The organism is Tautonia sp. JC769 (assembly GCF_040717455.1).
Classification (GTDB): Bacteria; Planctomycetota; Planctomycetia; order Isosphaerales; family Isosphaeraceae; genus Tautonia.
The window spans coordinates 1-57,671 of record NZ_JBFEFH010000005.1 but is presented as its reverse complement, the minus strand read 5'-3'; the positions used below and the strand labels follow the sequence as shown (position 1 = coordinate 57,671).

Genomic DNA, 57,671 nt, shown 5'->3' with positions numbered 1-57,671 from the left:
ACATGCGTGGCCACCACGACCGTCTCGAACCGTTCCAAAGCTTTGGGTAAGAGCCGGCCCAGGTGCTCGGCCGCCTCCTCGCCGAGGCGTCGGAGCACCTGGCCCCGATCGGCGTGATCGAGCCCGGCCAGGTCGCCGATCAGGCGGTAGTCGTTCAGCCGGATCGTCGAGCGGGCGTAGTCGCCGAAGCGGCCGTCTCCCCAGCCGTCGTGGCCGATCAGCGCCACCCCCGATCCGAGGTCGATCACCCCCGCCTCGGGCAGCCAGTTCAGCGTCGGGATCGTCCGGGTGGTCTCGGCCATCGCCCCCCTGACGTCCGCGATCCGGCCGCCATAGAAGTCGTGATTGCCCAGCACGAAGTCGATCGGCCGAGCCAGCCGGTCGGCCAGGAACCCGAGGAACGGGCCCAGGTCGTGCGACTCGGCGATGTCCCCCGTGATCAGCAGGCGGTCGGCCCCCGATCGCGCCACCGCCTCGCAAAATCGCCCCGCCTCCGCTTCCGACACGAAATTCAGGTGGATATCCGTCGCCCAGGCCAGTTTCATCCCCATCCCTTTTTTTACTCGATTAGCGAGCGTTGCCCCGCACCGGGCAGAAACCCCTTGAGCAAGCTGAGCATCTCCCGGGCGTTCGGAATTTCCTTGAAACGCAGGACCGGCCCCTCCAGATCCTTGGCCGCTCCTTCATCAACCTTCATCGAGTCGGAGATGGCCAGGACGTAGCGCGGGGGCCCCTGATGCGGCAAGACCCGGAGCAACCGATCGAGCGCAGACCGCTTCCAGAAACCGAGGATCTCGACAATCACGTCCGTCCCCGTCGGCACGTGCACGAACTTGTAATCGGGGACCCAGACGCCGTCACGACCCAGGTCGATCAGGTCGGTCGTCTCGGTCACGTCCCAGTCGGGGGCGAGCTGGCGGAAGCGATCCAGGAACGCCTGAATCTCGCTCGGGACGTACTGGCCCGTCTCCTGGTAGTGCGAGACGAGCCCATCCGAGGCCTCCAGGTGGAACGTCCTCGGCTGCCGCTTCGGCCCCCAGCGCAGCTCGGCATCGACCCGGAAGTCCGAGCACCGCAGCAGGGCCGGCAGGAACAGGGCCATCTGCAGGCCGTAACGGTTCGTCGCCATGAACAGGCTCAACGGCCCGTCCAGGTAAAAGGTGTACCCGGCGGCCATCGTCCCCTTCACCTGATAGAGCAGGCGATGGAATTTCAGGAAGCGGAACAGTTGGCGATACCGCGCCGGCTTTTCTCCGCGCACGTTGGCTTCCAGATGGACCGATCGCAGCAAGACCGCCTGCGCCAGGGCCACGTTGTAGCGATCGATCAGGCCGAGGGCCGTCAGGTCGTCGAACGTCAACAGACGGTTCTCGTCCTTCAGGTCGGCGAACATCCCCGCGACGATCTGATCGGCCGAGATCCCCATGTCCTGGCCGACCTGTTCCAGCACCTCGTCGCGTCGGAACGGGTCGCGCAGCCCCGGCTTCGAGGAGTGGGCGAGCTGCTTGCGCTGCTCGGCCGCGGCGGTGAAGACCTTCTCGCGGAGCAGGTCGGGAGGCACGTCGGCCACAACCTCGAACTCGGCGCGATCTTCGAGGACCTTCGCCAACCCTTGATGGACGAGGGACGCCATCCCCTTGCCGATCACCGCCTCGATCTCGGCGGCGATCTCCCCCCGGGTCATGCCGACCCCTTCCCGGAAGATCAGCAAGAGGCTCTCGGCCACCTCCAGCCAGTAGCTGTTGTCGCGGTCCAGGTACTGCGGGATCACCCGGTTCTTCGACACCCGGACGCGAACGAGGTTGCCGGTGAGCATCGCGAAGCTTCTCGAAGGGAACGCAAGGGCAGGGCGGCGTTTCCGACGATTCGCCCCCCCTTCGGGCCGATCACTCGCACGGGGCGAGGGCAATCGGCGCCCATCCCCTCCGATGATACTCCATCCACCCGAGCCGATGGAACGGCAGCACATCCACGACGAAATGGCCCAGCACGCTCCGCTCGGGAGAGATGAAGTCCGGCGTCCCCGCGGCCGGCCCGGCGGGGATCAGCCGGCCGTCGCGGTCGAACGAACACTGGTTGCCCGCTTTCGGGTCGGTGTCCGGGTCGAACACCCGGTAGGTGACGAAGGCGCCGGGGTGATACCGGGCGGTCGACAAATCGGAGTCTCGGGAGATGATCGCCCGGGGGTGCCCTGCCGGAATGAAAGCCAGACCGTCGAGGTCGCAGGGACAGGGCACGACCCGGCCCTCCAGCGGTTCCCGGTGGCCCGCCAGGCCGGCACAGCCGGGAAGCCAGGCAAGCAGGGCAATGGCGGCGGCGATCCGAGTCATCGCAACGTCCCCTCCCTGGGACACGAACGAGCGCTTCCGGGCGCGTCAGAGCAGGTCGCTCATGACTGTATCAGCCAGGAACAGGCCGCTCCTGGAGAGTTTCAGGCGGCGGCCGTCGTCGATCAGCCACCCCCGGGCGACCGATCGGGCGAGCGACTCGCCGCACAGGTCGTCGAGATCGAGGCCGCACCGCCGACGGAAATCCTCGCGATCAATCCCCAGCTCGAGCCTCCGGAGCATCAGGACCGCCGTCTCCCGCCCGCGCTCCTCCGGCTCAAGCCGCTCGGTCGGGCCGGTCGCCTCCTCGCCGCGCTCGATCCGCCGCAAGTAGGCCAGCAGATCCCTCGTATTCGACGCCCTGACCCCATCGACATACCGGGTCGCCCCGAGTCCGAACCCGTAATAGGCGTCGTTGGCCCAGTAAACGAGGTTATGCCGCGACTCGTGCCCCGGCCGGGCGAAGTTGGAGATCTCGTAATGCCGGAGCCCCGCATCGACCAGCCGATCGATGGTCAGGGCGTACATGTCGTGCTCGACCTCCTCATCGACGGCCTGCACCGCTCCCGCGTTCCACTGCTTCCAGAGCGACGTCCCCTTCTCGTACACCAGGCCGTAGCAGGAGAGGTGCGAGGGCTCCAACCCGATCGCGCGGTCCAGGTCCGCACTCCACTGCCCGAGGGTCGTCCCCGGCGCCCCGAAGATCAGGTCGAGCGACCAGCGATCGAACCGCCGACGGATCAGGTCGACCGCCCGGGGCACGTCGTCCGGGTCGTGGTTGCGCTCCAGGGCCTTCAAGGCACTCGGCTGGAACGACTGCGCCCCCAGGCTCACCCGGTTCACCCCCCCCGCGGCCAGGACCCGGACCTTCTCCTCGTCCAGGGTGCCGGGATTGGCCTCGACGGTCCACTCACCCTCGGGGGTCAAGTCCACCAGCTCGCGAAGCCGGGCCAGCAGCCGATCCAGTTGCCGGGCATCAAGTCGGGTCGGCGTGCCTCCGCCGAGGAAGATGGTGTCGACCTGCGGGCGGTCGCCCTTCAGCGCGCGGCGCATCTCCCGATCGAGCGCATCGAGATACCGATCGGCCAGGTCATCGGCCCCGGCGATCGACGCGAAGTCGCAATAGCCGCACTTGTGCGCGCAGAACGGAATGTGGACGTACAAGGCCCTCGGCCGGAGCCAGGGAGGCTCGGCGACGGGTGGCACGTCCCGGGATTGCTGCGAAACCTTGGTCATTACGGATGAGCACCGGGTCCGATCGTCAGAAGTCCAGGAACGCGACCGACCGACCAGATCAACCCGCAAGGCGTCGATCCGATGGAGCCGCCGCCACCTGGAGACGCACGTTCGACACGATTCTACAGAAGCTCATCCGCGAGAGCATGATCAGACTTCAGACGAAGGCACCTCAGGGGACCGGTTCCAGGAACCGGATCTCGGGGATCTGCGCCTTCACGACCGACTCGATTTGCATGGCCAGGACGATCGCGGCCGACGAGCAGCCCTGGCACGCTCCCGAGAGTCGGATTTGGACGATCCGATCCGGGTCGATGCCGACCACTTCGACATCGCCGCCATCGGCCCGGAGATCAGGACGAACGTCGCGGTCCAGCACGGCTTCGAGCCGCCCTCGCAAGTCCAGGAGGGGGTCGATCGAGGGACGAGAATTGGGGTTTGCCATCATCGAGCGATGAGCCGCCGCGGAACCACGGGGCCGGGAAAAAAAGGGTACGAGCCGGGCAGGTTCAGGCCGACGCCGACGCGGAGCAAGGGAGAGCGGTACGACGCCAGAGACGCCTCTCCCCCCCTTCATCCGACGTGCCGAAGCCCACCCGCCGGGGCCGGGGTTCGACTCAGTAGCGGTCGTAGCCGCCGCCGCCACCGCCGTAGCCGCCGCCGTAGCCGCCGCCGCCACCGCCGTAGCCGCCGCCGCCGCCACCACGGCCGTAGCCGCCACCGCCGCCGCCGTTGCCGCCGGGCGTCCGAGGTCGGGCCTCATTCACCGTCAGGCGACGACCGGAGTGGTCCTGACCGTCCAGCGCGGAGATCGCGTTGTCGGCCTCGTCATCGTTGTCCATTTCAACGAAGCCGAACCCGCGGCTCCGGTTGGTTTCACGGTCTTTCAAAACCTGCGCGGAGCGGACCGCACCATATTGCTCGAACAGGGCGAGCAGGTCCGCATCGTTGACCGTGTAGGCTAGGTTGCCGACGTAGAGTCGCTTCGCCATGACGTTCGCCTGGGTCTGACTCAGGCACTCCACCGAGCGCAAACGGAGATGGGAAATCGGAGTGTGCCAGGCACGGATCGCACGCTGACACGGGGACGGAAGAAATGTGAGATCATGACAATCGCAAAGCGCGATCCGACGTTCCTCCCGACCAGTCGGGGAAAACTCCCCGCGGTGGCCACCGCGAGCGGGTCCGCTACGATGGCAATTTGAAGAAGTAACGGCTTTGCCTGCCCGTGTCAATCCGTTCCTCCTCCACTTCCGAGAAAATCTCTCGTGGATCAGGAGATGAATCCCTCTGCTTGACCCCCCTCCGAGCCGGCCTCTACAATAATGCCGAGAAATGGCCCGTCCCGGGCGGGCCGGCCGGCCGTTGCGAGTCGCGACCTGTCGCACGCACGTCCTCGGGCCCGGTCGCGTTCGAATCGTCCTCCCATCCCCGCTTCTTCCTCTCCTCGCCACGGAGCTGCTCCATCATGATCCGCTGGATCATCCTGGCCGTGCTGATTGTTGTCGTGGCGGCGGCCATCCCCCTGGCTGTCAGCTACCTGCCGGCCGACGTGGCCGGGCCGGTCCCTTCCTCGCGATTCGAGGAAGACTCCGGGCCTCCCCCCTCGCTGGTCTTCGATGACGAGACGACACATGACTTCGGGTTGATGAGCGAACAGGACCGGGGCACCCGCACCTGGACCCTCCGGAACGAGGGGGAGGGCACGCTCCAGCTCCGCTTCATCGAGAAGCCGTGCACCTGCACCGGCGTGACGGTCGGGGAGGAGCAGGAATCGCTCACCGAAGGCGGCACCCTCGAGATCGAGCCGGGCGAGCAGGCCGAGCTGACCGTCGCCTGGGAGACCCGGGACAAGATCGGCGAGTTCAGCACCTATGCTCGCTTCTCCACCAACGATTATGAACATCACCCGGCCGTGAGCTTCATGGTCAAGGGCGTCATCACGCCGGCCGTTGTGGTCGACCCCTCCCGGCTCGACTTCCCCGCGGCCCCGAGCGACGAGGAACGCTCCCTCTCGGCCTACATCTTCTCCCCCACCTCCCCCGAGCTGGGCATCGAGTCGAACCCCGTCAGCTCGCGCCCCGACCTCGTCGTGGCCGAGGTCCGCCCCCTGACCGACGAGGAGCTGGACGCCTTCAACCAGGCCCGGCTCGAGGCGGTCGTCGGCCACTCCCACGGCCCGGGGAGCCCCCCCTCCGACCACAATCACGACGAGGAATTGCCCAGGGTCACCGCCGGCCACCTGCTCACGGTCACGCTCAAGCCCGGCCTGCCGCTCGGGCGGTTCTCGGACCTCATCACGCTCAAGACCGACCACCCGATCCGGCCCGTGGTCGAGGTCCCGGTCAGCGGTCAGATCGTCGGCCCCATCGCCGCGATGCCCGAGCGGCTGTACCTGCCGGGGGTCGACCGGACGAAAGGCCGGACCGTCACGGTCATGCTCAACGTCCGCAACCACGACACGACCAACTTCACCGTCCAGGTCCCCGACTCCCTCCAGGGCATCGTCGAGGGGACCGTCGAACCGGTCTCCGAGGTCAATGCGTCGGAGCAGTTCCGCCAGTACCGCCTGCAGGTCAGCGTCCCCCAGGGGGCCAAGACCGGGATCCACAAGGGTGTCCTGATCCTGGAAACCGATCACCCGCAGGCCGAGGAAGTGAAGGTCCCCGTCGAGGTCCTGGTCCGGGGCGGGTAACGTGCCTCGGTCCTGCCCGCAAGCGTTCTCCCCGGCCTGGCCAGGCGCCGGTTCGGCCGAGGGGAATCGAGCCGCTCGCGATCTGCCCTTCGGGACGAAGGGCATCGTTCTCCTCGCAGCCGACGTACCCAGACGGAGCGTTAGGAATCGATGACTGACAGTCCGAAGCCCTGGAGGGCGGTGGCCTCGGTCCTGATCGGGGTTGCCATCCTGGCCTACGTCGGCTGCTCCTCGAACAAGGCCCCAGAGGCCCCCGACATCACGCCGGCTCCCGGCGACCCCGGCACCGACGACGACCTGGCCGAGGAGTTCGAAAACGACGACCGTCAGGCCGACGCCGTCCTGCTCGTCTCCGGCCAGCAGAACGGGTATCTCGAACCCTGCGGCTGCACCGACGGCCAGACCGGCGGCCTGGGACGGCGGGCCGACCTGATGAACCAGCTCCGCGAACAGGGGCGTGACCTCGTCCCGATCGACCTGGGGAGCATCATCGCCGACCCGGCCGGCTCCCGCGCCGGCCCCGACCAGATCCGGATCAAGCAGGGGATCGGGCTCGAAGCCCTCGCCCGGCTCGGCTACCAGGCCCTCGCGCTCAGCCCCGACGACCTGGAAATCGGCATGGGAGAGTTCCTCGGCCAGTACCTCAACGTCCCCGACGCCCCTCCCTTGCTGGCCACCAACATCCAGCCCGCCGAGGGGCTCGAGGAGACCTTCCGCGCGTCGATCCGGGTCGAGGCCGGGGGCCTCTCGCTCGGCATCCTCGCCGTCGTCGACCCGAAGGCCATCACCGCGCTGGCCGATCCGGAGCAGGACTTCTACCTGCAAAGCGTCCTCGACCCGGCGGAGTCGATCCGGCGTTCCCTCCCCGCCCTCGCCTCGGAAACCGATCTCCAGATCCTCATGGTCCAGGGGCCGAGCGACCTGGCCCGGTCGCTCGCCGAGGCTTTCCCCGAGCTTGAGATCGTCGTCGGCAAGTCCGAATACGAGCTTGCTCCCGCCCGTCCCGAGCGGTTCCACGAGGGGACCACGACCCTGGTCCTGGTCGGCAAGAAGGGCCAGCAGGTCGGGCTGGTCGACCTCTTCGCGGCCACCCCCGACCGGCCGCGCTACCGTCGCATGCGGCTCGATTCCCGCTACGACGACGTCGAGCCGATCCGTTCGCTGCTCGGCGACGAGTACCTGACCCGCCTGGCCCAGAACAACGTCGTCGAGGACTACCCGCGCCGCCCCCACCCCTCGGGTGCCCGGTTCGTTGGCGCCGAGACGTGCAAGAACTGTCACCCGAACACCTATCAGAAGTGGTCGGGGACCAAGCATGCCTATGCCTGGCCGGCGATCGAGTCGGGGCACCGCGGCGACCGGACGATGGATGCCGAATGCGTCAGTTGCCACTCGACCGGATTCGAATATGAGTCCGGCTTCGTCAACGCCGCGACCACGCCCCACCTGAAGAACCAGCAGTGCGAGAACTGCCACGGCCCCGGATCGCTCCACGTCACCGACCCGATGAACTGGGAGTACCGTTCCCAGATGGTCCTGACCCGCGAGGAGGCCGAGCAGTCCCTCTGCATCCGCTGCCACGACAGCGATAACGACCCGCACTGGGATTTCTCGAAGCGATGGCCGATGGTCGCCCACCCGAAGCTCGACCGCTACGACGATCCCAAAGTCCGCGAAGGGCTGGATCCCGAATCGCTGCCGATCCTCGCGGCCCCGGAGGAGGCCTCGGGCGATTGACCGACCGAGCAGGCCCCGGCGCTGGCTCGGGGCCGGCCCCCTCGCCCCGGTCCGCGTCGTCCTCGCACGCCCGGGGAGACTGACCTTGGATCGCGGCTCGCCAGACGATACGGTAAGCCCGTTGCGGGCCGCCCCTCGACCCGAGGATCCGCCGGCACCGATTCCCGACCCACCCGGCCAAGAGTGCGCAAGGAGTGCTCGCTGATGCCATCGTTCATGCCCTCGGTGTCCGGTTCCCCCCGCATGGCCCGCCTGATCGAGAAGTACCGCCGCGACCATTCCCATCCGGTCAACCACGTCCTGCACGTGGGGGTGGGCTGGCCGATGGTCGCAGCGGCCGTGCTGCTGCTCCCCTTCAAGCCGCTCTGGTCGCTCGGCCTGTTCCTCGGCGGATATGCTTTCATGTTCGCCGGCCATTTCCTCTTCGAGCGGAACTTGCCGACGATCCTGACTCGCCCCAGCACCCCCTTCGTGATCGCCTGGGCCGTCATCCGGGACCTGGGGCGCGGCCTCCTTCGTTTCGTCTCTCCGCGCTGATCGGGCAAGCGTGATCGGTGCGAACGGTTGTCCCTGCGGCCCGGTCGTTCTCCGTCCGTCAACCGCCAGGATTGCCTCGGCCCGACCCACGATGGGCCCTGCCGGGTGACCCGGGCGAATTGTGAACGCAAGTTCAGACTGACGCCTTGACGAGCCGATGAATGGGGCGATAGGATGCTCGACGAGGGGCGCGGGTGTCGTGCCCCGACCGAGGTGCCGAACATGCCGGCGGTCCGCCTCGCCTTGACCGCCGAGGCGCAGCCAATCGAGTCGACGATGGCCGATCCGATCACTTACGACGACTTCTCCAAGCTCGACCTCCGCATCGCCAAGGTGCTGGAGGCCCGCCCCCACCCGAACGCCGACAAGCTCCTGCTCCTGCAGGTCGACCTGGGCGACGAACAGAAGCAGATTGTCGCGGGGATCAAGCAGCACTACGCCCCGGACGACCTGGTCGGCCGCCTGATCGTGGTGGTCAACAACCTGGAGCCGGCCATGCTGCGGGGCGAAGCCTCCAACGGCATGTTGCTCGCGGCCAGCTCGGGCGATAAGGTCGTGCTGCTGACCCCGGCCGATCCCGAGTGCCTGCCGGGTTCGAGAGTCAAGTAGGCCCGGTCGCACCCGCTGCGATCCCGGCCGCCCACGGAGGCCGACCGGATGGCGTTCGCCACGATCCAGTACTTCAGCCGGGCCCTGCGCAAGGCGTCGGCCTTCAACATCGTCTTCCCCGACGACCCGGGGGTCGACCGCCCGTGGTCGGTCTTCTACCTGCTGCACGGCCTGTCGGATGATCATACGATCTGGATGCGTCGCACGAGCATCGAGCGCTATGTCTCCGGCCTGCCGATGGCCGTCGTCATGCCCGACGGCGGCCGCGGCTGGTACACCAACGCCGCCGAGGGGATGGCCTATGAGGACGACTTCCTGGAGCTGGTCGAGTTGATCGACCGCACGTTCCCGGTGAAGGCCGAGCGGTCGGGCCGGGCCGTCGGCGGCCTCTCGATGGGGGGCTATGGCGCGGTCAAGCTCGGGGTGAAGCATCACGACCGCTTCGCGAGCGTGAATTCCCATTCCGGGGCGCTTGGGTTCGTTCATGGGATCGGCGAGGGCCGGGCCCTCAGCCCCGAGTTCGGCCGGATCTTCGGGCCGGAGCCGGCGGGAGGATCGGACGACCCGTTCGCCCTGGTCGAGCAGATCGACCACGGCCTGATGCCGAAGCTCCGGGTCGACTGCGGCACGGAGGACTTCCTGCTCGATCAGAACCGAGCCTTCCATGAACATCTGAATGAGTTGCAGATTCCGCACGAGTATGAGGAATTCCCCGGTGCTCATGACTGGGCATACTGGGATGCCCACGTCCAGGAGGCGGTGGATTTCCACGCCCGGAACCTGGGGTTGCGCTGATCGGCCCGGACGCACCGGGACGCGATCGGCGGTGAGGACAACCGGAGGTCGCTCGCCGTGCTCCGAGAACTGTCGGTCCAGAATCTGGCCTTGATTGAAGACGCCCGGGTCGATTTGCGGGAAGGTTACTGTGCCTGGACCGGCGAGACCGGCGCGGGCAAGAGCCTCCTGCTGACGGCCCTGGGCCTGGTCCTCGGCGGCAAGGCCTCGGCCGAGCTGGTCCGAGACGGCAAGGACGAGGCCCGCGCGGCCGCCGTCTTCGACCTGTCGGGCGACGTCGAGCTGAGGCAGGAGGTCGAGGCGATCCTCGGCGGCCCGATCGACGACGACCAGTTGATCGTGACCCGTCGGATCGGGTCGAACGGCCGGAGCTCGGCCCATGCCAATGGCCTGCCGGTCCCGGTGGCGACCCTGAAGAGGCTCGGCCCCCGCCTGATCGACGTGCACGGGCAGCACGAGACGCAGACCCTGCTCGACCCCGATCGCCAGCGGAGCCTGCTCGATGCTTATGGGGGCCTGGAGCGGGTCTTGGCCGCCTATCAGGAGGCCCGATCGTCGCACGAGTCGATCCGGAAGCGTCGCCTGGCCCTGATCGAGGCGGCCGACCGGAGGCGACGCGAGCGGGAGCTGCTGGAGTTCGAACGCGACGAGCTGGCCGCGGCCGAGCCGAAGGCCGGCGAGTACGACGACCTGTGCCGAGAGGCCCGACGATTGGCCGGGGCCGAGTCGATCCGGGAGGCTGCGGCCGAGGGATACTCCTTGCTCTACGACGCCGATCGGTCGGCCCAGGCGATGCTCGGCAAGGTGGCCCGGCGGCTCGAACCGTTGGGAGAGGCGGTCCCCGAGCTGGGGGAGGCGGCCGCGACGCTCGGCCGGCTGGCCGACGAGGCGAGGGAGGTCGCCTACATGCTCCGCGACCTGGCCGACGAGACGGGGGACAACCCCGGTCGGCTCGAACAACTCGAAGCGCGATTGGCCCTGTACCGGAAGCTCAGCCAGCGGTTCCGGTGCGAGCCGGACGGCCTGGCCGCGCGGTGGGAGGAGGTCGAGGATCAGCTCGCCGGGATCGAGCGGGACGAGGCCGACCTGCAACACCTGGATGCCCCCCTGGCCGAGGCCTGGGCCGCGCTCCGCGAGGCCGCCGAGGAGCTGACGGAGGCCAGACGCAAGACGAGCCAGGCGTTCGGCAAGGCGGTGCAGGGGCATTTGAAGGACCTCAGTCTCGGGCAGGCGAAGCTCCGGGTGCAGGTCGAGGCGATGCCGATGGGGGACGACCCGACGGCCTCGGCCCCGCCGGAGGGGGGGGCCGATCGGGTCGAGATCCGCTTCGCCCCGAACCCGGGGGAGCCGCCGAGGCCGCTCCGGAAGATCGCGTCGGGGGGCGAGCTGTCTCGCCTGACGCTGGCGATCAAGACGGTCCTGGCCGGCGTCGATCGGGTGCCGACCCTGGTCTTCGACGAGATCGACACGGGGGTCGGTGGGCGGCTCGGCGCGGTGCTCGGGAAGAAGCTGGCCGCATTGGCGGGCCATCATCAGGTCATCTGCGTCACCCACTTGCCCCAGATGGCCAGTTATGCGACGCATCAGTGGGTCATCCGCAAGCAGACGGCCCGCGGGCGGACGCGGACGACGATCGAGGAGCTGGTCGAGCACGACCGGATCGAGGAACTCGCGGCGATGCTCCGGGGGGACTCGGCGGCCGAATCGACCAAGCAAGAGGCCCTGGCGATGCTCGCCGAGGCGCAGGCCGTGGGGGTTCGCTGACCGATGACCGAGGGTGCCGAGCGTCGCGGAGTGCTGGCCGAGTCGGGGCCTGAGCTTGAGTCCGAGCCGGGGGCCGGTTGGTTCGCCTGGGGCGTCTGGCTGGCGATGACGGCCGCGGCGGTCGGCTTCGTCGTCCGATTCGGGCCGGTCGTGCCGTTCTACGATGACTTCGCGATCATCCCGGCGCTGGTGGGGGAGCAGGAGGTGACGCCGGGCTACCTCTGGTCGCAGCACTTCGAGCATCGGGTGCCGTTGCCGAGGCTGGTCTTGCTCGGGGTGTACCGGCTTTCGGGGGATGACTTCCGGGCGGGCATGGTGGCGGTGGTCGCCTGCCTGGCGAGCCTGGCCGCGGCCTTGATGGTGGCGTTGCGGTCGGCCCGGGGGCGATGGAGTTATGGTGATGCATTGTTCCCGATCCTGCTCTTGAACTGGGGGCACTATAGCAACCTGCTCTGGAGCTGGCAGATCGCCTTCGGGCTGTCGACCTTGCTGGCGGTCGGGGCGGGGGCCCTGTTTGCGGGGCGGTCGGGATCGGTGGGATCGGGGACGGTGATCGGCCTGGGGGCGATCCTGGTCCTCTTGCCGCTCTGCGCGGCGAGCGGGCTGGTAATGGTGCCTCCGCTGGTGGTCTGGTTGATCGGGCTGGGAGTCGCTCGATTGCGGTCGGGCAGGGCGGGGGGCTGGACGGCGATCGCGGCGGCGGTGCCGGGGCTGGTGGTGACGGTCGGATATTTCATCGGGTACGAGCGGCCGCCGCAGATCGACCGGTCGCCGGGGATCGGGGCGGTCGTGCGGACGGGCCTGCAGTTCCTGGCCATCGGGTTCGGGCCGATCGCGGGGGATGCCTGGCGGGTCGGAGGGATGGTGGCGCTGGGCCTGGCGGTCGCCTCGGCGGGCTTGCTGGGGCTGACGGCCTGGCGGAGACCGGACGAGCGGGCGAGGGCGCTCGGGATGCTCGCGGTGCTGGCCGGGTTCGGCATGCTGGCGGCGAGCCTGGCGTGGGGACGGTCGGGGACGAACGATCGCGGGGGCCTGGAACCGCGGTACGTCACCCTGGCCGCTCAGATTCCGTGCCTGGCGGGCCTGGCCTGGGCGCGGTTCGGGCCGAGGGTCTCGGGGCGATTGGTGTACATGTTCGTGTTCTCAGGGAGTCTGATCTTGCTCTGGCCGAACACGGAGATCGGCCTGGAGCAAGGGAGGCAGCGGAGGGTCGATTCCGAGGGAGTGGTGGGCGACCTGCGGCTGGGCCTGCCGCCGTTCGCGATCGCGGCGCGGCACACGGGGTTCCTGCACTCATCACATGATGACCTGGGTCGGGGCTTGCCCTTGCTGGTCGAGGCCCAAACGGGGGTCTTTCGCGGGGCGAGGCCCAACCCAGACTTCCGAGAAGTGCCGGTCGGGGCGCCCGATCGGCTGAGCCTGGCGCGTTGGGACTCGGGATCGAGGACGATCGAGGCGACCGGGGTCGATCCCTGGATCACGTTCGACTTGCCCGAGCGGACGCTGGTGGCGGGGGTCCGGATCCGGTACGACCTGGACAACGGCCCGGCGACCTCGGCGCGGTTCAAGCTCCAGTGGAAGCGGTCGAATCAGGACGGATTCACGGAGGGCCAGCAGTACCAGCAGTGGACGCTCCCGGTCGGCCCCGACCGCGAGATGGTGGTCTGGATCGCCGAGCCGATCGACAGCTTCCGGATCCAGCCCGACAACCAGCCGAGCCGGTTCCGGATCGAGGAGATGGTGCTCCTCGTGCCGGACGGGGCGGACGGCGGGTGAGGGCGGGATCTCGAAGAGGTTGTCGTCCGGGGATCCGACCCGAAACGGGGGGCAAATCAGCCGGTTCCCGGATGGCCGAGGCGATCGGGAAGGGGTCGGACGTCGGGGCGGGAGCGCTCGGGACGGCGTCGGGGGGGATTCGAGGAGTCTTGGTGTAACCTCTTGTGAGGAAAAGGATTGAGTGAAGGCTGTTTCGGTTCGGAGTCCGTGGGATTGGCTTCGTTCCGTGCGCGAGTGGGCGGTTCGGGTGCCAAGGATTGCGGGGCGGATTCGATCGGCTCGGCCGGGGTGGCGGGGGACGGGTCGGCCGTCGGGGCCGGGTGGGAGTCCGGGACGAAGCGGTTGATCGGCTGGAAGCCGGGGGGGCAGGCGTTGGCGTCCTTGGTGCGCCACCAGCCGCCGCCGACGTTGATCCGTTCGATCTGCTGGTCGCGGGCCTGCTTGCGGTGGTGCTCGGCCAGCTCGTCGCGGCGCTTGCGGATGCGGATGAGCATGGTCATGCAGCGGAGCAGGCCGTTCTGGGCGTCGCGGTCGTAGCGTTGGCGGAGCTGGGCCTCGGGGCCTTCGTCGCCGGAGAGGCTGCGGGCGATGACGGCGTCATGCTCGGGGCCTTCGATCGCGTCCCATGAGGCGGTGGCGCGCCGTTCGAGCTGATCGAGGCGGTCGGCGATCAAGGCGCGGAGGGCAAGCCGGGCCTCGCTCGGGGTGCTGGGTTCGCCGGGTTCGGCGGGGTCGACCTCCAGGTTCGAGGCGAGGCGGCCGAGCCGCCACATCCGGCGGGCCTCGGGGGAACCGTCGGGACCGGGGGCGACCGGGAAGAAGCCGATCAGGCGCATGGCGGCGTCGCGGTCGTCGTCGGACCAGCCGATTCCCTGTTCGAGCGGCCGTTCGAGGGCCGTCCAGCGGCGGATGAGCCACTCGCAGCCGAAGGCGGAGTCTTCCAGGTCGAGCAGGGTGTTGAGGGGGTCGGTCTTGAGGTTGCAGGCCCGCTTGCGGGCGGCGTTCTGCTTGCGGAGCCGCCAGCGATCGACGGCCGATCGGGCGATGGTGTCGAGGTTCTGCTCGGTCGCCTGCTCGCATCGCCGGAGGCGGACGTCGGCGACGGCCATGCGGCGGACGACGGCCCGCTCGGCGACGTTCTCGGGCCAGACTTCCTCATTCCACTCGGCGATGGCGGCGGCCACGGCGGTCCGATCGGCGTCGGGGACGAGGACCTCGGCGGCGAGGCCGTGGCGGAGCGCGTTGCGACGCGACCGGGCCTTCCCCTCGACGGTCTTCGGGCCCGTGGATTTCCGGGCATTGAGGCGGTTGGCCTCGGCGCGGCGGTTCGGGTTGGGGGCGTCCATGGGGTGCGGATTCTCCAGGTGCATGCAGGTTCAAAGGGGGGGAACGGCCAGGGGATCGGGCGTGATTCTCCAATCGTTACCATCGTGAAAATCGGGTGTTGTAGTGACTTTTTTCTGGGGAGAGGGGTGGGTTTTTCCGTTGGGGGGGATGCGATCGGGGGATCGAGGGGTTTGCACGCGAGCGAGGTCTCTCGTAGGGGCGCGACCCCGAGTGCTAGCAATAGGATGAATCGGGGGGGCGTCTTCGAGGACTCGACATCACCCTACAAATCCGGATCGGGGGACGGAGCCACCTCCTCACAGGAGAAGGATCGGAGGAGGGGGGGGCGATGGGGCGTGATCGAGGCGGGAGGTTGGGGGGGATGGGAGGGTTGGTGGGGGCGGTCGGTGGGGGTTGGAATTGAACTGGACAGATGGGGAAGGATTGGTGAACCTTTCGGGCGAGCCGGGGCCGAGGGTGTGAGCGGTGCTCCGGTCAGGGAGAAGGAATTGAGCGCATTGTGAGGGAGGGGAGAGACGGATCGGGGGAGGGGCTGGGGGCGTGTCGAACCGGATGAAGTCGCCCGATGTCGCAGGTCGAACCAGGGAGCAATCGGAGGGAACCCGATCGGCTCGTGGGGAGGCAGCGGGGGACGCGCGGAGGAGAGGGGCGCGGGCGGGGCGGGTCGGCAGGGGACAGGCCGGGCCGAGGGTGGGATGGGGAGAACATCCCCTCCCCGATCGCCGGGGAGAGACCGAGGGAGGGGGAGCGGCCGTGATGCGTCGGGGCGTCGGAGGGGTCCGGCCCCGGGCGGGAAGGTCGTGTCGAGACGGTCGGGTCGGTCGACGGATGAAGGGCGTTCGGACGGGCGGTTGAGCGGGCGCGTCACTGATCGATCGGGTCGTATTTTCGTTCCTGATCCTGCAGATCACACTGTGACCGATGATGCGACACAACGAATCTGATCACGCGGCGGGGGCAACGACGGACCGGGAGACTCGGGACGCGTTGCGGGCGGAGCCGGCGGCCGAGGTGCTGGGCAATCGCGAGCTTGTCCGCAAGGCGACCGTGGGGTTCCTGGTGCTGGGGCTGGGCCTGCGGCTGTTCCGGTATCTCGCCGATTTCCCGCTCTGGTGCGACGAGTCGCGGCTGGCGGCGAATCTGATCGACCTGGCGCGGGGCGACGGGAGTTTCTTCGGGCCGCTCCGCTACGCGCAGACGGCGCCGGTCGGGTTCCTGATGCTCCAGGCGGCGGTGATTCGACTGCTCGGGTTCACGACCTGGACGCTCCGGCTGGTCCCGATCGCCTGCGGCCTGGCGAGCGTGCTGCTGTTCCGGATGGTGGCGGGGCGGCTGCTGTCGGGATCGGCGTTGCTGTTCGCCGTGGCGATCTTCGGCGTCTCGTGGTGGCCGCTCGGGTTCGCGTCGGAGGTGAAGCCGTATGCGAGCGACGCGCTGATCGCGCTGGGGTTGATGGGCCTGGCGCTGCGGTGGCTGGACCGGCCGGACCGGTCGGGATGGCTCTGGGCCTTGGCGGCGGCGAGCGTCCTGGCGGTGCCGGCGTCGTTCCCCTCGGTCTTCGCGATCGGCGGGGCGTGCCTGGCCCTGGCCCCGGCCGTCTGGAAGAACGGGACGCGGGGCACGACGGCGGCGTTCCTGACGCTGGCGATCGCCCCGGCGGCGCTGTTCGCGGTCTTGACGCCGATGTACCGGATCAGGCCGATGGTGCGCGAGTACCTGGACCAGTACTGGGACGGGGCGTTCCCGCCGATCACCGAGCCGCTCCGGCTGGTCGGCTGGCTGCTGGAGACGCATACGGGGATGCTGTTCGCGTATCCGGTGGGGGCGCCTTACGGCGGGAGCGTCTTGACGGCGCTCTTCGTGGGGGTGGGGGCGTGGGTGCTCTGGAAGCGGGGGCATCGGGAGCTGGTGGTGCTCTGCTTCGCCCCGCTGGCCCTGTGCCTGGTCGCCTCGGTCTTCCGTGCGTACCCGTACGGCGAGAAGCCCCGGACGATGCAGTTCTTCATGCCCGCCGCGTGCCTGCTGGCCGGGCAGGGCCTGACGACGCTGCTGGGCCTGATCGCACGGCCGGAGCGTCGGAGGCGGTTGACCCGGGCGGCGCTGGGGGGTTGCGTGGCGCTGGCCGCGGTGTTCGTGGTCTTCACGGTGGTGCATCCGTATAAGTTGCGGCGCGACCTCCAGGCCCGGGAGTTCGCGAAGTGGTTCTGGGAGAACCTGGACCACGAGGCGGAACTGGCCTGCGCCCGGGATGACCTGGGGATCGTGACCGACCCGAGGCACTGGAACGGGGCCTGGAGCGATTACTTCCTCTGCTACCGGGAGATGTACTCGAAGCGGCATCGGGAGGATCGCCCGCTCCGCTCGGAGGCGATCACCGAGGAGAACCCGCTGAAGATCGTGTTCTTCTACGAGCGTCCCGACGGGTCGCCGGTCTTCCAGACCTGGCTGGACGAGATGGAACGGTCGTTCGTGCTGCGGGATCGCGAGGAATACAAGGTTCGGGGCTGGGACCCGGGCGCCCCGGATTTCGAGACCAATTATTATGTGTATGAGTTCGTGCCGAAGGCGGATCAGGAGGCGGTCGAGATCCCGATGATGGCCTCGACGGGCGCGGATGCAGCCGTGGGGCGGCGAGAGGAGCGGTTGGATCGGTAGTCGTGGGCGGCGCCGGTGGCTCGACGACGGGGCGCTGAAGCGATGGGAGACCTCGGTGCGGCCCCCGTGGCCTCTCGCGGCCGTGCCGCCCCGGTTGGCGAGCGATCGGGGCTACCCTAAACGCGGAAACAGGGACGGGAAGCAGCACTCCAGGTGACAGCACCCGACAGGGCTGGGTCGGGGGAGGGGGAACCATCCGTCGAGGGGCGGGGGGGTTATTCGCCCTCGATGGGTTGCTGGTGGTAGAGCTTGAGATAGCTTTCGTAGCGGCATTCGTAGATCTGGTCGCGTGCGAGGGCGTCCTTGACGGCGCAGTCGGATTCGTGGATGTGGGAGCAATCGGGGAACTTGCAGTGGGGGATGTAGGCGCGGAACTCGATGAAATACTGTTCGAGTTCCCAGGGCTCGACGTCCCAGAGCTCGAACTGGCGGAGGCCGGGGGTGTCGACGACGTAGCCGCCTCGCTCCAGTCGGAGGAGTTCGGCGTAGGTGGTGGTGTGTTTCCCCTTGCGGGTCCAGTTTGAGACCTCGCCGACCTTCAGGTTGAGCCCGGGCTGGACGACGTTCAGGAGCGAGCTCTTGCCGACGCCGCTCTGGCCGGAGAGGGCGGTGGTCCCCTGCCCGAGGACGTCTCGGAGGCGATCGATCCCGAGGCCGCTGCTGGCCGAGCAGGGGATGACCTCGTAACCGAGCTGCGCGTAGAGCCCGAAGACCCACTGGTAGTCGGCCAGATTGACCAGGTCGGCCTTGTTCAGGACGATGATCGGCCGGACCTCGCCCTTCTCGGCCGAGATGAGGTAGCGGTCGATCAGGGGGAGCTTCAGCTCGGGCTCGGCGAAGGCGGAGACGATGAGGAGCTGATCGACGTTGGAGACGATGACGTGCTCCCGGTGCCGATAGCCTCGCGTGACGGTGCCGAACCGCGGCTCGACCTTCTCGATCACCCCCTGGTCCTCGCCGCTGGGCCGGAACCAGACGCGGTCGCCGACGGCGACCACGTTGCGGCCGTCGATCGCCAGGTTCTTCAGGACCCGTCGGACGCCGCACCGGTAGCGTCGGCCGTCCTGCGCCTGGACGACCGACTCCAGGCCATGCACCCGGAGCACGCGGCCCGAGAGGCATTCGGAGAGGTCGACGGCCATCGCGGCCATCGGGTCGTCGCCGGGGGCGGTCTCGGGGCCCTGGTCGTCGACCTCTTGCATGACGGTCCGGTGCCGGGAGAGGTCCCCCTTCGCGCGCACGCGCTCGGCGGAGACAGGGTCGGCGCCCCGGACCTCTCCCCCCTCGAAGCGGCGGGTCAGGTCGTTGGACCGGGTGCGGGTCTGGCGATTCTTGCGGAAGGCGACGCGGACCTTTTTCTTTTTCGACACGGTTCGGGGAGGCTCCCAGCTTCGACGGGGCATCGGCGAGACACACAAAGGTCCTGTTCAGGAAGGGTATGGGCCGGGCCGAGTCGGTGTCAATCGGTCAGGACGTCGGGCCTCGGGTCATGCGGCGATCGCCGGGCCGATTGCGTGCGTCCACCCTCCCGGGAGGCGTCTCGGGTGGTCCCGGGGGCCCGCGGACCGGGCCACGGGGCGAGGCGGTACGCCGAGCCGGGGGCGGGGGACGGGCCGGCTCGGCCGGGGCGATCGGCTTGGCGTGGGTGGTTCGGGGACGGGGAACAGAGCGGGAGGGCCGTGCGGGTCATGCGTCGTTGCGTGAACGTGGCCACTCGCCCGGTTGTTGGCGCGGCCGCGCCGGGACGGATACGATCGATCGTATCTGATCCCATCACGACGGGCCGGGGCCGCCGAGGCGGCTCGGCCCGGTGTGTCAGCCCCCGGAGTCGATCACGACGAAAGGACGGTCCCGTGCGCGTCGACCCGAGCCGAGCACCTGCCCTCGCCCTTTGGTTCGCCGCGATGCTCGCGATCGCGGGCTCGCCCAGCGAAGCCGATGCCCAGGGCCCGCCCAATCCGGCGGCGGCGTTCCAACGAGGATCCCCCCCCGCGGCCGGTGCCGGGGGGCCTGCCGGCGGCCAGGCGGCCGGCCAGGGGGCCTATGGGCCTCCCGGTTCCTCCGGGGCCTACGGCGGCCAGCCGGGATTGCCGGGGCAGCCGGGATTGCCGGGCCAGCCGGGGGCCGGGGCCGAGGGATCGGGCTCGGGCTCGTCGACCCGGGAGGCGCCGGTCGATCTGGACGCGGTTCCGGTGGACACGACGCCGCTGGCCCGGTACATCCCCGAGGACTCGTTCGGCGCCTTCCTGGAATTCAACGGCCTGAACGCGGCCCCGGAGGCCTGGCGAGGCTCGTCGGCGTATGCCCTGCTCAATGACACGAGCCTCGGCGCGATGCTTCGGGAGGTGATCGCCCAGTTCATCGAGGCGGCACCCGACGCCCCGGCGGGGGTGATGACCGGCCCGGAAGTGGTGGCGGTGCTGGAACACCTGGCGAGGCACGGCCTGGTGATCGCCTCGCCGATCGACGAGCAACGCGCGGCGGGTGAGGCGATCCTGGTGCTCCGGGGGGCGGCCCATCGCGAGGTCCGGCCGGTCTTCGGCAAGCTGATCGGCACGATCGCGGCCGAAGGGGCGCGGCCGCAGGTGGAGGGCAGGGCCGGGAATCGCCAGGTCGTCGTGATGGACACCCCCCCGTTCGGCATGGAAGGGGTGAGCGAGTGGGCCTGGTGGATCGAGGGGGACGACCTCGTCTTCGTGATCAACAACACGGAGTCGGCCGACCGGGTGATCGCGGTGCTGGACGGGACCGCCCCGACGGCCGAGAACGACCCGATCCGTCAGCAGTTGCTGGCCCCCGAGGACGGATTCCGGCCGCTGGCCATCGGCTCGATGCGGCTCGATCGCCCCGGGGCGGGCGAGGCCGAGCGGGCGATGGCGGCGGAGACCGGCCTGTCTCGGGTCGACCTGCGCTGGGGATTCGACGGCGAGGATTCGCTGACGATCCTGGGGCTGGACGCCCCGTCGCCCCGGGAGGGGATCATGGCCATGTTCGACCAGCCGGGCATCGCGATGAGCGACCTGCCGCCGATCCCCCGGGACGTGGACAATCTGACCATCCTCTCGGTCGATCCGGCCGGGCTCTATGACGCGCTGAAGGCTTTCGCCGGCCAGTCGGCCCCCCCGCTGGCCGGGCCGCTCGAATCGTTCGAGGAGTCGGTCCGCTCGCGGGGGCGTCTCGAATTCCGGGACGAGGTGCTGGCGGCCCTGGGCCCGAAGCTGGCCGTGTATACCCTGCCGAAGCCGGCGTCGGAGCCGGCGTCGGGCAATCCGCTGGCGGGGATCATGAACGCGCTCGGCGGCCTGGGGCTCCCCCAGTTCGTCGTGGCGATCGAGTTGAAGGATCCGGCCGGGTTCAGCAGCACGCTCGACGGGATGATCCTGGCGATGAATGAGCAGCTCGCCGCCCTGCTGCCGCCGCCCCCCGCCGAGGACGCGGGCGGGGCCGAGGCCCCCGGCGGGTTCCCTCCCGGAGCAGGCCAGTCGGGCCGACAGGGCGGGGGGCTTCCCGGCCAGTCCGGGGGGGATCGCCGCCAGGAAGATCCGCCCGAGCCTCCCAAGTTCTCGATGACGTTGGCGCAACCCCGGACCTATTCGCTGCGGCTCCCGGACGGGCTCTACGGCCTGACCGGGTACCAGCCGACGATCACCCTGGGCCAGAAGTACCTGATCGTCGCGTCGAACCCGGTGGCCGCCCGCCAGTGCCGAGAACTGGAGCAAGGGGACGGGTCCGACCGCTGGTCGCCCCCGGCGGATCTGGCGGGGGAACTGCCCGGCAACATGACGATGCTGGTGGTGAACGACCCGAGGCAGTCGCTCCCGGCCGCGATCGCCGGGCTGCCGGCGGCCCTGAATGCGTCGATCCTCGCGGCCTCGAACGCCGGTTCGGCCCCGAATCCGGGGGCGGCGGGGGCAGGCGGTTTCCCGGCGGGGCCCGGGGCTGGCATGCAACGCGGAGGGGCGGCCTCGGGGCCCGGCGGCCCCCCGGGTTCGAGCGGGTTCCCGGGTGATTCGGCCGAATATGGCGCCGCCGCCCCGGGATTCCCCGGTTCGGGCGGGTCGTCTCCTCCCCCCGGGGCGAGCGGCTTCCAGGGGCAGCCGGGCGGGCCGGGCTATCCGGGGTCGCCGGGCGGGCCGGGATCGCCGGGCGGCCCGGGGACGCCGGGCGGGCAGGCGGCGCCGACGACGATTCGACTGGCGCCGTCCCTGATCCCCTCGCCGGACGCCTTGAGACGCTCGCTCGGGACGGCGGTGTATTCGGTCTCGTCCGACGAGGCGGGCATCCGGATCGAGGCCCGAGAGTCGTTGCCCGGCCAGTGGAGCCTGGGCGGCCTCGGCTCGGGGGCGAGCCTCTCGCTCCCGCTGCCGTCGGCCCCGGGAGGTCGGGACTGATCGCCCCGACCTCGATCGGGAGTCGGGCGATCGGGGACCGTCCGTCGGGGGCGATCCCGACGCCCGGCTCGATTGTCGGCAAGGTTCGACCGATGGGCCTATGATTCTCGCCGGGGAGGCTCTGGCGATTCCCGAGGATCAGGTCGTCCGATCGTCCCTGGGGGCCGTCGGTGCCTTGCCGGATGGCTCTAGGGCGTGATCTCCAACAGGCGATCGGGCCCTCGTGTTCGTGCGTCGTGCCTGTGGCACACACGCCCTCCGATCCTCAACGCTCGCGATCCGCGAGAGGAGGCGGCTGATGGAAATCGTGACCGAAGTGACGGCCCGGCTCGAGAACAAGCCCGGTCGGCTGGCGAAGATCTGCGCGGCCATGGCCCATGAGAAGATCAATATCCGGGCCATGACCGTGATGGATACGGGCGACCGCAGCGTGCTGCGGATGATCGCCGAGCCGATCGACGACACGCGCCGGGTCCTCACCTCGCTCGGCGTCGAGGCCGAGTTCCACGAGGTCATGGCCGTGGAGCTGGACAACAAGCCGGGGGCTTTGGCCAAGCTGCTGCAACGCCTGGCCGACGAGCATATCAATATCGAGTACGCCTACACCTCGGCCATCGGCCAGGGCCGGGCGCTCGGCATCTTCCAGACCGACACGCCGAAGAAGACGGCCCAGGTCCTCTCGATCGCCTCGAATTCCGGCAACGGCTCGGACCGCGAGGCGGGTCGTCGGCCGCTCCATACCCGCTGAGCCTGCCGAGTTGGGGCACGCTCCGGGGGATTCGGGATCGCTCCTCGGCCCGGGGCCGCTTCGGCCGGCCCCGGGGCCGGGGGTGGTCCCGGGCGGGCGGGGTCGCCGGTCCTCCTCAAGCGATCGGGTCGGGGAAGGGGATCCCGAGCCGGGCCGAATGATCGCGGAGGGGCCCGATGGCCGAATCGGCCAGGGCGATGCCGCGACGCTGGGTCTCGGAGCGGTGCCGTTCCCAGGTCTCGGGGAAGATCCAACCGGCCGGCGCCGATCGCCCTTCCAGGGCCTCGGCGACCCGTCGGTGGAACGAGCCGAGCGACTCGAAGGCGGCGACCGCCAGGGCCACGACGACGACCTCGTGATCTCCGGAGAGCAGGAGCCAGGGGGCCACGCGGTCGACGACCATGCGCATCGGCTCGTCGCCGGCGGCGGTGGGGGGCGAGGTGTCGTCGTCGCCGGCGGCGTCGCCGAGGATCGAGTCGAAGATCAAGGGGACTCCTTCGGGGGCGGGGATGGCGGCCGATTGCGCCGATCCGGGACCCAGGACGAGGCCCAGGAACGGGCCGATCGCCAGCTCGGCGGCGATGGCCGCGGCCGGCCCGGCCGAGGGGGGGACGCCGGTGACCCGGACCACCCCCACGCCCGTGTCGCGCGCCTTCTGGCCCGCGATCTCGGCGGCCCTGGCCAGAAGCAGGGGCGGTAATCCGCCGGCGGCTTCCAGGACGGCGGTGGACGCGTGTTCCGGGCCGACCCGGCCGGGTTGCTTCGGGTCGAAGTCGCCGCGTTCGAGCCGGGCGAGCCAGTCGCCCAGGCCGACGATGCCGAAATCGTGCGCACCGACCGCATCGTACCAGAGCAGAAGCCGGCCGAGGGCCGAGGCCCGCTCCCTGGCCAGGCCGGCGCGCGAGAGCAATTCGGTCGCCAAACGCCGCAGGTCGTCCGGCCGATAGCGGGGGGATTCGCTCACGATCGTCACGCTCCGGGGCGGTTCGGTTCGGGAGGCGGACTTGATGCGAGGTCCGCCACTCCTTCCCAGTTTACCGCAGAACGCTCGAATGCCCAATCCCCCCGCGTCGCGGGTCATGCCTCCAGGATCAGGCCCTCGGCCCCCTCGCCGCGTTCCCATTCCTGCCGGACGCGCGAGAGGCCGAAGGCGCAGAGTTCGAACTCGACGCTGAGGCGCCGGAGGACCGGGGCCTGGTCTCCTTCGTAAGTGCTGGCCAGGTAATAGGATCGCTTCCCCTGCTCCTGGAAGTTGATCAGGTGGTCCGCCGCCAGGGCGGTCCTGAGCCGGGGCAAGGCCTCGGGGTAGACGCCGGTCCAGAAGAGGGTGAAATCGCCGACGTGCCGATGACACTCGCGGCGGCGGTCCTCGTCGCCGGACGATTCCGCTTCGGCAATCATGGCCACGACTTCGGTCAGCCGTCGGCCCTGCGCGTCGGCGATCGGATACAAGGCCTGCGACGGCACGAATCGCGCCAGCAGGCCGGCCACATAACCCACCAGATTCGGGTCGGCGATCCCCAGTTCCGCCTGGAAGGTGTTCTCGGTCATGCCCCGGAACATCCGGTGCAGGGGATGGCGATCGGAAACGTCTCGCGTCATGGTTCGGGCGCTCCTCACCCTGGGGGACGGAAACGGTCGTGGCGGCGGCCACGGCGGTGCGATGTGGTCTCGAAGGAACCCCGAAACGCGGACATCGCGGGCCTCGGCCCTTGCAAATCCTACGCCAACTCCTTGATTCGGACAACCCTTCATTCAAACCCCTCGTTCCCGAGGCGCTCCCTTGAAGCACCATCGAACGCGTGGCATGATAAGAGGTTATCGAATGTTCCGTGTCCTCCGTGTTGGCGGGCGAGCCCCGACCCTGGGGCCCGGTTTGGACGGACGGGGGAAGGAGGGGTCGTTTTGCGTATCTCGTTTCACGGCGCGACGAAGCAGGTCACGGGGAGTGCCCATCTCGTCGAGATCAACAACCGTCGCATCCTGCTCGACTGCGGACTCTTCGAGAGCGACCGATTCAACCCCGAGAGCCCGAACCGCCAGTTCGACTTCGATCCCGCCTCGCTCGACGCGGTCATCATCTCCCACGCGCACAACGACCACATCGGTCGGCTGCCGGTGCTCGTCCGGCACGGCTTCAAGGGGCCGATCTACGCGACCCCGCCGACGGCCGACATCCTGAACATCATGCTGCGCGACAGCGCCCGGATTCAGCGGGAGGACGCGCGGAACGCCCAGCTCCGGAATCCCGACTCCGAGCCGCTCAGCCCCCTCTTCGAGCTGGCCGACGTGGAGTGGGTGATCGAGCGGCTCGTCCGGCTCCCCTACGAGCAGCCGACCGAGCTGCTGCCGGGCATCACGATGACCTATCACGACGCCGGCCACATCCTCGGCTCGGCGATGGTCCAGTTCGACTTCAAGGAGGGGGACCGCCAGCGGCGTTTCCTGTTCACGGGGGACCTGGGTCGCCGTGACATGGGGATGCTGTTCAATCCGACCGTCGTCAAGGATATCGACGTCCTCGTCTCCGAGAGCACCTACGGCGCGAAGGAGCTGGATGTCTACGACACCCTGCTCAAGCAGCTCCACGCCATCGTCTTGCGGGCGATCCGGCTTCAGAGCAAGATCATCATCCCGGCCTTCAGCCTGGGCCGCACGCAGAAGATGATCCATAGCTTTCTTGAACTCTTTCACGAGCATCGGGTCAAGCCGGTCCCGATCTACGTGGACAGCCCGCTCGCGACCCGATTGACAGAGGTCCACCGCGAGCACCCGTCCTGCTACACCCCCGAGTCGGTCAGGCTGCTCCAGTCGGACGGGGCGCTGTTCAACGCCCCCGAGCTGCACTTCTGCCCGACCTGGGACGACTCACGGCGGCTGAACTACCTGAACGGCCCGCTGATCATCATCGCCTCCAGCGGGATGTGCGAGGCCGGCCGCATCCGGCACCACCTCCGCCACGCCGTCGAGGACCCCGACAACGCCATCGTGATCGTCAGCTATCAGGCCGAGAAGACCCTCGGGCGGAAGATCGCCGAGGGGGCCGAACGCATCCAGATCATGGACCGGTGGCACGACCTGAACTGCGCCGTTTACGTGCTCGACGGTTTCTCGGGCCACGCGGACCGCAACGACTTCGCCTGGTGGTACGAGCAGACCGGCGGCAACATCCAGTCGGCCTTCCTCGTGCACGGCGAGCCGGAGAGCATGGAGGCGCTGTCTCCCTTGCTCCAGCCGTTCGTCCAGAGCCCGGTGGTGATCCCCGAGAAGGGGCAGAGTTTCGAGGTCTGAGCGGGTTCCGTTCGACTGGGGAATCCGGGTCGGGGGACGGAGCCCCTTCCTACAAAAAAGATCCGGAGTGGGATTAGAGGGTCGGCACCAGGGCTCGGAGCGTGGTCGCCGATCGGAGGATCCAGGGGTCGGCGCGGAGGGGCCAGGGGACGGCCTCGACCGCGTCGGGGCGGGGCATGCTGCCCTCGGCGAACCGGCGCTCGCAAGCGACGGCGAGGCGGACGACGGCAGCGATCGACGACGGAGTGAGGCTCGGGAAGTAGGAGAGCCAGGACGGGTCGAAGAGGGGCAGGTCGTAGGTCCTCGGGTGCAGCTCGATCGAGAGGTTGAGCGCGGGGTTGTGCCGGTGGAGGACCGCGAGGATGGCCGGGATCGGGATGCAGCCGTCGCCCACCGGCCGGGCCTGCCAGCAGAGGCCGCGATCGGTGAAGGCCAGGGCGGCGTCCTTGGTGTGGGTCATCACGACGAGCGGGGCGAGCCGCTCGACGGTCGGCAGCGGGTCGTCGAGCCGCATCGGCAGGTTCCCGGTGTCGAGCGTGACGCCGAGCACGTCATCGCCGACGGTGTCGATGAGCCCGAGCAGCTCGTCGCAGGTCAGGTCGGCGTGGGTCTCGACCCCCAGGCGGAGGCCGAGGCCGAGCAGGTCGGGGCGCAGGGCGCGGAGCGTTTGCGCCGCCAGCTCGCACTGGCGGGTCCAGGGGGGATCGGCCCGGAAGCGATCATGGCGATTGCCGATGAAGATGCGGGCGTGCGTCAATCCGAGAGCCGCGACGGCGGCCAGGTGGGGGCGGAACCAGGAGGCGCGACTGACCGGGTCGATCGGGGCGTCGGCGGGGCTGAGCCGGCCGAACGGGTTGGGGCTGGGGAGGCCGATTTCGAGGTACAGGCCGCTGGCATCGGCCTGGCGGCGAATCGCGGCGAGGCGGTCGGGATCGAGGCCGGGATCGAGGGCGGCAGGTTCGAGGAACTGGACGCCGTCGAGCCGGAGCGAGGCGGCGAACTCGAGGGCCTCGATCGGGCTGAATCGGCGGTGGCTGACGGTGTAGCAATCGAGGCCGATGCGCATCGAGACGGTTCCTGATTCGGTCGGGGGCGGGGCCTGACGCTACCTTGACGGTTCGGCCGGGCGGGAGCAAGCCGGGCCTCTCGAGGGGGGGGCGGTCTGGCGAGAAAAATCGGGTCGCGACGCCTTTGAAGACCCGATGCACGGGAGGTCTCGCACGGCCGCAATCGGGGGGCGGATCGACGCGGTCGACGGCCGAAAATTGTTACAAAAGACTTGACGGTTTTTGAAACACGACGTACTTTGGCAACCGTCAGTCGGGGAGACCTTCGAGACGTGCCAGGACAGGTGCTTCCGATCAGGAAAGGTCCCCGACGGACGATGACGAACCGGGCGATCTGCTGCCAGTTCTCGGAGGCTCCCCGCGATTCGCAAGCGGGCCGGGTGCCCCATCTCCCACTTCGCAAGGAAAAAGGACGGGACGTGCTCGGACTGCAAGGATGCGCCGTCCGGGGGCTGTCCCGTTGAATGCGCCGAGACGGGGGAACTTCCCTCGCCTCCTCGGGTTCGAGGCGCATTCGAGAAGCCCGATCCGGGGCCGATCACCGGCAGGATGCCACGATCGGCTTCGGGTAAGGCTTTCCCAACTGGGATAGCTTGTTCGGCTTAATTGAAAGGGATCGGCGGGGCTTGACTCCCGGCCGATTTTCTTAATTAGTTCGTTGCGTGCGATGCCCCGCGGCTGAGCGGAGGGATCGGGTGATGCTGGACATCGGGTGCTCGACCGCGTAGCCTGGCATCGTGGATGTCGGGGGGCTCGCGCGAGGCCTGGCGAACCGCCCGGCGAGCGGCCGGGATCATCACGCGATCCGAAGTCTATGACATTGAGAGGGGGCATCGACCATGACTGGTTCGATCAATCGTCGGGGATTCCTGGGGGGCTCGGGGGCGGCGGTCGGGACGTTCGCGTTCACGGCGGCGACGGGCTGGGCGAGCGGCAATGCCCCGAATGATCGGGTGACGGTGGGCGTGATGGGCCTGAGCCGGGGCCGGGCGCTGGCGACCGGGTTCGCGAAGACCGCGGGCGTGAGCGTGAAGTATTGCTGCGACGTGGACCAGGACCGGGCGGACGCCGGGGCCGACGCGGTCCGGAAGGCGGCCGGCGATCAGAGCCCGGAAGCGGTGCAGGACTTCCGGCGGATTCTCGACGATCAGGACGTGGATGCGTTGGTCTGCGCGGCGCCGAATCACTGGCACGGCCCGGCCACCATCCTCGGCTGCAAGGCGGGCAAGCATGTTTATGTGGAGAAGCCGGCCTGTCATAACCCCTGGGAGGGGGAGATGATGGTCGAGGCGGCCCGCAAGTACAACAAGGCCGTGCAGATGGGCTCGCAGCGCCGGAGCAGCCCGCAGTTGATCGAGGCGGTGGAGGCGATCAAGGGCGGGGCGATCGGCCGGCTCTATCACGCCCGGTCGTTCTACAACAGCCGTCGCGGGTCGATCGGCTACTCGGACCCGTCGGAGGCGCCGAGCCAGATCGATTACGAGCTGTGGCAGGGGCCGGCCCCTCGCAAGCCGTTCAAGAGCAACGTGGTGCACTACAACTGGCACTGGTTCTGGCACTGGGGCAACGGCGAGCTGGGGAACAACGGCGTGCACGGGCTGGACCTGGTGCGCTGGGGCCTGGGCGTGGACCTGCCGGTCGCGGTGGTGAGCACCGGCGGGCGCTACGTCTTCGAGGACGAGCAGGAGACGCCGGACACGCACACGGTGTCGTTCGAGTTCCCGGATCGGATCTCGGCCGACTGGCAGGGGCTGAGCTGCAACGGCAACGCCCCGGCGCCGTTCGTGATCTTCTACGGGACCGATGGCGCCCTGGAGATGTTCGGCAACGGCTCGTACACGATCAAGGACAACGCCGGCCAGGAAGTGAAGTCGGTGCGGGGCGTGCTGGGCGAGCCGGAGCACCTGACGAACTTCGTCGAGGCGATCCGCAACGACACGCCGCTGGCGCTGAATGCGGAGATCGAGCAGGGGGTCAAGAGTACCTTGCTCTGCCACCTCGGGAACATCGCCCACCGGGTCGGCCGGTCGCTGAAGTGCGACCCGTCGGACGGGACGATCCAGGGCGACGACGAGGCGATGGCGCACTGGAAGCGCGAGTACGCCGAAGGGTGGCAGCCGACGGTCTGACTCGGGTCGCTCGACGGTGAGGTGAGCGGGCGTCGGACGACGCGATCGAGCCGGGCATGCACGGGAGGCATGGCCCGGCTCGTTTCGTTTCGTTGCCTGGCGTTCCGTCGATCGTGTTGAGAGCGGGATCACCGCGACGGAGCGGTGCGTCATCGCTCGGGATGGCACGACCGAAAGAAGGCGGGGGAGGGAACGGGAGCCTGTCAACGATCGAGGCCCCGGCCACCCGAGGATGATGAACGGGTGAACGGGGCCTGGTTGTGTCGATCGAATCGGATCACGCGCGGTCAGGAGCGTTGGCGTGAGGACGAACGTGCGTTCGGGTCACGGGGCAAGAGCCGGCGGATCGATTTGATTGGGCGGTTGGCCGGGGCTCAATAGCGGCGACCGCCGCCACCGTACCCGCCGCCGCCGCCGTATCCACCGCGGCCACCGCCGCCGGAGCGAGGCTCTCGGGGCTTGGCTTCGTTGACGGTCAGGCGGCGACCGCCGTATTCGTAATCGTGCAGGCCATCGATGGCGGCTTGCGCTTCGTTTTCGGTATCCATCTCGACGAAACCGAAGCCCTTGCTGCGGCCGGTGTCGCGATCCTGGATGACCTGGGCGCTCTGGACCGAGCCGAAGTGAGCGAAGAGGGTTTCGAGAGAGGCATCGTCAACCTGGTAGCTCAGGTTGCCGACATAGAGCTTCTTTGACAACAGACCACCCCAGAAAGGAGGGGGAATCGACCCCGCAAGACACGTCCCGGGCCGAGGGGGACGGGGCTCTCAGCGATCGGAGCCCGAGAGGCAGGAAAGACGAGAGAGGGAAGCGAGAAGCGTGCTAGGCGAGAACGGATACGCTTGCTCAATCATTCAACCAGCCGGAAGCGATGGTACCAGGGATCCCCGTGCGGGGGAAGAGACTTTCCGTCGAATTCGAAAATTTTGATCGAACCGGGGAATCCTCCGATCCGACGGGGCCGGGCCGATCGATCCAGGGGCGATCACGCGATCGAATCCATTCATGTGATTTTCGATGGGTGACGGCGCGCCGGGGTCGGCTCGGAGCGGGGGCGAGGAAGTCGGCGGGGGCGGCCGGCGGTCTTGGTGCGGAAGTTGCTGATATTCTCGGATGGGTTTACCAGCCCTTGTGTCTCGGGCCGCCGCGCCGCAGAGGATGTGCGTGGCGGGCCGGGGCGTCTTGAGACGCGAAGACGAGGAGGAGCAGCACGATGAGCACGACGACGCGAACGATGGTCAGCGCCCTGTTCAAGGATCGGGCGAGTGCGGACCGGGCGTATCAATCGGTCCTGGATCGCGGGTACCGGCACGACCAGATCACGACGGTGATGACGGACGAGGCGCGCCAGCGTCATTATCCGGAAGGCAGGGTCGGCGCGGACGAAGGGAATAAGGCGCTGGAAGGTTCGGGGGTCGGCGGCGCGATCGGCACGATCACCGGCGGCCTGATCGGCGCGATCGCGGCGATCGGGACCAACCTGATCCTCCCGGGCCTGGGCCTGGTGGTGGCCGGCCCGCTGGCGGCGGGCCTGGCCGGCGCGGGGGCCGGCGGCCTGACCGGCGGCCTGGTCGGCGCGCTGGTCGGCTGGGGCATCCCGGAAGAGCACGCGAAGGATTACGAGACCGGCCTGACCGAGGGCGGGATCGTCCTGGGGGTCGAATGCGCCTCGGAAGCCGACGCCCGGGCGATCGAGTCGGACTGGCGATCGGCCGGGGCCGCCCGGATCGACCGCTATTGAGCGGCCCGAGGTGTGATGACCGTCGTCGAGACGGCAGACGGACGCATCGCACCGGACCGCGCCGCGCAAACGAAACGCCGGAGGCTCGCAAGGGATTGCGAGGGCTCCGGCGTCGTCAATGCGCAAGGTACGAACGGGACGGACCCGGCGATCGAAGATCGAGAGAGCGAACCGGGCCGATTCGGACCAGGACGGGCAGTGGAGGGGATCGAGGCCCTCGCGGCCCGGGATGGTCGGGTACGGCCGGGATCGATCACGAGGTTGGATTAATACCGACCACCGCCGCCGCCGCCGTAACGACCGCCGCTGAAGCCACCGCCGCCGCCGCCGCCGTAGCCGCCACGACCGCCGCCGCCGCCACCACCGTAGCCGCCGCGACCGCCGCCGCCGCCGCCACCGTAGCCGCCACGACCGCCGCCGCCGCCACGGTCCTCGCGAGGACGGGCTTCGTTGACGGTCAGGCGACGACCACCGTAATCGTAGTCGTGCAAGCCGTCGATGGCGGCCTGGGCCTGCTCATCGGTGTCCATCTCGACGAAGCCGAAGCCCTTGCTGCGGCCGGTGTCGCGGTCCTGGATGACCTGGGCACTCTGGACGGTGCCATATTGCGAAAACAGCTGCTCGAGCTCGGAGCTGTCGACCTTGAAGGTCAGGTTACCGACATATAACTTCTTGCCCACCAAAGAACTCCTGGGCATTGAGCATTCTTGCAACGACCCCCTGTGGAAGGTCCCGGGTCGAGTGGGACGGGGCTTCGGTCGCCCGATCGGCAGGAAAGGCGGGAACGGGAAAGCTGAGGCGAGCTCTGAGAGAACCTGCATCGCTTGCTCGATCATCCAACCAGCCAGGATGATTATAGCCAAGCCTCCGAAAAAAAATAGTGACATTTCCGCCGGTTCGCAGATTCGATTTCGAGGGGCGGAACGGGGGGCGAGAATGGGCCTCGGGCCCCCTGGTCGGAGGGTTGAGGATGATGCGCGTTCTGTGGTCCGATTGGGGCGGGCCGGCCGGGGTGACGCGGTTTCGGCTCGCGGGGTGAGCGGGGTCCTTGATCGGGATTGGCCCGCGAAACGGGGAGGGGGCGGGGATGGCGACGCGAGTGCGGGTGGTGGTGGTGGGGGCGGGGGCGTTCGGCGGCTGGACGGCGTTGAGCCTGCAACGACGAGGGTGCGAAGTGGTGCTGATCGACGCCTGGGGGCCGGGGCATGTGCGGTCGAGTTCGGGGGGATCGTCGCGCGTCTTCCGGCAGTCGTACGCGAATCCGGAGATGGTCCGGCTGGCCGGGCGAGCCCGGCGGCTCTGGATCGAGGAGCAGGAGCGATCGGGCCGTCGGCTGTTCGACCCGATCGGCCTGGTCTGGCTCGCGCCGAGGCGTTCGGAGCTGGAGCGGGCGGTACTCTCGAATCTGGAGGGGGCATCGGTGCCGCACGAGTGGATCGACGCCGACCGCCTGGCGGGCATGTATCCCCAGATCCGAACGGACGACCTGGAGGGGGCGATCGTGGAGCCGGGGGCCGGGGTCCTTCGCGCGAGGGAGGCGTGCCTGGCGGTGAGAGACGCCCTGGTGGAGGCGGGCGGGGCGTTTCGGGCGTCGTGGGTCGAGCCGGGGACGACCCGATCGGGGCGGATGGAGGACGTCCGGCTGGCGGATGGTTCGAGCGTCTCGGCCGATGCGTTCGTGTTCGCGGTGGGGCCGTGGCAGGCGGCGTTGTTGAGGCGGTTTGCGGGCTGGTCGCTGCCGGTGACTCGCCAGGAGACGTTCGTGTTCGGGACGCCTCCGGGAGATGACAGTTTCGGGCCCGGGAGGCTGCCGGTCTGGGCCTACCAGGGGGAGGAGTTTTGGTACGGAGTGCCGGGAGACGGCGACGTGGGGGGCTTCAAGGTCGCGGTCGACCGGCGCGGGCCGGGGTTCGACCCGACGACCGGAGATCGAACCCCCTCGGCGATCGGGATGGGCGAGGCGAGGGCGTTTCTCGAGGACCGGTTCCCCGGGATGGCGGATGCACCCTTGATCGACGCCTCGGTCTGCCAGTATACCCATGCGGTCGACGGCCGGTTCCTGGCGGATCGGCTGCAGGGGTTGAGCAACGCCTGGGTGGCGACGGGGGGCTCGGGGCACGGCTTCAAGCATGGCCCAGCCGTGGGAGAGACGGTCGGCTCGCTGGTGCTCGGCGAGCAATCGCCCGGCGATGATCCGGCGTTCTCGGTCTGTTCCGAATGGCATGTGACGTGATTCGACGCGTGCAACCTGCTCGATTCGACGGCGAACATGCGGTAGGGTGGGCTTCGGGCGGTGCTCGGGGTTATCTGGGGCGCCCTGGAAGGAGCGCGTCGATCCGAATTCGAATCCGAATCCGATCAGCATGAACACCGGCGAATCCGAGGGAAAGGGTGTTCGGAAGCCTGGCGAGGGTGGATCACGATGAGCATTGCCCCGACGGGGAGCGTCGAGGACTCGTATCGCATCCGCGAGGACGGGGGGATCGTCCGGATCGAGATTTTGACGCCCAGGCTGCCGGAGGAGCTGGGCGAGGTCCTGCTGGGCGAAGCGGTCCTCCGGCACTGGGCGAGCATGGTGATCGACTGCTCGCGGGTGGAATTCCTGTCGAGCCTGGGGCTCGGGGCCTTGATCAGGCTCGATCGGCAGCTCCGGCCGACGGGAGGACGCCTGAGGCTCAGCGGCTTGAATGCGCACCTGAGGGAGTTCTTCTCCATCACTCGACTGGATCGCGTCTTGCTGATCTCCGATGACGAGGCGGATTCGAGCGGGCGGCCTCGATCGGCCAGGGACGGGTGACGTGCGGCGAGGGGCGTGGGTCGCCTGGGGATTGCCGCCCGCGGCGGTCGGTTTGATCGAGATGTGGGGCCGATCGGGGCGTAATGTTTTGGAATCCTGTCGAAATCGAAGTATGATGGGGGACACACCCTTTTCCCCCCGACTCGAAAACGGAGGGCCCCTCTCATGACTTCGCTGACGCTGAGCCTTGTGATCCTGGCGTGGACGGGCGCACCGGCCCAGGACGCCATGGCAACCGCGACGCGGTTGCTCGACGCCGGAGCGACGACCTTCGACGCCAAGGATGCCGCCGCGATGGCGGCGACCTACACGGACGACGCGGAAATCACGCTGTACCAGCAGTCGGACAGCAGCCTGCAGACGCAGAATTACCGCGGCAGCGAGCGGATCCGCAAGCTCTACGCCGATCTGTTCAAGAACGCGGCGCAGACCAGGTCGCGCAACGTGGTCGAATACGCCCGCTTCGTCGGGCCGGACATGCTCCTGATCGGTGGGACCTTCGAGCCCGACCTCGGCGGGGAAATGATCCTGCAGTTCGTGCAAGTCCGCATCCGGCAGGAAGGCGGTGTCTGGCGCATCCGGAACCTGCAACTGTTCCCGATCCCGAACTCGTGAGACGATTCCGGCGAGCGTGACCCGCGAGGATCGCATTGCATCGCCCGAGGATCGCAACGTGGGACATGCAAACGGGGACGGCCGCCCTCGTGATCGCGGCGGCCGTCCCCGATTGCTGATGGACCCGGACGAGGGGGGAGCGGCATCAGCCCTCGTCGTACCCCGAGAGCTCTCGGATCCAGACGTTGCGGAAGCGGACCGGGTCGCCGTGGTCCTGGAGCATGAGCGGACCCTTCGGGCCGTGGGGCTGATAGCTGGCGACGGCCCGGAAGGCGACGGCGCCGAGCAGCGGCGTGTGGTGGTGGAGCAGGACGCCGTTGTGGAAGACGGTGGCGTAGGCGGGCTCGGCCACCGAGCCGTCCTCGTTGAACTTCGGCGCCTTGAAGATGATGTCCATGGTCTGCCACCGGCCGGGGGGGCGAGAGGCGTTGACCAGGGGCGGATACTGGCCGTAGATCGCGCCGGTCTGGCCATCGGGATAGGTCTGGTTCTCGAAGCAGTCGAGGACCTGGATCTCGTAGCGGCCGAAGAACATGATGCCGCTGTTGCCGCGTCCCTGTCCGCTGCCGTTGGCCGGCTCGGGGCTGGCGAATTCGAGGTGGAGCTGGCAATCGCCGAACTCCTGCTTCGTCTGGATGGAGCCGGTGCGCGGGGCGACCCGGAAGGTGCCGTCCTCGACGACCCAGGGGGCCTCCTCGCCGTCGGGCAACTGCCAGGCGGAGAGGTCGGATCCGTCGAACAGGACGACCGCGTCTGACGGGGGAGAGCCGGGTTCGTCCTGCGTGCTGCAAGTGCCGGGGTCGATCACGGCGGGTTGCGGTCGGGTGCCGTCGTGGACCCGATAGGTGCCGCCGGGCAGGAACGGGGTGTCGTCGTATCCGAGGTTCCTGGCGTCCTGCTGCGACGACATCGCGGCCTCCAGGGCGAACGCGCCGCCGGCGACCAGGCCGAGGGCGGCAAGGGTACGGAGAGTCAGGGGGAATCGCATCGCGGTCGGCTCCGGTTGAGCGTCGGGGGAGAGATTCGCGGGCAGCGAGCGACGGGATCGGCCGGGCGATCGTCGTCTTCGGCAAGACAGGCCGAGGAAGGCGATTCTAATGGGCCGAATTGGGCGGGGCTACCGGGTGGCAGGGGGCGGCTTCGGAAACCGGTCGCGAGCGATGCCGTCAGGGATCCGCGGGTCGGGGCTGGGGTCCGAGGCCGAAATCGCCCGCGTGCGGGGCGAGCGCGTCGATGATGAAGCGGATATGATCGTCGAGCGAAACCCCGAGAGCATCGACCCCGAGGCGGACCTCCTCGCGATCGACCTTGGCGGCGAAGGAGCGGTCCTTGAGCTTCTTCTTGACGCTCGAAGGGGCCAGCGTGGTGATGCCCTCGGGCCGGACGAGGCTACAGGCGACGATGAAGCCGGTCAGCTCGTCGGAGGCGAGCAAGGCGCGATCGAGGGGAGTCTCGGCGGCGACCCCCCAGCGGGTGTAGTGGGCCGAGATGGCGTGGGCGATCTCCGGCTCGTCGCGCTCGACCAGCCAGGAGACGACGCGGCGAGGATGATCGTCGGGCCAGCGGTCGTAGTCGGCGTCGTGGAGGAGGCCGGTGATCGCCCAGCGCTGCTCGTCGGCGGCGCCGCGACCGAAGCGGTGGGCGGCCCGGACCATGACGGCCTCGACCGTCTTCGCGTGCAGGAGCAGCGAGGCGGATGAGGTCCAGTCGTGCAGCAGGTCCCAGGCCTGGTCGTACGAGACGCTCATGGGAGGGATGATTCCCGAGATCGAGTGGACATCAACGATCCTGCGCCCCTCCGGCCGGGAGGAGCTCGACGACGGCGGCGGTCATGGCCCGGATGCCGGTGGAGAGGGCGGGGGGGGCGTCGGGGGCGTAGAGGGGGGAGTGGAGCGAGGGGAGGGGTTCGCCGCCATTCTGGGAGTCGGCGACGCGATCGGGGGGGACGGTACCGAGCCAGAACATGAAGGCGGGAATCTCGCCGTCGAGGCTGAAGAGGCCGAAGTCCTCGGCGCCCATGACGGGGTCGGTGGGGACGAGGCGGTCGGCCCCGAGGGTCGATTCGAGCACGGGGACGATGCGGGCGACGAGGTCGGGGTCGTTGACGGTGGGGGGGGTGTTGTCGCCGATCGTGATCTCGGGCTCGGGGGCGTCGTGGGCGTGGGCGAGCCCCTGGGCGCGACGCTCGATGCCGTCGAGGAGCTGATCCATCACCTCGGACTTGTAGGCGCGGAGGGTGAGCTTCAGGTGGGCGTCGGGGGGGATGATGTTGTGCTTCGAGCCGCCCTGGATCGAGCCGACGGTGACGACGGCCGGGTCGGTCGGGGCGACCTCTCGGCTGACGATCGTCTGCAACTCCATGACGAGCGCGGCGGCCAGGACGATGGGGTCGACCGTCCGGTGCGGGTAGGCCCCGTGCCCCCCCTTCCCCTTGACGGTGATGTCGACGCTGGAGACGCTCGCCAGCGCGGGGCCGCGGCAGTAGGCGATGAAGCCGGTCGGCAGCTCGGAGGCGACGTGCAAGGCCAGGGCGAAGTCGGGGCGGGGGAAGCGGCCGTAGAGGCCGTCGTCGAGCATGGCTCGGGCCCCGCTGACGCGCTCCTCGGCCGGCTGGCCGACGAGCACGACGGTGCCGGACCAGGCGTCTCGGTGGCTCGCGAGCCACCGGGCGGTGCCGACGAACGAGGTCATGTGGATGTCGTGGCCGCAGGCGTGCATCACGCCGACGGTCTCGCCCGAGTCGTCGGTGGTGGTGACGGTGCTGGCGAAGGGGAGGCCGGTGTCCTCGACCACGGGGAGGGCGTCGAGGTCGGTCCGGACGAGGACGGTCGGGCCTTCCCCGTTGCGGATCAGTCCGACGACGCCGTGCCCGCCGACCCCGGTGGCGACCTCATCGACCCCCGCGCCCCGCAGCTCCTGGGCGATCCGGGCGGCGGTCTGCTCCTCGAAGTTGGACAGCTCGGGGTGCTGGTGGAGGTGCCGGTAGAGGTCGACCAGGACGTCCAGCTCGGTTTCGATCCAGGCGGCATCGGCCCCGGACGGGGGTGCGGCGGGGATCGGGAGTGAGGCCAGCAGGACCACGAGGGAGGCGATCATCGGTGAGGCTCCGGCATCGGGGGACGGACCGTGGTGGGGGGGAGGACGGGCCGAGGGAGGTGCCCGGGGCGTCCCGGGGAGGGCCGGGGACGTCGCGGGCTCGGCACGGTCGTTGAGCGGGTCGAGGGAGACCCGTTGAGGGTCATTCGAGGCCCATTTGCTTCATCCGGGCCTTGGCCAGGGCGTCCTCGGCCTCCGGGATGCGCCCGCAGCGCTGGTAGATGACGGACATCGCGGTGTAGCTGAAGGGGTCGTCCGGTTCGAGTTCGACGACGCGGCGGGCGTGCAGCATCGCGTCGTCGAACTGACCGAGGTCGACGCAGAGGCGGGCCAGCAGGCCATGCGAGAGCGTGTGCTCGGGTTCGGCCTCGACGGCTTCCTTGAGCCGGGCGACGGCCGCTTCCTTGTCTCCGGCGTCTCGCAGGTCGACGGCCTGGTCGTACAGTTCATTTGCCGAGGGCATGCATCGCTCCGGGTGATCCGGGACTCGAACGAATCGGGGTTGGTCAAGCCATTCGGCGCCCATTGTACCGACCGCATCGGCCGTTGCCAGCGAGGGGGCGGGGCGCGGGGGGCGGGCGGTGCCGGTCACTCGCCCGGAAGCCGGGCGGATCGACGCAAGGAGGCACGGGGCCGATCCGAGCGGATGGACCCGTGCCTCTCGGTTTTTCTGACGATGCGTGTGCGCGGTCGCGGTCGGGGCGACCCCGGGCATCCAGGGGCCTCGGCCCGGGGGGCGATCATCCGGCGCGTTTGCCGCCGAGGGGTAATTTGGCCCAGTAGAGCTGGGTGCGGTCGCCCCGAATCCGAACGTCTTCGAGCAGGGCGCGGAGGTCGGGCTTCACGCGATCGTTGAACAGGCGCTTGCCGTTGATCCGGATCTGAATGCGCTCGTCGAAGTTGAAGTATTCGGGGGCGAGCCAGATGTCGATGGCGTTGATGCCGCTGACGGACAGGGCCATCAGGTTGCTCAGGGTGCTGACCTTGCAGGAGATGGTGGCCGGGTCGAGCTTCGAGCCGAGCGGGTCGACGGCCTCAGGGGCCGGGGTGCGTCCGGGGGCGAAGTCCCGGATGACGAGGCCGTAGTAGCGGTCGTCGCTCGGCCGGGAGGCGACCACCTCGAAATCCTTGCGGTGGGTCTCCCGGGTCCGGTGCTTCATCCAGTCGAAGACGGCCGGGAGCTCCTCGGGGAGGGGTTCGAGCCCTCGCTTGATGTATTCGACATAGGTGACGTCCCATGCCTTGCTCATCATCGATTTGGCCAGGTCGAAGACGAGGCTCTCGGTCGAGGCGGTGGCCAGGTCGCCGATGACGATGAGCAGGGGGACGTAGTCGCCGTGTGCCCGGGTCCTGGCGACGTGCTTGGCGGGGAGGCCCGAGAGGGTGGCGACGCCGGCGAAGACGTCGGGGTGGGCCAGGCCGATGTCCCAGGCGGCGTTGCCGCCGAGCATCGACCCGCCGAGGAAGACGCGGTCGGGGTCGATCGAGAAGCGCTTGCGGGCGTCCCGGAGCGAGAGCATGACGGCGGCGTGCTCGTCGGCCGAGTAGCGGTAGTCGGGGGACTCGGACGGGGCCATGTATTCCGGGGCGATGACCACGAAGCCGTTGCGGGCGGCCTCGGGTCCCCACCAGTCGAGCGCCGATCGGGCGCCCCGGCCGTCGTGCAGGGCGACGACGGCCGGATAGGTGCGCAGGGGGTGGTACTCGGGCGGGAGGAGGACGGCGTATTCGGTCGGGGTCGGGTTCACGTCGTCGATGACGCGGCGGATGAGCGGGACGCCCCCGGCGGGGACGTCGCCGCCGGCCATCGGGGGGGGCAGGTGGCGGATGATCCGGGAGATCTGCCCCAGGTCGGCCGGCTCGGCGGTCGATTCCGGGTCGTCGGGCGAACCGCCCTGGAGTTCGGCGAGCAGGCGATCGCGGTCGGCGGGGTCGGTCGAGGAGAGGTACGCCAGGACCCGGGCACGGGTCTGCCAGAGATCCTTGACGGCCGCGGGATCGTCGAGGGTGTGCTCGGCCCCGACGGCCCAGGAGGAGAGGGCTCGGCTGAGCCGGACCTCGGGGGGGATGGGGGTGCCGTCGGCCTCGGCGAGTGCCCGGCCGGGGGCCACTCGGGGGGCGACGGCGTCGGGGGCGTCGGCGAGGGCCTGGAGCAGTTCGAAGGTCTCGGGGCGGAGGTCGAGGGCGATGGGCTCGGGGGCCGAGTCCAGGAGCGATCGCAGCTCGGAGGCGAAGGCTCGGTGCGCGCCCTGATCGGTCTGAAGTTGTCGGAGTTTCGTTTGGACTCCGTCGCGGAGCGTGATGGAGGCCCCTTCGGCGTTGAAGGTCGTGAGGAGGGCTTCGGCCGCTCTCGGCTGACCGATGGTGACGAGCCGATCGGCCTCGTCGAGCGCCTGCTGGGTCTGGAGGTCGCGGACGGTCAGGCGGACGTTGGCGATGGTGCCCGAGAGTTCCGGGAAGGAGGAATCGAGGCGTTCGAGCTCGGCGAGGGCCTCGTCGTACCACTTGGCCTGGATCAGGAACCGGGCGACGCGGAGGCGCTCGTTCTTGTTGGTCGGGTCGACCCGGTCGAGCAGGCCGAGGATGACGTCGCGGGGGACCTGGTCGGTGGCGACCTGGCCGAGCCAGAAGCCGTCGATGCCGCGGAACTTGACGATGTCGGGGCCGATCTCGTTGATCGCCTGCTTCATGCGATCGGCGCGGAGGGTGCGGCCGGTGTACTTCGAGAACTCGAAGAGGCGCTGGCCGAACTCGTCCCAGGGGGCGGTCCGGATGCGGAGGGCGTGCGAGGGCATCTCGCCGCCGTGGACCTCGATCGGCTGGATGAGGGAGAAGCGTTCCAGTTCCTGCCGGGCGGCCGGGGGCTCGGGGGCGACCTGCTCGATCTTCGTCTGGCGGATGACGGTCCGTTTCAGGCCGTCGTAGACGGTGACGATGGCGTTGTCGCGCTCGACGATCCCCCGGATGATCCCGCCATTCTTGAGGACGACCTGGTCGGCCCTGGCCGTCGGCCCGGACACGGCTCCCGGCGCGGCCAGGGCCGCGCAGAGGAGGAGGAGGGAACGCTCGAGAAACCGCCGGTGCCGGTGCCGTCGCCGGAATCGATCCATCATGGGGCCTCCCTGTAGGTCCAATATCATCCGTTCACGGACGCCCCGGGGACGCGAGCGAGGGGGCGCGTTTCTGGTCGTCGGCCGGGCCGGGGGCGTGCGACCGGGGGCGTTGGCAACCCTGCGGAGGCCCCGTGGCCGAGCAGGGCGCGATCCGAGGCGCGGACCGAGCAGGGCCGACGCGCTGCCGGGACTCGACTCGAATCGTCCCAATGAGTCGAGCGATCCGCCGATCGTGCGACAGGGTCGTTGAGAGGATTAGTCGGTCCGATGCGTCGGTCATCTTGGTTTCATTCTGTCGAACGGTCGACCGGGGTCAAGCGATCGGGACGACGAGCCGGGTCGGTCGTGCTGGCGATCGGGCGCGGCGGCCCGTACTCTCTTGGAAGGACGATGGGACGGCGGCGTTTATTTCGTCGGGAAACGACCTTGAGGATTGTTCGGCATGCCCTCCGAGCCGTTGAAATTCCGGTGTGATCAGTGCGGTCAGCTGCTGGGGGTGGCCCCCTCGCGGATCGGTCGGGCCGTGAATTGCCCCAAGTGCGGCACGAGCCTGCTCGTCCCGCACCGAGCCGGGACGACCGCCGCGCCGGGGGGCGGCGAACCGGCCCGGGATCGCCCCGAGGGCCCTTCACCCAGCCTGGACGAGCTTGCCGGGGCGTCGCCTCCGTCGTCCGGTTTTTTTGACGCGGTCGAGCTGAGCTCGGACGAGCTTCGCACGCTCTTCCCGGAGGAAGAAGGCGGTGATGAAGGGCAGGGGGCCTCGGCGGCCCCGCTTTCGGAGGGAATCGCGGTCGGCCCAGACGATCCGGCGCGGTCGGCAGAACGTGGAGCCGATCGGCCCGAGCGGACCGGCGACGAGGAGGCGTCGGTGCCCGGGGCGGTGCCGTCGTTCTTGCGGGCTCCGGCACCGACTGCCTCGGCGTTGCGGCCCGAATCGGCGGAATTGGGGGGGGCGAACGAGGTGATGGTGCGGCCTCGGCCGGCCCGGGATGTGGTCATCCCGCGCCTGGCGGTCCTGTCGTGGTCGCTCTTCGTCCTGGTCGCCCTGTTCCTGGCGTTCGTGGCGGGGTTGCTGGTGGGGCATTTCGTCTGGAGGTAGGCGGTGGGGGGGCGGTTGGGTCGGCCCGGCAGGGGGACTCGCGATTTCGGGGATGCGGGATTGACGACGATCGGGTAAAGAACCCCCTTCAGCGACGAGACGATGGCCCCGAAACGGAGTCGGGGAGTGACCTTCTGGCAACCGGAGGCAACGCGGTGGAGACGTCTGCCGAGGGAATCCGGCGGACCCGTCGGTTCCGGCCACGCCGATTGATCGGGGCCGTCGAGCCGGGCCCGGCCGATCGGGCGGAGCCCGGGACGCGCGATCGGCTCATCCAGCGATGGCTTCTCGCGTTCGTGGGCCTGGGTGTCTTGCTCCGGATCATCCGCTACCTGTCGGATCGCCCGCTCTGGGGAGACGAGGCGATGGTGGCGGTGAACGTGCTGGGTCGAGGGTTCGGGGGTCTGATGGAACCCCTGACATTTTTCCAGGTTGCGCCAATCGGGTTCCTTTGGGTCGGGCGCCTGATGGTGGTGGTGCTCGGCCCCTCGGAGTGGTCGCTCAGGCTGGCGTCGGCGGCCTGCGGGGTGGTCGCGGTTCCGGTGTTCGCCTTGCTGGCGAGGCGGTCGGTCGGTCCGGTGGCGGCATTGCTGGCGGTGGCGGTGCTCGCGGTCTCGTATGCGCCGATCCGCCACGCGGTCGAGGTCAAGCCGTATGCGTTCGACCTGCTCGCGGCGCTGGTCGTGATGCTGCCGGCGATCCGATGGTTGAAGCATCCGGGACGCCCGCGGACGCTCTGGTGGCTGGTGGCGGCGGCTCCGGTGGCGATGGCCTGCTCGCATCCGGCCACGTTCGTCGCGGGGGGGATCGGCGTGGCACTGACGCCGATCGTCTGGAGACGGGCCGGAGAAGACGCCGATCGGGAGCTTCGGGCGATCTGGGCCACGTATCTCGGGGTGGTGGGCCTGGCGTTCCTGGGGGTCTACGCGATCAGCACGGGGGATCAGAGCGACGCCGTCTCCTCGACCTATCGGGAGGGCTACTGGGCCGCGGCCTTCCCGCCGATCGACGAGCCGTGGCGGCTGCCGCAATGGCTCCTGATGACCCATGTGGGGGAGGCGTTCGGCTATCCGATCGGGGGGGAGAAGGGCGGGAGCGTCGTCTCGACCGCGCTGGCGGTGGTGGGCCTGATTGCCCTCTGGAGGGGGGGCGAGCGGGGGCTCGTGATGGTCCTGCTGGCACCGATCGGGATGACCCTGCTCGCGGCGATGCTGGGGCGTTACCCGTATGGCGGGTCGGCCCGGACGATGCAGCACATCGCGCCCAGCCTCTGCATCGCGATCGGCGAGGGGGCGAGACGGCTGCTCGATCGGACCGCGTCGACTCGGGAGCGCGGGCGTCGGTTGTCGATCGTGCTGGTGGGTCTGGCCGTGATCGGGGCGGGGATGTTCTCGACCGATCTGGTCATGCCATATCGGACCCGGGAAGACCAGCGCTCCCGCGATTTTGCGCGGTGGTTCTGGCCCGAGGTGGCCCGAGGGGCCGAGGTCGGTTGCAGCAGGGCGATGCGGGGGACGACCTTCGACGGGACGTACTGGCGGCTCGGGCGCCTGGAGCTGTATCTGTCGAACCGGGCGATCGCCCTGCCGGGCGGCCGCGATCCGGCGCGGCCGGGGCTGGACCGGGTGTCCGAGGATCGGCCGCTTCGGATCGTGATCTACAACGACGACCCCCGGTTCGACCTGGGGCTGGCGGCCTGGCTCGATGCGATGAGCCTCTGTTTCCGGCTCCGGGACGTGCGATCGTACACGGTCAACGGCGGCATCGTCGACGATGGGATGGGGCGGGAAGAACGGTATCTGGTGTTCGAGTACGTGCCGATTGCGGGACAACAACGCTCGCCCCTGGCCCGGGGCTCAGGGGGTTGACGGCCGGGGGTCGTCGTCCTCCAGCCGGGTCTTGCGGAGATGTTCGATCAGGAAGGACGCCTCGACGGCCCGGAGGTATTCGAGGTTCTCGGCCCTGGAGTAGCCGTGCCCCTCGTTGTCGGCGAGGACGTACCAGACAGGGACGCCATTCTCCCGGACGGCGTCGACGATCTGGCGGGCCTCGGCGACCGGGACGCGGGGATCGTTCCGCCCCTGCACGACGAGCAAGGGGCTGGTGATCCGGTCGGCGCGGCGGAGCGGCGAGATGGTCCGGAAAAATTCCTGGGTGTTCGGGTCGCGTTCGTCGCCGAATTCGAGGCGGAGCAGTTCGAGCCGCAGCGGGGGCTGGTCGGCCATGAAGGTCTCGAAGTCGGAGATCCCGGCCAGGTCGATGCCGGCGGTGATCCGGTCGCCGAATCGGGCGAGCGACGCCAGGACGAGATAACCGCCGTAAGACCCCCCCCGGACGACGAGCCGGTTCGGGTCGTACTCGGGCTGACGGGCGATCCAGTCGAGCAGGGCGCCGACGTCCCGGACGGCGTCCTCACGATGTTCGCGGTCGTCGAGCCGGAGGTAGGAGATCCCGTAGCCGCTCGACCCGCGCACGTTGGGGACGATCAGGGCCATGCCCAGCTCGGTGACGATGTAGGCATCGGGGCCGAGGTACGAGGGGCGGGCCTGTTCCTGGGGTCCGCCGTGCAGGTCGATCAGGACCGGGCGAGGGCCGGGGAAGCGTCTCGGGTCGGGCCGATAGACGAAGGCCGGGATCGCCCGGCCATCGAAGGAGGGATAGCGGATCTGCTCCGGCGGGTCGGGGATGCGGACGCCGGTGCTGCCGGGGAGGCTTCGCGTCCATCGAACGACGACCCCCGAGGGGTGGATGACGGAATAGGCCTGCGAGGGCTCTCGGGTGGTGACGAGGTTGAAAGCGACCTCGGTGGAACCGGGGCGGAAGCGCAGGCCGCTGATCTGGCCGGCGGGGATGTCGGGGCGGGCGAGTTCCCGGCCGGAATCGGCGTCGAGGATGCGGAGCGAGGAGTATCCGTCCTCGTGGACCGTCACGGCGAGGGTCTCGCCGTCGTCGGCGAGGGCAAACGCATCGACGTCGGTCTCGATCGCCGTCGAGAGCATGGTCAGGCGGTGAGTGGTGCGATCGAGCCGGGCGAGGCGGCGGAACTCGCCGTCGTCGAAGCAGGTCAGGAACAGCGACGAGCCGTCGGGAGACCACCGGGGGGAGCCGGGGCTGTGGATCTCGGAAGTCCCCGGGCCGGGCACGACGAGGGTCGAACTGCCCGACTCGACGTCGATCGCCCGGATGCGGGTGTCGTGCCCGACGTCGGACTCGGACACGAGCAGCGATCGGCCGTCGGGCGACCAGTCTTCGATGCTGGTCAGGCCTTCCGCTTCGAGCAGGAGCGAGGCCGACGGGTCGGGGTCGTCGGGCCGGATCAGGTAGACGTCGAAGTCGCGGCCGTTGCGGGCGTCGCCGGTGACGGCGAGCGAGCGGCCGTCCGGGCTCCACCGGGGCTCGGTATGGCGCGAACGGCCGTCGGTCAGCCGGCCGAGCACCCCCGCCCGGGTGTCGACGAGCGCAAGTTGAATGGATTCATTGCCTTCGGAGTCGTAAAGGATTGCGAACTGGTTGCGTCCGGGTCGGGGCTCGACCCCGACCAGCCGCCCCGAGATCCGGGTCAGTTGCCGGGGAGGGGCGCCCGGCGTGACGACGCTGAAGACCTGGCCCGAGGGGGCGGCCCCGGCCACGATGAGCAATTCCCGACGGCCGCCGAGCCAGCCGCCGAAGCCGAAGCCGGGGACGGTCCGGTACGGGGCGAGCGAGCGTTCGAGCGCCCTGGAGATGGGGGGCACCCCTTCGGTCGAGATGGCCGCGGGGGGGGCGACCGGGCCGATCTGGGCGGGGAGGGCCGGCAGGCCGAGGAACCAGAGGTACGCCATCATCCGGAGGCCATCCATGGGGTCAGCTCCTGTCGGGAAAAACGAGCCGCGGCACCCGATTCGCGGCCAGGTTGAACTTGGGAGTTTGGTCGAGCCGTCCTACAATTGATGATGACGGGGGACCGCGGTGCTTGCCACGCCTTTTCCCCGCCCCCCTCGTCGCCGCGGGGTACCTGGCCCAATCGGAGGGCCGGTACGCCTCGCGGCACGCGGCTCGTCCGTACGAGGACCAGACCGATGAGCCTTCCGAGCCTGTTTTATCACTATACGCCTGTCTGCGATGTCGAGGGCTGCGAACAGCCCGCGGTGCACAAGATCGCGGCCCCCTGGACCGACGGAACTCAGAAGGAGCTCAGGAATTACGGCGTTTACTGTTCCAACCACTCCGAGGGGCAGCTTGCACGGGCCAGGGACCGTCAGGCTCGGGTGAAGCTCGGCGCGGGGGAACAGGTCGGCCCGGTCCGACTCTACGAATTAATCGAGGGTCGCCTCGATGCAGAGTTGATCCCCGTGGGCTGATCGGCATAATCAGCCCGCAATGCGTCCAATGTCCGGGCGGTTCAGGACGGACTGCCCGGATGCCGCCCGGCGATGGCTCGCTCGTTCGCCGGATGGAGATCGCTTGCACGCCGATTCCCCCCCTTTGTTTCCTCGATCTGGGAAGGATCCCGCTCGATGACCTTCCACCCTCCTCAGGACCCGCGATCGCTCCCGACCTCCTCCCGTCCGGTTCCCGCCTGCATCGGGATCGTGATCGCGCTCGTGCTGGTCGGCTGCTGGGGTCCGGGATCGGGCCGGGCCCAGTCGGTCCCCTCGACCCCCCAGGCCGATCCCTTCGCCTTCTTCGACCTGCCGGACGCCTGGCAGGAGGAGTTCTGGGCCGATCCGGATGTCGAGGCCCTGCTGGCCCTGGAGCCGCAGGCCGTGGCCGACCTGGTGCCCGAGCAGGCCGGCCTGTATTTCGTCCGCTGCCCGTCGTGCGAGGTGATCGAGTCGGGGGAGACCTTCTCCTGGTCGGTCCGGTCGCCGGGGACGCTGACCTGCTCGCAGTGCGAGGCGAGCTTCCCGAACGATGACATCCCGGCCAAGGTCGAGAACGCGGTGCCGTCGCAGGCGGTCGAGGTTTTGCATGGGGTGACTCACCGGTATCCCTATCATCTGGTCGATCCGAAGCGCGCCCGATACCCGCAGGAACGCATCTACCTGGATGCGAAGCGAGACGACCTGGCCCGGACCTTCCTCGCGCGGTTCGCCCTGTACGCGGCGGTCCGGCATCGGGATGCCTTGCCCGACGACCGTGATCCGAAGGTCGCGACCCTGGCGGCGGTGATCTTGCTGCGGTTCGCACAGGTGTATCCGGGATATGCGGTCCACTTCGACCACCCGAGCCAGCCGAAGTTCTTCCAGCCCGCGGACCTGAAGCCGCCCTACCGGGAGGACTTCCGGTCGGCCAAGTGGGACCGGTCCGGCGCGCTGAACGTGCCGATGAACCTGGTGATCGCCTACGCGATCCTTCGAGACGACCCGGCGATCGGCGACGCGGGGGCCCTGATGGAGGAACCGGAACCGAGGCGGGCGATCGAGGAGGACCTGCTGCGGGCCTCGGCGCGATTCCTGCTCGGGCACCCCGACCCGCACGACGAGCAGTCGATCTACGCGGCGAGGGGCCTGCTGGCGGTCGGTCATCTGCTCGATGACCCGAAGCTGAGGGACGCGGGCCTCCGGACGCTCGATGCCCTGGCCCGGCGCGGGTTCTACCACGATGGCCACTGGAGGTCGGCCGACCCGGAGGCACACCGGCGGGTCGTCGGGCTGATCGACGGCTGGTTCCAGGGGCTGGTGCCCGAACTGGGGCCGGTCGCGGGGCAAGGGACGGGCGGGAGCGGCGCCGGCCGGCCTCTCGGCTCCGAGGCGAACGCGCCGGGGCGCGAGCGGGCCCCGGATCGGCCGGGGGCGTCGCTGGCGGCCGTCATCCCGCTGGCGAGGATGGCCGGAGACGCGGCGATCGTCGACGAGAATTTGGAGCAGGTCCAGCAGGTTTCGTGGCCGGCGGTCCCGCTGCGTGAGGCCACCCGGGCGCCGACCTTGCTGGGGGGGGCCGGCCTGGCCAGGCTCTCGACCGGCGAGGGGGAATCGGCCATCGATCTGGAGCTTCGCGGGTTCGCCGATTTCGACGAGGCGCGCTACGATCGGCTCGGCATCCGCCTGGCCTTCGGCGGGCGGACGGTCCTGGGCGACCTGGACGATTACGGGCCGACGCCGAGCGGTTGGGAACGGTCCTCGGCCGCCCACAACCTGGTCGTCGTCGACGGGCTGAACCAGCGGGAGTCTCCGGCCCAGGCGAGGCTGCCGGTCCCCGGGAGCGACATCCTGTTCTTCGCCGCGGAACCGGACCTCCAGGTGGTGACGATGAGCGACCCGAGAGCCTACCCGACCAGCAGCTCGCGGTATCGGCACACGCTGGCGGTCTTGCACGACGAGCAGGTTCGGTTCGCCGTCGGCGTGTTCGAGGTGCACGGGGGCCATCAGCACGACGCCATCTATCACGCTCCCCCGAACTCGATGGCGCGCTGGAAGACCAGCCAGCCGCTCGAGGAGGGGCCGCGGACCCTGCTCCCGGCCTCGATCGTCTACGTGCCGACGGCCAGGGTCGAGGATGGCCGCTGGTTCCTCCAGGCCTACGGCGCGTTCTCGAACCTGCACCGGGGCGGGATCGAGGGGCCGACGCTCGCCGAACTCCACGGGCCCTCGGGGCCGCTCGTCCGATTGCATCTGCTCAACTCGGGGGCGGCGACCCTCGTCACGGGGGATGTCCCGGACCGATCGGAGGAGGATCGGGGGGTCTTGATCCTCCGGAAGGCGTCGGACGATCCCGAGGAACTCGAATCGACCTTCGTGACCCTCTACGAGCCGCCGGAGCGTTCCGGGATACGCCGCGTGGGGCGGGTGGAATCACCAGCGGGGACGGTCCTGCTGGTCCTGGAGACGGTGGAGGGGGTCGAGTTCCTCCTGTTCAACACGACCCCGGGCACCGCCCGGTCGATCCCGCTGATGAATGGGGCCGTGCTGAACACCGACGGCCTGCTCGTCCGGGTCCGGCCCGGGGGAGTCACCCTGGTCGGGGGCACCTTCGCCGATTACGGGGGGCATCGGGTTGAACAGGAGCGGGTGGAGGGGAAGATTCGCCGGGTGGAGCGATCGGCCGGGCCGGGGGGGCGGGGATGGTTCGAGACCGAGGGGCCGATCGCCGACCCGGAGCACCTGGCGGGGCGAACCCTGATCATTTCTCACGGGGGAGAGGCCGCCCGGGCCTGGACGGTCGAGCATGCCGAGAACGGCCCCGATCGGAGGGGCCGGATCGTCGTGCGGGAGGAGCCCGGTTTCGTGATTCATCCGGACACCGGGGCAGCGGTCTACTACCAGTTCCCGAATGGGACGATGAAGGGGCCGCACCGCTTCATCGTGCCCAGGATCGCCCGATCCATCGGGTCAGGATGACGGGGGGGCTTCCGCGAAGCTCTGCGGCGCGGAAAGGGCATGGAGGGGGGGCGGGGGTGATCGCCTCGGCAGCAGCCAGTTGGCGAGGCCGTGATAGATGATGCCCCGGTCCTTCTCGAACAGGGGGTCGTGGCGGAACCCGGGATGGGCGATCACGGCCTTCTCGGGGCCGCCGTAGCGGTCGAAGAACGACCGGCCGGAATCGGGGTCGATGATCGGGTCATCGGGACCGAGGATGATGAGCAAGGGGAGGCGAAACTCGGCCGCCCGCTCCAGGGCGTCCTGGCCGGCCTGTCGCATGCCGAAAAAGAGCGGGGGGCCGACCCGGGTATGGATGAGCCGATCGGAGGCGAGCTGGAGTTGCTGGAGCGGGTCTCGCGAGAGATCCTCGATCGGTAACGCGCCGCTGATGGTGCACCAGGGGGCGAGCACCCGCAGGGTGTGGCCGACCGCGAGCTTGTGCCAGGGGGGTTGGAACTTCAGGCGGAAGGCCGGGTTCGAGAGGATCAGTCCGTCGAGCTGGTCGGGCAGGCGCAAGGCGGTCTGGGCGGCCACGACGCCGCCGTTGGAGTGGCCGAGGAGGAAGCGAGGAAGCCCGGGGCGGTGCCGCTCTGCCCATCGGATCGTCGCTTCGAGGTTCTCGACCAACTGGTCGTAATGCCTCAGATGGCCGCGACGGCCGGGGCTACGACCGTGCCCCTGGAAATCGACGCCGAGGACATCGATGTCGAGGGTGGTCACGAGATACTCGGCCAGGGCCCGATAGAGGCCGGCATGTTCGCCGAGGCCATGGGCGATCAGCAGGATGCCCCGGGGACCGGGGCTTCGCCAGTGCCAGGCCTTCAGGCCCGGCCCTTCGGGGCAGGGGATGGTCAGGTCGTCGGGGGTGGGGAAGACCGGCTCGGGGACGGACGCCATGGCAAGGCGGCTCCATAGGGGGGATTACGGGGCCGGCCGCCGCCAGGTCCAGGTCCAGTGTCGGTCGGAGGTCATCTGCACGCCGTCGCGAGGGAGGCCGAGCGAGGCGACCATGCCCTGAACTTCATCGACCGTGAGCGCGGCGTGGAGCGAGTCGCGGAACATGGCCCGGGCGCGCTCGGGCTCCTGGCCGGCGTAGCGTCGAACGAGCTGATCCAGTTCGCCCGCGCTGCTCGGCCGGACCAGGTCACGCACGAACAGGAGTCCCCCCGGGGCGACGAGTCGAACCATCTCGCTCAGGACGCCGATCGGCTCGGGGATGTGGTGGACGATGGAGTTGCTGAAGACCGCCTCGAAAGCCCGATCGGGATAGGGCAGGGACTTTGCATCGACCCGATCGAGGCGGATGCGGCCTTGCAGCCCGGCGGCGGTCACGTTCTGATGGGCGAGTTCAAGCATCTGTTCGGCCAGGTCGGTCCCGACGACCCGGCAGCCGCCCGCCCGTTGGCAGAGGGCGATGGGGATCAATGCCGTGCCGGTCCCCACGTCGAGCCAGTCTCCCGAGGCGGGGCGGCCCTGGGCGAGCAGGAGGTCGGCCACGAACCGGGCGTTGACCTCGGCGTGGTCCATGGCGTTGTAGTCGAGGGCTTCCTCGGGGGTGTCCATGACTTCGGGTTCGAGCACTCGCGGGAGCACGCCGGTGTCCTTCGAGGTGAGAGTCGGGTGGGGGAGTCGTGCCGGGGGGCCTCCGGGAAAAAAGTCTGTCCCGACCGGCCGAATCCGTCGTAGCAGATGGTAATGACCATTGTCTGTCGATCCAACCCTCAAGCAAGCCATTCAGAATGGGTGGCGGAGGGTTGCTTCGGTTCAGGGACGAAGGCTAGCCTGGGTTCGAGGGCGCTTCGGCGTCGATCGTCAGGGCGGATATGTGCCTCTGCGACATCGGGAGCCAGACGATGCAAGACGAGAAACTCCTGGGTCTGATGAAGCCCCTCGGCGGTGGCGACCCGATCCCCTTGAAGAAGAAGGAGTTGACGATCGGGCGCCGCCCGTCGAGCGATATCCGGCTCGATTTCGAGAACATCTCCGGGCGACACTGCGTCCTCTCGTTCATCAACGGGACGTGGCACGTTCGCGACCTGGGGAGCACCAACGGCACGAAGATCAACGGCCAGAAGCTGAACCGGGTCCAGGGGATCATGCCCGACGACGAGCTGGCGATCGCGAACCACCTGTTCCACATCGATTACGAGCCGACCGCCCCGCTGATGGACAGTCAGCAGTTCCTGGAGGAGGAGGCGGCGATCCGGGAGGCCGAGACCCACCGGCCGACCTCCCTGATGGAGCTGGCCGGGTTCTCCGAGTCGAAGCGGCCGAGGCCGAAGCAGGAACCCCCTCGGCCGAGGCCCGAGTCGTTCGCACCGGCGGCGATGGAGCCGTTCCCGGAGCCGGCCGCGGAGGGTCCGGCGATCGAGTCGCCCCCGAGCCAGCAGGCCGGGTCGGCTCCGATCGAAGATGACGACTTCTTCAAGCTGATCGAGGATGAGGTCCGGCCGGATCGGGGCTGATCGGCCGCCTGATTCGAGAGGTGGCGCCTCGGTTCGATCCCCCCGGGCGTGTGGGCGATGGTGCTGCGCGCATCGCGAGGGTTGTTCCCCAGGAGGGGTCGGGTCTGCATAATCGGTGGCGGTGTCGCAATCGGGTTAATTGGGGCATTCGGTGCCGACGGTTTCTCGCAACCTGTTGTCAGGACAGGAACTTCTGTCGCCCTCGATTCGAAATTCGGTCGAAGTCCCGTGGCCCGATCGGACGAACCAACAGACGAGCAGAGAAATGTTCGTCGGTTCGGGGCCTCGGCGCCCGACATTGCCCGCCGGGCAGGTCGGCTCGCCGTCCGGGCTGACTCCCCATTGAGTTTCGAGCGACTTGGAGGGACGGGGGCGTGTTGCCCCCGGCCGCCGGGACGTGAGAGGTGGTTGCAATGACCGAGCGACACCCGCGGCGGGGCAACGAGCGGACAACCCGACGGCGATCGGCCCCGGTCGCGCTGGAGACCCTGGAAGGTCGGCAGTTGCTGGCCTACTCGCCCCTCGGCTTCTCGTTGCCTGACCTGGCGATCGCAGACGCGTACACCGGGCCGGTCGGGGCCTACGGTGGGCCGATCTCGGTGACGGTCGAGGTGACGAACCTGGGGCAGAGTTCCATCCCCGAACCGCTCGCCCAGTTCCCCGGCTCGGCGAGCACGGCCGACGCGGGCCCCTCGGAGATCGACGTCTACTTCAACAGCCGGGGGCACGGCCCGGCCCGGAATCGCGTCCTGCTGGGCACGATCGACGTCCCCGCGATCCCGCAGAACCGCCTGGCGCAGGTGACGGGGACCTTCACCCTGCCCGAGACCCCTCCGGCCGGATTCCCGGCGACCGGGCAGACCGGCTTCATCACGCTGGAGCTGGACCCGGATCGGGTGATTCGCGACCTCGACCGCACCAACAACGTGCTCCGTCAGGCCGAATCGTTCCAGATCGTGCCGAACCAAGCGAGCCTGCAGGCCATCGCCCTGGGCCTGCCTCCGGTCATGAACCCGGGGGATACGGTCGTCCCCCAGGTGAAGATCGCGAACTACGGCGCGGTGCCGACGAACGTGCAAGGCCCGGTGATCGTTCAGGTCGTCGCGTCGGCCGACACGACGTTCAGCCCCGACGACACGGTGCTCGGGACCTTCACGGTCGACAACATCTTGCCGTTGTCGCAGGCCCCCACGAAGAACTTCGTGCCGGGCGACGTGAACCTGGTCGATCCGCCGAACGTCGTCCTGCTCGACGCGATGCTGCCGGTGGCCCTGCCGGCGACCGGGGCGCCCTACTACGTGGGGGTGGTGATCGACCCGGTCCTGACGCCGGAGGTCGCCCTGGCCTCGGATCATTCCTACGGCGAGACGCTGCAACTGGCCCAGGTCGTGGAGCACTCGGGGCTCGGCCTGCCGCCGGCCGGCGTGATCGGCCTGCCCTCGCCTCCCGATCGCCCGTTCCCGTTCCCGCCGTTCGACACGCCGACCGGCACGCCGACCCCGTTCCCGACCGACCAGAATCCGGACCCGATCGAGCTGCGATCGGCGCTCCGGCGGGCGGCGCACTTCGAGCGTCTGGCCGGTCGCTTCCCGAATCGCGAGGCCCTGACGCCGATCGGGTCGGCCCGTCCAGGGCAGGTCGACCTGGCGGCCCGGCTCGCGGCCCGACAGGCCTTGCGTGATTCGCTCGGGCGGCGTTGATCGCGGACCGCCGGCCCGCCCGCCCTCGGACGATCCCCGGGGGCGGGGGCGGGCCGGATCCCGCCTCGTCGGCTTGACCGGTCGGTTCCGAGGGGCCTAGAATCAGCCTTCCGATCGCGTCGACCCGGGCTCGGACCCGAGGGGCTTCGCGAGAACGTCCCGTCGCGATTCGCCGCCGCACCGCCCCAACCGACTGCCCGCACCATGACGCGCCGCTACGTCAAAGAACTCACCAACGGTGAGTCGGTCGAGGAGATTTTCCTCGTCGCCGAGAAACAACTCCGATCGAACCGGCAGGGCCAGCTCTACCTGCAACTCGACCTCCGCGACCGATCGGGGACGATCAGCGCCCGCCTCTGGAACGCCACCGAGGAGCAGGCCCGGAGCTTCGAGACGGGCGACTATGTGAAGGCCAAGGGGAAGGTCCAGCTCTTCCAGGGGTCGGTCCAGCTCATCCTCTGGCAACTGGAACCGACGCCGTCGGAGTCGCTCGACCTGGGGGAATACCTGCCCCAGGCCTCCCGGGGCGTCGCCGAGATGACGGCGAGGCTGCGACAATTGCTCATGGGAGTGTCCGACCCCCACCTCCGGGCGCTGGCGGAGTGCTTCCTGATCGACGAGCAATTCCTCCATCGCTACACCAGCGCCCCGGCCGGGGTGAGGGTCCACCATGCGTATCAGGGGGGGTTGCTGGAGCACGTCCTGACGATGATGGAGGTGGCCGACCGCATCGCGGACCTCTATCCGGCGTTGAATCGGGATGTGTTGATCCTCGGGATCTTCCTGCACGACGTGGGGAAGATCCTCGAACTCGACTACGAACGGGCCTTCGGCTACACGGACCAGGGGCAACTGATCGGGCACCTGGTGCTCGGGATCGGGTTGCTCGACGAGAAGGTGCGCCAGACGGCGGACCTGACGGGCGAGCGTTTCCCGGACGAGCTGCTGATGCGGCTGAAGCACATGATCGTGAGCCACCACGGGCCGCCGGAGTTCGGGAGCCCGAAGCCGCCGATGACTCCCGAGGCGATCGCGCTCCACTATCTCGACAACTTCGACGCCAAGGTGTTTGCCTACTGCCGGCAGATCCGGGACGACCCGGCGGCGGGCTCGACCTGGACGTCGTTCGACCCGAGCGTCGGCCATCGCCTGTTCAAGGGATCGCCCCCCGCCGAAGACGAGTCGAGCGACGGGGACTCGTTCTAGCCCGCCGCATCATCCCGGCGCGGGGCAAGGCGAGGGGAGCGGCGACGGACCATCCTGCGATCCAGAGGGCGAGCGCATGTCGATCCCGGATTATGAGTCGAGGGTCCTCGGGGCCGTGTCGCGTCCCGACTATCAACCGCTGACGGTGAAGGCCCTCTTCCGGTCGTTCAAGCTCCCCGCCGACGAATACACCGAGTTTCGCAAGGCCGCGAAGCGATTGGTGCGGCAGGGGGTGCTCGCCCTCAACAAGGACAAGACGCTGGAGAAGCCCGCCGCCGCCGCGACCAAGGGGGCGAAGGGGGCGATCATCGGGACCTTCCGGCGCACGTCGAAGGGGTTCGGCTTCGTCCGGCCGCTGGGGGCGACCGACCGGGCGGATCATATTTTCATCCCGATCAAGGACTCGGGCGACGCCTCGACCGGCGACGAGGTCGCGGTGAAGATCACCCGCAAGGCCCGGACCCCGGGGATGAACCACCAGGGGAAGATCCTGCAGGTGGTCGAGCGGTCGTCGGGGGTCTTCGTCGGGACGTATGAGGAGCGCGACGGCTTCGGCGTCGTCCGGGTGGACAAGACGACCTTCCACGAGCCGATCTTCGTGGGAGATCCGGGCGCGAAGGGGGCGCGGCCGGGCGACAAGGTGGTGATCGAGATGGTCCGCTTCCCCTCGGCCGAGCTGGAAGGGGAAGGGGTGATCACCGAGGTCCTCGGGCCTCGCGGCCGGCCGGGCGTCGATACCTTGATGGTGCTCCGGGCGTACAACATCCCGGATGAATTCGACGACGAGGTGCTCCAGGAGGCCCGATCGGTCGCCCGAGACTTCAACGAGGAGGACGTGGAAGGTCGATTCGATCTCCGCGATCAGCTCACGGTGACGATCGACCCGGCCACCGCGCGGGACTTCGACGACGCGATCACCTTGACGAGGGACGACCGGGGATTCTGGGAACTCGGGGTCCACATCGCGGACGTCTCGCACTTCGTCCCGCCCAATTCGGAGCTGGACCGGGTCGCCAGACAGCGGGGCAATAGCGTCTATCTGCCGGATCGGGTCGTGCCGATGCTCCCGGAGATCCTCTCGAACAGCCTGGCGAGCCTGCAGCAGGGGAAGACGCGCTACACCGTCAGCGCCTTGCTCGAATTCAACGAGGAGGGGGTCCGCACCAACGCCCGATTCGTCCGGTCGGCCATCCGGGTCGATCAGCGGTTCAGCTATGAGCACGCGTATGAGGCCATGAAGACTCCGGACCGGCCGATCGAAGGGGTGTCGGCCGAGGTGCACGCCCAGCTCTGCCGGATGCTCACGCTCGCGATGACCTTGCGGAAACGGCGGTTCGCGAAGGGGGCGCTCGAGCTGAACATGCCCGAGGTCGAGGTGGAACTCGGCAACGAGGGGGAGGTGGTCGGCGCCCACCTGGCGCAGGACGACGAGAGCCATCAGGTGATCGAGGAGTTCATGCTCGCGGCCAACGAGGCCGTCGCCGAATTCCTCAACGAGCGGAAGATCGACTTCCTCCGCCGGGGGCACGACGACCCTCAACCGGAAAAACTGCGCGACTTCGCCGAGTTCGCGCGGAGCCTGGGGTACGCGATCGACAGCCCGCAGAGCCGGTTCGAGTTGCAGCGCGTGCTCGATGCGTCGGCCGAGCAGCCGGAGCGGTATGCCGTGCATTTCGGCCTGCTGCGCAGCCTGAAGCGGGCCACCTACACGGCGGAGCGGGCAGGGCACTATGCGCTCGCCCTGGACGATTACTGCCACTTCACCTCGCCGATCCGCCGCTACCCGGATCTCCAGGTCCACCGCGCCCTGCTCGCGAAGCTCGCCGGGAAGCGGCCGAAGGAGACCGAGGACGAGCTGGTGGCCCTGGCCGAGCACTGCAGCCGGACCGAGCGGAGGGCCGAGGCCGCCGAGCAAGAGCTGATCCGGATCAAGCTGCTGACGCACCTCAGCGGTCGGATCGGCGAGGCGTTCCACGCCGTGATCATCGGGGTCGAGGATTTCGGTTTCTTCTGTCAGTTGGTCGAGCTGCCGGTCGAGGGGCTGGTCCACCTGACGAGCCTCCACAGCGACTATTACGACCTGGACCGGCAGACGCACACGCTGGTCGGCCGGCGACGGGGCCAGCGGTTCCGCCTGGGCGACAAGGTGGAGGTCCGGGTCTGGCGAGTGGACATCGACCGCCGGGAGCTGGATCTGGTCCTCAGCGGCGAGGTCCCCGACGAGGACGCGCTGCCGGAATCGCGACGCCCGCCGCGGCGATCGCTCCGGAGGGGATCGGTCCCGAACAAGGGCTCGGGCGGTCGACGATCCGCCCCGCCGGGGAAGAAGGGTCGGCGTAAACGTGGTTCCTGATCCGCGTCCTGGGAGCCTGAGACGCCCTGAGAGCCGAGACTGTCCGAATTGTGTCGCGTCGAAGTGATCGTGGACTTCCTGCGCGATCAGCCGACGACCTGAAGAATCCCGGGCGGGTTTGGCGGTCACGTTTGTAAAAACGTCACGGTGGCGGGGCGACAGGCGGTACGATCGGCATGATCCCCGATTCCGGGGTGATTGACCGAACCCGATTGACAATCGGGGGATCGGACATCTTTGGGTCATGATCCGCGGCCGAGGCATCGCGATTGCGTTCAGAGGGGGATGCCGGGCGTGATCCCTCAGGCCTCGGCCGACCCTGTCTCCACCGATTTTCACTTCGAAACCGGAACAGGCCCGCAACAATCCGCAGAATAGGAAAATTGTGCGGCCTGTGCGGGTTGTGGGTGGCAGGGGCGAGGTGTTTTCTCCCGACGATCCAAGTTGCCCATGTTATAGTGGCTTGGAGAGTTCGATCCGATCGTCGCATTGTCCCGGAGGAATTCGGGGGGGCGGTGATCGCGAGCGAGCGGGGCATCCCTCAGGGATGGTTCCGATTCTCCGATCGCACGAGAGTCTTACCGACTGAGTCTTGCACCAGCGAGGAGAGCCGCCAGGCGGCTCGGAGGTAACGATCATGTTGAAGAGTCAGGGATTGACGCGGCTCGCCGCGCTGGCCCTGCTCGTACTGGGGACGACGGCGCCCGCGGGGGCCACCTATTGTGGCGCCGCGTCGTATCGCATCTGTGCCGCTCCCGTGGTCCAGACGATCGACGTGGTGGCGATGGCGCCGCGATACGAGACCGTGATGCAGACCGTCTACGAGACGGTCTACGAGGTCCAGCCGACCACGGTGATGCAGACCCGGTTCCGCACGGCCTACAAGACCGAGCAGTACCAGGTGATGCGCCCGGTGGTGGAGACCGTCGAGCAGGAACGCAGCTACCAGGTGACCCGGCCGGTGTACGAGACGGCCGAGCACGAGCGGCGATTCACGGTCATGCGTCCGGTCGTCGAGACCCAGCAGCGCGAGCGGCGCTAT

45 protein-coding genes and 1 pseudogene (1 of these 46 running past the window's edge) are annotated in these 57,671 nt (G+C 69.0%); 25 read left to right on the top strand and 21 right to left on the bottom strand.

Going from position 1 to position 57,671, the window contains the following annotated elements; translation table 11 throughout:
- From AB1L88_RS06985 to AB1L88_RS06960, 6 genes are all read right to left on the bottom strand, one after another.
- A protein-coding gene (locus AB1L88_RS06985) for a metallophosphoesterase (RefSeq protein WP_367095927.1) crosses the window boundary here: on the bottom strand, positions 1-545 show its 5' portion. The gene continues 307 nt to the left of window position 1, outside the view; the window shows 545 of its 852 coding nt (coding positions 1-545); its start codon is at positions 543-545; its stop codon lies off the left edge, out of view.
- Between the two features lie 14 nt (positions 546-559).
- Positions 560-1,816 (bottom strand): DUF790 family protein, encoded by a 1,257-nt coding sequence (locus AB1L88_RS06980; RefSeq protein WP_367095926.1) that lies wholly within the window; start codon positions 1,814-1,816, stop codon positions 560-562.
- Between the two features lie 70 nt (positions 1,817-1,886).
- Positions 1,887-2,330, bottom strand: a complete 444-nt coding sequence (locus tag AB1L88_RS06975) for a hypothetical protein (RefSeq protein ID WP_367095925.1) — start codon at positions 2,328-2,330, stop codon at positions 1,887-1,889.
- 45 nt (positions 2,331-2,375) lie between these two features.
- A complete protein-coding gene (gene hemW / locus AB1L88_RS06970; RefSeq protein WP_367095924.1) occupies positions 2,376-3,563 on the bottom strand; it encodes a radical SAM family heme chaperone HemW in 1,188 nt (395 codons plus the stop codon).
- Between the two features lie 172 nt (positions 3,564-3,735).
- Complete coding sequence (locus tag AB1L88_RS06965) at positions 3,736-4,011, bottom strand: NifU family protein (RefSeq protein WP_367095923.1); 276 nt, start codon at positions 4,009-4,011, stop codon at positions 3,736-3,738.
- A 169-nt stretch (positions 4,012-4,180) separates the two neighbouring features.
- A complete protein-coding gene (locus AB1L88_RS06960) occupies positions 4,181-4,555 on the bottom strand; it encodes an RNA-binding protein (protein ID WP_367095922.1) in 375 nt (124 codons plus the stop codon).
- A 476-nt stretch (positions 4,556-5,031) separates the two neighbouring features.
- Between AB1L88_RS06960 and AB1L88_RS06955 the strand changes: the two genes are divergently transcribed.
- The 7 genes from AB1L88_RS06955 (at position 5,032) to AB1L88_RS06925 (ending at position 13,476) form a co-directional block, all read left to right on the top strand.
- Positions 5,032-6,258 (top strand): DUF1573 domain-containing protein, encoded by a 1,227-nt coding sequence (locus AB1L88_RS06955; protein WP_367095921.1) that lies wholly within the window; start codon positions 5,032-5,034, stop codon positions 6,256-6,258.
- 150 nt (positions 6,259-6,408) lie between these two features.
- A complete protein-coding gene (locus tag AB1L88_RS06950; RefSeq protein WP_367095920.1) occupies positions 6,409-7,995 on the top strand; it encodes a multiheme c-type cytochrome in 1,587 nt (528 codons plus the stop codon).
- A gap of 204 nt (positions 7,996-8,199) precedes the next feature.
- Entirely contained in the window at positions 8,200-8,532 is a 333-nt protein-coding gene (locus AB1L88_RS06945) for a DUF962 domain-containing protein (protein WP_367095919.1), read from the top strand.
- Positions 8,533-8,754: 222 nt separating this feature from the next.
- A complete protein-coding gene (metG, locus tag AB1L88_RS06940; protein ID WP_367095918.1) occupies positions 8,755-9,141 on the top strand; it encodes a methionine--tRNA ligase subunit beta in 387 nt (128 codons plus the stop codon).
- Between the two features lie 48 nt (positions 9,142-9,189).
- A complete protein-coding gene (locus tag AB1L88_RS06935; protein ID WP_367095917.1) occupies positions 9,190-9,936 on the top strand; it encodes an alpha/beta hydrolase family protein in 747 nt (248 codons plus the stop codon).
- A gap of 57 nt (positions 9,937-9,993) precedes the next feature.
- Complete coding sequence (gene recN, locus AB1L88_RS06930; protein WP_367095916.1) at positions 9,994-11,700, top strand: DNA repair protein RecN; 1,707 nt, start codon at positions 9,994-9,996, stop codon at positions 11,698-11,700.
- Positions 11,701-11,703: 3 nt separating this feature from the next.
- Positions 11,704-13,476, top strand: a complete 1,773-nt coding sequence (locus AB1L88_RS06925; protein ID WP_367095915.1) for a hypothetical protein — start codon at positions 11,704-11,706, stop codon at positions 13,474-13,476.
- A 56-nt stretch (positions 13,477-13,532) separates the two neighbouring features.
- Here AB1L88_RS06925 and AB1L88_RS06920 read toward each other — a convergent pair whose 3' ends face one another.
- The gene (locus AB1L88_RS06920) at positions 13,533-14,822 is read right to left on the bottom strand and encodes a hypothetical protein (protein ID WP_367095914.1); all 1,290 of its coding nucleotides are present in this window, start codon (positions 14,820-14,822) and stop codon (positions 13,533-13,535) included.
- Between the two features lie 988 nt (positions 14,823-15,810).
- On the opposite strand from AB1L88_RS06920, the gene AB1L88_RS06915 reads away from it, so the two are divergent.
- Positions 15,811-17,478 carry a hypothetical protein gene (locus tag AB1L88_RS06915; RefSeq protein WP_367095913.1) on the top strand — a complete coding sequence of 556 codons (1,668 nt, stop codon included), beginning with the start codon at positions 15,811-15,813 and terminating at the stop codon, positions 17,476-17,478.
- Between the two features lie 215 nt (positions 17,479-17,693).
- On the opposite strand, the gene rsgA is transcribed toward AB1L88_RS06915, so the two are convergent.
- Complete coding sequence (gene rsgA / locus AB1L88_RS06910) at positions 17,694-18,848, bottom strand: ribosome small subunit-dependent GTPase A (protein WP_367095912.1); 1,155 nt, start codon at positions 18,846-18,848, stop codon at positions 17,694-17,696.
- 483 nt (positions 18,849-19,331) lie between these two features.
- Here rsgA and AB1L88_RS06905 point away from each other — a divergent pair, with 483 nt between their 5' ends.
- Positions 19,332-21,869, top strand: coding sequence for a hypothetical protein (locus AB1L88_RS06905; protein ID WP_367095911.1), 2,538 nt, complete (start codon positions 19,332-19,334; stop codon positions 21,867-21,869).
- A gap of 298 nt (positions 21,870-22,167) precedes the next feature.
- Positions 22,168-22,617: an ACT domain-containing protein gene (locus tag AB1L88_RS06900; protein WP_367095910.1), complete on the top strand. Its 450-nt coding sequence runs from the start codon at positions 22,168-22,170 to the stop codon at positions 22,615-22,617.
- Between the two features lie 115 nt (positions 22,618-22,732).
- On the opposite strand, the gene AB1L88_RS06895 is transcribed toward AB1L88_RS06900, so the two are convergent.
- Both AB1L88_RS06895 and AB1L88_RS06890 read right to left on the bottom strand, forming a co-directional pair.
- Positions 22,733-23,581 carry an Ldh family oxidoreductase gene (locus AB1L88_RS06895; RefSeq protein WP_367095909.1) on the bottom strand — a complete coding sequence of 283 codons (849 nt, stop codon included), beginning with the start codon at positions 23,579-23,581 and terminating at the stop codon, positions 22,733-22,735.
- Between the two features lie 113 nt (positions 23,582-23,694).
- On the bottom strand, positions 23,695-24,219 hold the full coding sequence (locus tag AB1L88_RS06890) for a hypothetical protein (RefSeq protein ID WP_367095908.1): 525 nt from the start codon (positions 24,217-24,219) through the stop codon (positions 23,695-23,697).
- A 303-nt stretch (positions 24,220-24,522) separates the two neighbouring features.
- Here AB1L88_RS06890 and AB1L88_RS06885 point away from each other — a divergent pair, with 303 nt between their 5' ends.
- The gene (locus tag AB1L88_RS06885) at positions 24,523-25,908 is read left to right on the top strand and encodes an MBL fold metallo-hydrolase (protein ID WP_367095907.1); all 1,386 of its coding nucleotides are present in this window, start codon (positions 24,523-24,525) and stop codon (positions 25,906-25,908) included.
- Positions 25,909-25,981: 73 nt separating this feature from the next.
- On the opposite strand, the gene AB1L88_RS06880 is transcribed toward AB1L88_RS06885, so the two are convergent.
- Positions 25,982-26,974 carry a sugar phosphate isomerase/epimerase gene (locus AB1L88_RS06880; protein ID WP_367095906.1) on the bottom strand — a complete coding sequence of 331 codons (993 nt, stop codon included), beginning with the start codon at positions 26,972-26,974 and terminating at the stop codon, positions 25,982-25,984.
- Positions 26,975-27,814: 840 nt separating this feature from the next.
- Between AB1L88_RS06880 and AB1L88_RS06875 the strand changes: the two genes are divergently transcribed.
- Positions 27,815-29,104, top strand: a complete 1,290-nt coding sequence (locus AB1L88_RS06875) for a Gfo/Idh/MocA family oxidoreductase (RefSeq protein WP_367095905.1) — start codon at positions 27,815-27,817, stop codon at positions 29,102-29,104.
- A gap of 374 nt (positions 29,105-29,478) precedes the next feature.
- Here AB1L88_RS06875 and AB1L88_RS06870 read toward each other — a convergent pair whose 3' ends face one another.
- Complete coding sequence (locus AB1L88_RS06870; RefSeq protein WP_367095904.1) at positions 29,479-29,802, bottom strand: RNA-binding protein; 324 nt, start codon at positions 29,800-29,802, stop codon at positions 29,479-29,481.
- A gap of 515 nt (positions 29,803-30,317) precedes the next feature.
- On the opposite strand from AB1L88_RS06870, the gene AB1L88_RS06865 reads away from it, so the two are divergent.
- On the top strand, positions 30,318-30,845 hold the full coding sequence (locus AB1L88_RS06865) for a hypothetical protein (protein WP_367095903.1): 528 nt from the start codon (positions 30,318-30,320) through the stop codon (positions 30,843-30,845).
- Positions 30,846-31,111: 266 nt separating this feature from the next.
- Here AB1L88_RS06865 and AB1L88_RS06860 read toward each other — a convergent pair whose 3' ends face one another.
- Positions 31,112-31,525 (bottom strand): RNA-binding protein, encoded by a 414-nt coding sequence (locus AB1L88_RS06860; RefSeq protein WP_367095902.1) that lies wholly within the window; start codon positions 31,523-31,525, stop codon positions 31,112-31,114.
- 407 nt (positions 31,526-31,932) lie between these two features.
- Here AB1L88_RS06860 and AB1L88_RS06855 point away from each other — a divergent pair, with 407 nt between their 5' ends.
- From AB1L88_RS06855 to AB1L88_RS06845, 3 genes are all read left to right on the top strand, one after another.
- Complete coding sequence (locus tag AB1L88_RS06855; protein ID WP_367095901.1) at positions 31,933-33,078, top strand: FAD-dependent oxidoreductase; 1,146 nt, start codon at positions 31,933-31,935, stop codon at positions 33,076-33,078.
- 189 nt (positions 33,079-33,267) lie between these two features.
- Entirely contained in the window at positions 33,268-33,642 is a 375-nt protein-coding gene (locus AB1L88_RS06850) for an STAS domain-containing protein (protein ID WP_367095900.1), read from the top strand.
- A gap of 165 nt (positions 33,643-33,807) precedes the next feature.
- Positions 33,808-34,257, top strand: a complete 450-nt coding sequence (locus AB1L88_RS06845; RefSeq protein WP_367095899.1) for a hypothetical protein — start codon at positions 33,808-33,810, stop codon at positions 34,255-34,257.
- Between the two features lie 145 nt (positions 34,258-34,402).
- Here the strand turns inward: AB1L88_RS06845 and AB1L88_RS06840 are convergent, their stop codons facing one another.
- The 5 genes from AB1L88_RS06840 to AB1L88_RS06820 all read right to left on the bottom strand — a co-directional run bounded on the left by AB1L88_RS06840 (position 34,403) and on the right by AB1L88_RS06820 (position 40,466).
- A complete protein-coding gene (locus AB1L88_RS06840) occupies positions 34,403-35,245 on the bottom strand; it encodes a DUF1080 domain-containing protein (protein ID WP_367095898.1) in 843 nt (280 codons plus the stop codon).
- 178 nt (positions 35,246-35,423) lie between these two features.
- Positions 35,424-36,005, bottom strand: a complete 582-nt coding sequence (locus AB1L88_RS06835; RefSeq protein WP_367095897.1) for an HD domain-containing protein — start codon at positions 36,003-36,005, stop codon at positions 35,424-35,426.
- Between the two features lie 31 nt (positions 36,006-36,036).
- Positions 36,037-37,353, bottom strand: coding sequence for an amidohydrolase (locus tag AB1L88_RS06830; protein ID WP_367095896.1), 1,317 nt, complete (start codon positions 37,351-37,353; stop codon positions 36,037-36,039).
- A 142-nt stretch (positions 37,354-37,495) separates the two neighbouring features.
- Positions 37,496-37,816, bottom strand: coding sequence for a tetratricopeptide repeat protein (locus tag AB1L88_RS06825; protein ID WP_367095895.1), 321 nt, complete (start codon positions 37,814-37,816; stop codon positions 37,496-37,498).
- A gap of 277 nt (positions 37,817-38,093) precedes the next feature.
- Positions 38,094-40,466 (bottom strand): alpha/beta hydrolase, encoded by a 2,373-nt coding sequence (locus AB1L88_RS06820; RefSeq protein WP_367095894.1) that lies wholly within the window; start codon positions 40,464-40,466, stop codon positions 38,094-38,096.
- A 523-nt stretch (positions 40,467-40,989) separates the two neighbouring features.
- Between AB1L88_RS06820 and AB1L88_RS06815 the strand changes: the two genes are divergently transcribed.
- Together AB1L88_RS06815 and AB1L88_RS06810 are read left to right on the top strand one after the other, a co-directional pair.
- Entirely contained in the window at positions 40,990-41,565 is a 576-nt protein-coding gene (locus AB1L88_RS06815; protein ID WP_367095893.1) for a hypothetical protein, read from the top strand.
- A gap of 155 nt (positions 41,566-41,720) precedes the next feature.
- Positions 41,721-43,433, top strand: coding sequence for a glycosyltransferase family 39 protein (locus AB1L88_RS06810; protein ID WP_367095892.1), 1,713 nt, complete (start codon positions 41,721-41,723; stop codon positions 43,431-43,433).
- On the opposite strand, the gene AB1L88_RS06805 is transcribed toward AB1L88_RS06810, so the two are convergent.
- Positions 43,422-45,404 (bottom strand): prolyl oligopeptidase family serine peptidase, encoded by a 1,983-nt coding sequence (locus tag AB1L88_RS06805; protein WP_367095891.1) that lies wholly within the window; start codon positions 45,402-45,404, stop codon positions 43,422-43,424. The two genes, AB1L88_RS06810 and AB1L88_RS06805, sit on opposite strands and share 12 nt — an antisense overlap.
- Before the next feature lie 219 nt (positions 45,405-45,623).
- On the opposite strand from AB1L88_RS06805, the gene AB1L88_RS06800 reads away from it, so the two are divergent.
- Together AB1L88_RS06800 and AB1L88_RS06795 are read left to right on the top strand one after the other, a co-directional pair.
- On the top strand, positions 45,624-45,905 hold the full coding sequence (locus AB1L88_RS06800) for a hypothetical protein (protein ID WP_367095890.1): 282 nt from the start codon (positions 45,624-45,626) through the stop codon (positions 45,903-45,905).
- 156 nt (positions 45,906-46,061) lie between these two features.
- A complete protein-coding gene (locus tag AB1L88_RS06795; protein WP_367095889.1) occupies positions 46,062-48,884 on the top strand; it encodes a hypothetical protein in 2,823 nt (940 codons plus the stop codon).
- On the opposite strand, the gene AB1L88_RS06790 is transcribed toward AB1L88_RS06795, so the two are convergent.
- Both AB1L88_RS06790 and AB1L88_RS06785 read right to left on the bottom strand, forming a co-directional pair.
- Positions 48,876-49,802: a lysophospholipase gene (locus AB1L88_RS06790; RefSeq protein ID WP_367095888.1), complete on the bottom strand. Its 927-nt coding sequence runs from the start codon at positions 49,800-49,802 to the stop codon at positions 48,876-48,878. The two genes, AB1L88_RS06795 and AB1L88_RS06790, sit on opposite strands and share 9 nt — an antisense overlap.
- 24 nt (positions 49,803-49,826) lie before the next feature.
- Positions 49,827-50,498: a class I SAM-dependent methyltransferase gene (locus AB1L88_RS06785; RefSeq protein WP_367095887.1), complete on the bottom strand. Its 672-nt coding sequence runs from the start codon at positions 50,496-50,498 to the stop codon at positions 49,827-49,829.
- A 260-nt stretch (positions 50,499-50,758) separates the two neighbouring features.
- Here AB1L88_RS06785 and AB1L88_RS06780 point away from each other — a divergent pair, with 260 nt between their 5' ends.
- The 5 genes and pseudogenes from AB1L88_RS06780 to AB1L88_RS06760 all read left to right on the top strand — a co-directional run.
- Complete coding sequence (locus AB1L88_RS06780) at positions 50,759-51,370, top strand: FHA domain-containing protein (protein WP_367095886.1); 612 nt, start codon at positions 50,759-50,761, stop codon at positions 51,368-51,370.
- A 413-nt stretch (positions 51,371-51,783) separates the two neighbouring features.
- The gene (locus AB1L88_RS06775; protein WP_367095885.1) at positions 51,784-53,070 is read left to right on the top strand and encodes a hypothetical protein; all 1,287 of its coding nucleotides are present in this window, start codon (positions 51,784-51,786) and stop codon (positions 53,068-53,070) included.
- Positions 53,071-53,274: 204 nt separating this feature from the next.
- A complete protein-coding gene (locus AB1L88_RS06770) occupies positions 53,275-54,276 on the top strand; it encodes an HD domain-containing protein (RefSeq protein ID WP_367095884.1) in 1,002 nt (333 codons plus the stop codon).
- 76 nt (positions 54,277-54,352) lie between these two features.
- A complete protein-coding gene (gene rnr, locus AB1L88_RS06765) occupies positions 54,353-56,629 on the top strand; it encodes a ribonuclease R (RefSeq protein ID WP_367095883.1) in 2,277 nt (758 codons plus the stop codon).
- Positions 56,630-57,266: 637 nt separating this feature from the next.
- Positions 57,267-57,671, top strand: a pseudogene (locus AB1L88_RS06760) (hypothetical protein); the annotation flags it as partial.

What these genes read in the sequence shown, in the direction of transcription:
- AB1L88_RS06795 (WP_367095889.1), top strand. Translation starts at nt 46,062, where the DNA reads ATGACCTTCCACCCTCCTCAGGACCCGCGATCGCTCCCGACCTCCTCC.
- AB1L88_RS06980 (WP_367095926.1), bottom strand. Translation starts at nt 1,816, where the DNA reads ATGCTCACCGGCAACCTCGTTCGCGTCCGGGTGTCGAAGAACCGGGTG.
- AB1L88_RS06775 (WP_367095885.1), top strand. Translation starts at nt 51,784, where the DNA reads ATGACCGAGCGACACCCGCGGCGGGGCAACGAGCGGACAACCCGACGG.
- AB1L88_RS06935 (WP_367095917.1), top strand. Translation starts at nt 9,190, where the DNA reads ATGGCGTTCGCCACGATCCAGTACTTCAGCCGGGCCCTGCGCAAGGCG.
- AB1L88_RS06875 (WP_367095905.1), top strand. Translation starts at nt 27,815, where the DNA reads ATGACTGGTTCGATCAATCGTCGGGGATTCCTGGGGGGCTCGGGGGCG.
- AB1L88_RS06780 (WP_367095886.1), top strand. Translation starts at nt 50,759, where the DNA reads ATGCAAGACGAGAAACTCCTGGGTCTGATGAAGCCCCTCGGCGGTGGC.
- AB1L88_RS06890 (WP_367095908.1), bottom strand. Translation starts at nt 24,219, where the DNA reads ATGACGCGAGACGTTTCCGATCGCCATCCCCTGCACCGGATGTTCCGG.
- AB1L88_RS06840 (WP_367095898.1), bottom strand. Translation starts at nt 35,245, where the DNA reads ATGCGATTCCCCCTGACTCTCCGTACCCTTGCCGCCCTCGGCCTGGTC.
- AB1L88_RS06820 (WP_367095894.1), bottom strand. Translation starts at nt 40,466, where the DNA reads ATGATGGATCGATTCCGGCGACGGCACCGGCACCGGCGGTTTCTCGAG.
- AB1L88_RS06900 (WP_367095910.1), top strand. Translation starts at nt 22,168, where the DNA reads ATGGAAATCGTGACCGAAGTGACGGCCCGGCTCGAGAACAAGCCCGGT.
- AB1L88_RS06960 (WP_367095922.1), bottom strand. Translation starts at nt 4,555, where the DNA reads ATGGCGAAGCGACTCTACGTCGGCAACCTAGCCTACACGGTCAACGAT.
- AB1L88_RS06800 (WP_367095890.1), top strand. Translation starts at nt 45,624, where the DNA reads ATGAGCCTTCCGAGCCTGTTTTATCACTATACGCCTGTCTGCGATGTC.
- AB1L88_RS06855 (WP_367095901.1), top strand. Translation starts at nt 31,933, where the DNA reads ATGGCGACGCGAGTGCGGGTGGTGGTGGTGGGGGCGGGGGCGTTCGGC.
- AB1L88_RS06845 (WP_367095899.1), top strand. Translation starts at nt 33,808, where the DNA reads ATGACTTCGCTGACGCTGAGCCTTGTGATCCTGGCGTGGACGGGCGCA.
- AB1L88_RS06825 (WP_367095895.1), bottom strand. Translation starts at nt 37,816, where the DNA reads ATGCCCTCGGCAAATGAACTGTACGACCAGGCCGTCGACCTGCGAGAC.
- AB1L88_RS06965 (WP_367095923.1), bottom strand. Translation starts at nt 4,011, where the DNA reads ATGATGGCAAACCCCAATTCTCGTCCCTCGATCGACCCCCTCCTGGAC.
- AB1L88_RS06920 (WP_367095914.1), bottom strand. Translation starts at nt 14,822, where the DNA reads ATGGACGCCCCCAACCCGAACCGCCGCGCCGAGGCCAACCGCCTCAAT.
- AB1L88_RS06805 (WP_367095891.1), bottom strand. Translation starts at nt 45,404, where the DNA reads ATGGATGGCCTCCGGATGATGGCGTACCTCTGGTTCCTCGGCCTGCCG.
- AB1L88_RS06945 (WP_367095919.1), top strand. Translation starts at nt 8,200, where the DNA reads ATGCCATCGTTCATGCCCTCGGTGTCCGGTTCCCCCCGCATGGCCCGC.
- AB1L88_RS06770 (WP_367095884.1), top strand. Translation starts at nt 53,275, where the DNA reads ATGACGCGCCGCTACGTCAAAGAACTCACCAACGGTGAGTCGGTCGAG.
- metG (WP_367095918.1), top strand. Translation starts at nt 8,755, where the DNA reads ATGCCGGCGGTCCGCCTCGCCTTGACCGCCGAGGCGCAGCCAATCGAG.
- AB1L88_RS06830 (WP_367095896.1), bottom strand. Translation starts at nt 37,353, where the DNA reads ATGATCGCCTCCCTCGTGGTCCTGCTGGCCTCACTCCCGATCCCCGCC.
- AB1L88_RS06880 (WP_367095906.1), bottom strand. Translation starts at nt 26,974, where the DNA reads ATGCGCATCGGCCTCGATTGCTACACCGTCAGCCACCGCCGATTCAGC.
- AB1L88_RS06850 (WP_367095900.1), top strand. Translation starts at nt 33,268, where the DNA reads ATGAGCATTGCCCCGACGGGGAGCGTCGAGGACTCGTATCGCATCCGC.
- AB1L88_RS06955 (WP_367095921.1), top strand. Translation starts at nt 5,032, where the DNA reads ATGATCCGCTGGATCATCCTGGCCGTGCTGATTGTTGTCGTGGCGGCG.
- AB1L88_RS06790 (WP_367095888.1), bottom strand. Translation starts at nt 49,802, where the DNA reads ATGGCGTCCGTCCCCGAGCCGGTCTTCCCCACCCCCGACGACCTGACC.
- rnr (WP_367095883.1), top strand. Translation starts at nt 54,353, where the DNA reads ATGTCGATCCCGGATTATGAGTCGAGGGTCCTCGGGGCCGTGTCGCGT.
- AB1L88_RS06950 (WP_367095920.1), top strand. Translation starts at nt 6,409, where the DNA reads ATGACTGACAGTCCGAAGCCCTGGAGGGCGGTGGCCTCGGTCCTGATC.
- AB1L88_RS06975 (WP_367095925.1), bottom strand. Translation starts at nt 2,330, where the DNA reads ATGACTCGGATCGCCGCCGCCATTGCCCTGCTTGCCTGGCTTCCCGGC.
- hemW (WP_367095924.1), bottom strand. Translation starts at nt 3,563, where the DNA reads ATGACCAAGGTTTCGCAGCAATCCCGGGACGTGCCACCCGTCGCCGAG.
- AB1L88_RS06835 (WP_367095897.1), bottom strand. Translation starts at nt 36,005, where the DNA reads ATGAGCGTCTCGTACGACCAGGCCTGGGACCTGCTGCACGACTGGACC.
- AB1L88_RS06925 (WP_367095915.1), top strand. Translation starts at nt 11,704, where the DNA reads ATGACCGAGGGTGCCGAGCGTCGCGGAGTGCTGGCCGAGTCGGGGCCT.
- AB1L88_RS06865 (WP_367095903.1), top strand. Translation starts at nt 30,318, where the DNA reads ATGAGCACGACGACGCGAACGATGGTCAGCGCCCTGTTCAAGGATCGG.